At 62.5% G+C, this 57,501-nt stretch carries 51 protein-coding genes and 1 pseudogene; 24 read left to right on the top strand and 28 right to left on the bottom strand.

Features of this window, described 5'->3' with window-relative positions; all coding sequences use genetic code 11:
* Positions 1–156 precede the first annotated feature (156 nt).
* The 3 genes and pseudogenes from AB0O81_RS03970 (at position 157) to glpK (ending at position 4,143) form a co-directional block, all read left to right on the top strand.
* The gene (locus AB0O81_RS03970) at positions 157–1,851 is read left to right on the top strand and encodes a glycerol-3-phosphate dehydrogenase/oxidase (protein ID WP_363581779.1); all 1,695 of its coding nucleotides are present in this window, start codon (positions 157–159) and stop codon (positions 1,849–1,851) included.
* A 104-nt stretch (positions 1,852–1,955) separates the two neighbouring features.
* Positions 1,956–2,553, top strand: a pseudogene (locus AB0O81_RS03965) (MIP/aquaporin family protein).
* A gap of 75 nt (positions 2,554–2,628) precedes the next feature.
* A complete protein-coding gene (gene glpK, locus AB0O81_RS03960) occupies positions 2,629–4,143 on the top strand; it encodes a glycerol kinase GlpK (protein ID WP_363581455.1) in 1,515 nt (504 codons plus the stop codon).
* 23 nt (positions 4,144–4,166) lie between these two features.
* Here the strand turns inward: glpK and AB0O81_RS03955 are convergent, their stop codons facing one another.
* From AB0O81_RS03955 to sdhC, 9 genes are all read right to left on the bottom strand, one after another.
* Positions 4,167–5,039, bottom strand: coding sequence for a DNA-formamidopyrimidine glycosylase family protein (locus tag AB0O81_RS03955; protein WP_363581453.1), 873 nt, complete (start codon positions 5,037–5,039; stop codon positions 4,167–4,169).
* 37 nt (positions 5,040–5,076) lie between these two features.
* Positions 5,077–5,640 carry a GNAT family N-acetyltransferase gene (locus AB0O81_RS03950; protein ID WP_363581451.1) on the bottom strand — a complete coding sequence of 188 codons (564 nt, stop codon included), beginning with the start codon at positions 5,638–5,640 and terminating at the stop codon, positions 5,077–5,079.
* A 34-nt stretch (positions 5,641–5,674) separates the two neighbouring features.
* Entirely contained in the window at positions 5,675–6,679 is a 1,005-nt protein-coding gene (trpS, locus tag AB0O81_RS03945) for a tryptophan--tRNA ligase (RefSeq protein WP_363581449.1), read from the bottom strand.
* 73 nt (positions 6,680–6,752) lie between these two features.
* Positions 6,753–7,610: an exodeoxyribonuclease III gene (locus AB0O81_RS03940; protein ID WP_363581447.1), complete on the bottom strand. Its 858-nt coding sequence runs from the start codon at positions 7,608–7,610 to the stop codon at positions 6,753–6,755.
* A gap of 44 nt (positions 7,611–7,654) precedes the next feature.
* Positions 7,655–8,896 (bottom strand): YihY/virulence factor BrkB family protein, encoded by a 1,242-nt coding sequence (locus AB0O81_RS03935; protein WP_363581445.1) that lies wholly within the window; start codon positions 8,894–8,896, stop codon positions 7,655–7,657.
* A 67-nt stretch (positions 8,897–8,963) separates the two neighbouring features.
* Positions 8,964–9,752: a succinate dehydrogenase iron-sulfur subunit gene (locus AB0O81_RS03930; RefSeq protein ID WP_363581443.1), complete on the bottom strand. Its 789-nt coding sequence runs from the start codon at positions 9,750–9,752 to the stop codon at positions 8,964–8,966.
* Positions 9,752–11,557, bottom strand: a complete 1,806-nt coding sequence (gene sdhA, locus AB0O81_RS03925; RefSeq protein ID WP_363581441.1) for a succinate dehydrogenase flavoprotein subunit — start codon at positions 11,555–11,557, stop codon at positions 9,752–9,754. Before sdhA ends, AB0O81_RS03930 begins: the two co-directional genes overlap by 1 nt.
* A 45-nt stretch (positions 11,558–11,602) precedes the next feature.
* Entirely contained in the window at positions 11,603–12,052 is a 450-nt protein-coding gene (locus AB0O81_RS03920; protein WP_363581439.1) for a succinate dehydrogenase hydrophobic membrane anchor subunit, read from the bottom strand.
* A complete protein-coding gene (gene sdhC / locus AB0O81_RS03915) occupies positions 12,052–12,486 on the bottom strand; it encodes a succinate dehydrogenase, cytochrome b556 subunit (protein WP_363581437.1) in 435 nt (144 codons plus the stop codon). Before sdhC ends, AB0O81_RS03920 begins: the two co-directional genes overlap by 1 nt.
* Positions 12,487–12,713: 227 nt before the next feature.
* On the opposite strand from sdhC, the gene AB0O81_RS03910 reads away from it, so the two are divergent.
* The 8 genes from AB0O81_RS03910 (at position 12,714) to AB0O81_RS03875 (ending at position 22,184) form a co-directional block, all read left to right on the top strand.
* Positions 12,714–13,829: a mannose-1-phosphate guanylyltransferase gene (locus AB0O81_RS03910; RefSeq protein ID WP_363581435.1), complete on the top strand. Its 1,116-nt coding sequence runs from the start codon at positions 12,714–12,716 to the stop codon at positions 13,827–13,829.
* Positions 13,830–13,989: 160 nt separating this feature from the next.
* On the top strand, positions 13,990–15,099 hold the full coding sequence (locus AB0O81_RS03905) for a BMP family ABC transporter substrate-binding protein (RefSeq protein WP_363581433.1): 1,110 nt from the start codon (positions 13,990–13,992) through the stop codon (positions 15,097–15,099).
* A 129-nt stretch (positions 15,100–15,228) separates the two neighbouring features.
* Positions 15,229–16,746 carry an ABC transporter ATP-binding protein gene (locus AB0O81_RS03900; RefSeq protein WP_363581431.1) on the top strand — a complete coding sequence of 506 codons (1,518 nt, stop codon included), beginning with the start codon at positions 15,229–15,231 and terminating at the stop codon, positions 16,744–16,746.
* Positions 16,743–18,053 carry an ABC transporter permease gene (locus AB0O81_RS03895; RefSeq protein WP_363581430.1) on the top strand — a complete coding sequence of 437 codons (1,311 nt, stop codon included), beginning with the start codon at positions 16,743–16,745 and terminating at the stop codon, positions 18,051–18,053. The genes AB0O81_RS03900 and AB0O81_RS03895 overlap by 4 nt, the downstream gene beginning before the upstream one ends.
* A 20-nt stretch (positions 18,054–18,073) precedes the next feature.
* The gene (locus AB0O81_RS03890; RefSeq protein WP_363581777.1) at positions 18,074–19,330 is read left to right on the top strand and encodes an ABC transporter permease; all 1,257 of its coding nucleotides are present in this window, start codon (positions 18,074–18,076) and stop codon (positions 19,328–19,330) included.
* A 3-nt stretch (positions 19,331–19,333) separates the two neighbouring features.
* Entirely contained in the window at positions 19,334–19,735 is a 402-nt protein-coding gene (locus tag AB0O81_RS03885) for a cytidine deaminase (protein ID WP_363581428.1), read from the top strand.
* A complete protein-coding gene (locus tag AB0O81_RS03880; RefSeq protein ID WP_363581426.1) occupies positions 19,732–21,024 on the top strand; it encodes a thymidine phosphorylase in 1,293 nt (430 codons plus the stop codon). The genes AB0O81_RS03885 and AB0O81_RS03880 overlap by 4 nt, the downstream gene beginning before the upstream one ends.
* A gap of 44 nt (positions 21,025–21,068) precedes the next feature.
* Positions 21,069–22,184, top strand: a complete 1,116-nt coding sequence (locus AB0O81_RS03875) for an adenosine deaminase (protein WP_363581424.1) — start codon at positions 21,069–21,071, stop codon at positions 22,182–22,184.
* A gap of 1 nt (position 22,185) precedes the next feature.
* Here the strand turns inward: AB0O81_RS03875 and AB0O81_RS03870 are convergent, their stop codons facing one another.
* The 11 genes from AB0O81_RS03870 to AB0O81_RS03820 form a co-directional block, all read right to left on the bottom strand.
* On the bottom strand, positions 22,186–23,145 hold the full coding sequence (locus AB0O81_RS03870) for an SDR family oxidoreductase (protein ID WP_363581422.1): 960 nt from the start codon (positions 23,143–23,145) through the stop codon (positions 22,186–22,188).
* A complete protein-coding gene (locus AB0O81_RS03865; RefSeq protein ID WP_363581420.1) occupies positions 23,142–24,119 on the bottom strand; it encodes a bile acid:sodium symporter family protein in 978 nt (325 codons plus the stop codon). The genes AB0O81_RS03870 and AB0O81_RS03865 overlap by 4 nt, the downstream gene beginning before the upstream one ends.
* Complete coding sequence (locus tag AB0O81_RS03860; RefSeq protein ID WP_363581418.1) at positions 24,116–25,468, bottom strand: NAD(P)/FAD-dependent oxidoreductase; 1,353 nt, start codon at positions 25,466–25,468, stop codon at positions 24,116–24,118. The genes AB0O81_RS03865 and AB0O81_RS03860 overlap by 4 nt, the downstream gene beginning before the upstream one ends.
* A 107-nt stretch (positions 25,469–25,575) precedes the next feature.
* The gene (locus tag AB0O81_RS03855) at positions 25,576–26,298 is read right to left on the bottom strand and encodes a TSUP family transporter (RefSeq protein WP_363581416.1); all 723 of its coding nucleotides are present in this window, start codon (positions 26,296–26,298) and stop codon (positions 25,576–25,578) included.
* 60 nt (positions 26,299–26,358) lie between these two features.
* A complete protein-coding gene (locus tag AB0O81_RS03850) occupies positions 26,359–27,144 on the bottom strand; it encodes an alpha/beta hydrolase (RefSeq protein ID WP_363581414.1) in 786 nt (261 codons plus the stop codon).
* Between the two features lie 21 nt (positions 27,145–27,165).
* Positions 27,166–28,320 (bottom strand): mannitol-1-phosphate 5-dehydrogenase, encoded by a 1,155-nt coding sequence (locus AB0O81_RS03845; protein WP_363581412.1) that lies wholly within the window; start codon positions 28,318–28,320, stop codon positions 27,166–27,168.
* Entirely contained in the window at positions 28,320–28,757 is a 438-nt protein-coding gene (locus tag AB0O81_RS03840; protein ID WP_363581410.1) for a PTS sugar transporter subunit IIA, read from the bottom strand. Before AB0O81_RS03840 ends, AB0O81_RS03845 begins: the two co-directional genes overlap by 1 nt.
* Positions 28,758–28,839: 82 nt before the next feature.
* On the bottom strand, positions 28,840–30,522 hold the full coding sequence (locus AB0O81_RS03835; RefSeq protein WP_363581408.1) for a PTS mannitol transporter subunit IICB: 1,683 nt from the start codon (positions 30,520–30,522) through the stop codon (positions 28,840–28,842).
* Positions 30,519–32,192, bottom strand: coding sequence for a phosphoenolpyruvate--protein phosphotransferase (ptsP, locus tag AB0O81_RS03830; protein WP_363581775.1), 1,674 nt, complete (start codon positions 32,190–32,192; stop codon positions 30,519–30,521). The genes AB0O81_RS03835 and ptsP overlap by 4 nt, the downstream gene beginning before the upstream one ends.
* 5 nt (positions 32,193–32,197) lie before the next feature.
* Entirely contained in the window at positions 32,198–32,473 is a 276-nt protein-coding gene (locus AB0O81_RS03825) for an HPr family phosphocarrier protein (RefSeq protein WP_363581406.1), read from the bottom strand.
* 37 nt (positions 32,474–32,510) lie between these two features.
* Positions 32,511–32,876 (bottom strand): PTS sugar transporter, encoded by a 366-nt coding sequence (locus AB0O81_RS03820; protein ID WP_363581404.1) that lies wholly within the window; start codon positions 32,874–32,876, stop codon positions 32,511–32,513.
* 157 nt (positions 32,877–33,033) lie between these two features.
* Between AB0O81_RS03820 and AB0O81_RS03815 the strand changes: the two genes are divergently transcribed.
* Entirely contained in the window at positions 33,034–34,953 is a 1,920-nt protein-coding gene (locus AB0O81_RS03815) for a PTS sugar transporter subunit IIA (RefSeq protein ID WP_363581402.1), read from the top strand.
* Between the two features lie 3 nt (positions 34,954–34,956).
* On the opposite strand, the gene AB0O81_RS03810 is transcribed toward AB0O81_RS03815, so the two are convergent.
* The 4 genes from AB0O81_RS03810 to AB0O81_RS03795 all read right to left on the bottom strand — a co-directional run bounded on the left by AB0O81_RS03810 (position 34,957) and on the right by AB0O81_RS03795 (position 39,635).
* Complete coding sequence (locus AB0O81_RS03810) at positions 34,957–35,541, bottom strand: GNAT family protein (protein WP_363581400.1); 585 nt, start codon at positions 35,539–35,541, stop codon at positions 34,957–34,959.
* A gap of 37 nt (positions 35,542–35,578) precedes the next feature.
* A complete protein-coding gene (locus tag AB0O81_RS03805) occupies positions 35,579–36,976 on the bottom strand; it encodes an MFS transporter (RefSeq protein WP_363581398.1) in 1,398 nt (465 codons plus the stop codon).
* A gap of 107 nt (positions 36,977–37,083) precedes the next feature.
* Positions 37,084–38,805 carry a phospho-sugar mutase gene (locus AB0O81_RS03800; protein ID WP_363581396.1) on the bottom strand — a complete coding sequence of 574 codons (1,722 nt, stop codon included), beginning with the start codon at positions 38,803–38,805 and terminating at the stop codon, positions 37,084–37,086.
* Positions 38,802–39,635 (bottom strand): purine-nucleoside phosphorylase, encoded by an 834-nt coding sequence (locus AB0O81_RS03795; RefSeq protein ID WP_363581394.1) that lies wholly within the window; start codon positions 39,633–39,635, stop codon positions 38,802–38,804. The genes AB0O81_RS03800 and AB0O81_RS03795 overlap by 4 nt, the downstream gene beginning before the upstream one ends.
* A gap of 100 nt (positions 39,636–39,735) precedes the next feature.
* Here AB0O81_RS03795 and AB0O81_RS03790 point away from each other — a divergent pair, with 100 nt between their 5' ends.
* Complete coding sequence (locus AB0O81_RS03790) at positions 39,736–41,184, top strand: NAD(P)H-quinone dehydrogenase (RefSeq protein ID WP_363581392.1); 1,449 nt, start codon at positions 39,736–39,738, stop codon at positions 41,182–41,184.
* Between the two features lie 33 nt (positions 41,185–41,217).
* On the opposite strand, the gene AB0O81_RS03785 is transcribed toward AB0O81_RS03790, so the two are convergent.
* Positions 41,218–42,984: a biotin carboxylase N-terminal domain-containing protein gene (locus tag AB0O81_RS03785; protein WP_363581390.1), complete on the bottom strand. Its 1,767-nt coding sequence runs from the start codon at positions 42,982–42,984 to the stop codon at positions 41,218–41,220.
* Between the two features lie 78 nt (positions 42,985–43,062).
* Entirely contained in the window at positions 43,063–43,743 is a 681-nt protein-coding gene (locus AB0O81_RS03780; RefSeq protein ID WP_363581388.1) for a Maf family protein, read from the bottom strand.
* Positions 43,744–43,766: 23 nt separating this feature from the next.
* Between AB0O81_RS03780 and AB0O81_RS03775 the strand changes: the two genes are divergently transcribed.
* From AB0O81_RS03775 to AB0O81_RS03760, 4 genes are read left to right on the top strand one after another with little or no spacing between them, the layout of a single operon-like run.
* A complete protein-coding gene (locus AB0O81_RS03775; protein ID WP_363581386.1) occupies positions 43,767–45,104 on the top strand; it encodes a TRAM domain-containing protein in 1,338 nt (445 codons plus the stop codon).
* 9 nt (positions 45,105–45,113) lie between these two features.
* On the top strand, positions 45,114–45,776 hold the full coding sequence (locus AB0O81_RS03770; protein WP_363581384.1) for a response regulator transcription factor: 663 nt from the start codon (positions 45,114–45,116) through the stop codon (positions 45,774–45,776).
* On the top strand, positions 45,766–47,013 hold the full coding sequence (locus AB0O81_RS03765) for an ATP-binding protein (protein ID WP_363581382.1): 1,248 nt from the start codon (positions 45,766–45,768) through the stop codon (positions 47,011–47,013). Before AB0O81_RS03770 ends, AB0O81_RS03765 begins: the two co-directional genes overlap by 11 nt.
* Entirely contained in the window at positions 47,010–48,056 is a 1,047-nt protein-coding gene (locus AB0O81_RS03760; protein ID WP_363581380.1) for a hypothetical protein, read from the top strand. The genes AB0O81_RS03765 and AB0O81_RS03760 overlap by 4 nt, the downstream gene beginning before the upstream one ends.
* A 240-nt stretch (positions 48,057–48,296) precedes the next feature.
* On the opposite strand, the gene AB0O81_RS03755 is transcribed toward AB0O81_RS03760, so the two are convergent.
* Together AB0O81_RS03755 and AB0O81_RS03750 are read right to left on the bottom strand one after the other, a co-directional pair.
* Positions 48,297–48,524 (bottom strand): acyl-CoA carboxylase subunit epsilon, encoded by a 228-nt coding sequence (locus AB0O81_RS03755; RefSeq protein WP_363581378.1) that lies wholly within the window; start codon positions 48,522–48,524, stop codon positions 48,297–48,299.
* Positions 48,521–50,110 carry an acyl-CoA carboxylase subunit beta gene (locus AB0O81_RS03750; RefSeq protein ID WP_363581376.1) on the bottom strand — a complete coding sequence of 530 codons (1,590 nt, stop codon included), beginning with the start codon at positions 50,108–50,110 and terminating at the stop codon, positions 48,521–48,523. Before AB0O81_RS03750 ends, AB0O81_RS03755 begins: the two co-directional genes overlap by 4 nt.
* A gap of 104 nt (positions 50,111–50,214) precedes the next feature.
* On the opposite strand from AB0O81_RS03750, the gene AB0O81_RS03745 reads away from it, so the two are divergent.
* The 7 genes from AB0O81_RS03745 to AB0O81_RS03715 all read left to right on the top strand — a co-directional run.
* Positions 50,215–51,012, top strand: a complete 798-nt coding sequence (locus AB0O81_RS03745) for a biotin--[acetyl-CoA-carboxylase] ligase (protein WP_363581374.1) — start codon at positions 50,215–50,217, stop codon at positions 51,010–51,012.
* Between the two features lie 72 nt (positions 51,013–51,084).
* Positions 51,085–51,669 carry a PH domain-containing protein gene (locus tag AB0O81_RS03740; RefSeq protein WP_363581372.1) on the top strand — a complete coding sequence of 195 codons (585 nt, stop codon included), beginning with the start codon at positions 51,085–51,087 and terminating at the stop codon, positions 51,667–51,669.
* A gap of 48 nt (positions 51,670–51,717) precedes the next feature.
* Positions 51,718–52,854: a 5-(carboxyamino)imidazole ribonucleotide synthase gene (locus AB0O81_RS03735; protein WP_363581370.1), complete on the top strand. Its 1,137-nt coding sequence runs from the start codon at positions 51,718–51,720 to the stop codon at positions 52,852–52,854.
* 111 nt (positions 52,855–52,965) lie between these two features.
* The gene (gene purE / locus AB0O81_RS03730; RefSeq protein ID WP_363581773.1) at positions 52,966–53,433 is read left to right on the top strand and encodes a 5-(carboxyamino)imidazole ribonucleotide mutase; all 468 of its coding nucleotides are present in this window, start codon (positions 52,966–52,968) and stop codon (positions 53,431–53,433) included.
* Positions 53,434–53,519: 86 nt separating this feature from the next.
* Positions 53,520–54,893, top strand: coding sequence for an LCP family protein (locus AB0O81_RS03725; protein ID WP_363581771.1), 1,374 nt, complete (start codon positions 53,520–53,522; stop codon positions 54,891–54,893).
* A gap of 4 nt (positions 54,894–54,897) precedes the next feature.
* Positions 54,898–56,022 carry a glycosyltransferase gene (locus tag AB0O81_RS03720; protein ID WP_363581368.1) on the top strand — a complete coding sequence of 375 codons (1,125 nt, stop codon included), beginning with the start codon at positions 54,898–54,900 and terminating at the stop codon, positions 56,020–56,022.
* A gap of 50 nt (positions 56,023–56,072) precedes the next feature.
* On the top strand, positions 56,073–57,501 hold a 1,429-nt coding region (locus tag AB0O81_RS03715), incomplete at its 3' end, for an SH3 domain-containing protein (RefSeq protein WP_363581366.1).

Genomic DNA, 57,501 nt, shown 5'->3' with positions numbered 1-57,501 from the left:
CCAGTCTTGCGCATACGTGCCGTCGCACGCAAAGTAGAGATCGGGTCACAAATTGAGACCCGGACCCGCCGCCTTGGTAGGGGTCGAGGAATACCCGCAGGAGGAACTGTGACGAACGCGATCACCGATCAGACCCGAGCCGAGGCTCTTGCCGCAATGAGCGACGATGAAGGCCTGGACATCTTGGTCATCGGTGGTGGTGTCACGGGTGCCGGTGTCGCGCTCGATGCTGCGACGCGCGGGTTGCGTACGGGCATCATCGAGGCGCAGGACTGGGCAAGCGGAACGTCTAGCCGCTCGAGCAAGCTCGTACACGGTGGATTGCGCTACCTGCAGATGCTCGATTTCTCCCTTGTTCATGAGGCGCTGACTGAACGCGATCTGCTTATCAAAGAGATCGCACCACACCTCGTCGAGCGTGTTCCGTTCCTTTACCCGGTAGTAAAACACTGGGAGCGACCTGTTGTGGGCGCCGGAATCGCGCTCTACGACGCGCTCGCGACGATCGGCAGTCGCAAGGGGCGCGCCATGCCTTTCCACAAGCACCTGTCCAAAAAGGCGTTGCATCGTGCGTTCCCCGATTTGAGCGCTGACTCCGCCCTCGGGGCGATCCAGTATTGGGATGCCTCGGTTGATGACGCCCGCCTCGTGCTCACTCTCGTGCGCACGGCCGTCGATTACGGCGCACTGGCCGCGCCGCGTACTCAGCTGATCGAATTGACCAAGTCCGACGCGGGCCACGTCAATGGTGCAGTCGTTCTGGATCTCGAGACCGGCACCGAGCACACCATCAAAGCTGCCCGAGTGATCAACGCCACCGGAGTTTGGACGGAGGACACCGAGGCGCTCGCCGGCACCGAGGGGGGACTCAAGGTGCTCGCTTCCAAGGGGATTCATATCGTTGTGCCACGCGAGCGGATCCGCGGCACGGTAGGGCTCATCCTGCAGACGGAGAAGTCGGTGCTGTTCGTCATTCCGTGGTCACGGTACTGGGTGATCGGCACCACAGACACGCCATACGAGCGTGACCCAGTGCACCCCGTCGCTACGGCCTCCGACATCGAATACGTCATCGACCATGCGAACGCCGTGCTGGCAGAACCCATTTCGCGTGACGACGTGATCGGCACGTGGGCGGGGCTTCGTCCGTTGCTGCAGCCGGGCACCAAAGAAGGAACCTCATCGGCGAAGGTGTCGAGGGAGCACACCGTCGCCTCGCCGACACCCGGGCTCGTCGTGATCGCCGGTGGCAAGCTGACAACCTACCGGGTGATGGCGAAAGACGCGGTTGATTTCGCCCTGGGCAACCGCGCGACATCGCTGCCTTCGATTACCGATCGCATTCCCTTGTTAGGAGCTGTCGGGCTGGATGCGATGAGACGTCAGGCACCTCGGCTCAAAGAGCGATTCGGATGGTCTTCGGTGATGATCCACCACCTGCTACACCGCTATGGGTCGGGCATACGCGACCTGATCGACGCGATCGAGTTGAAGCCCGACTTGGCCGCTCCTCTTGAGCATGCGCCCGCATACCTGCGAGCCGAGATCCATTTCGCGGCGACGCACGAGCAAGTGCTCCATTTGGAAGACGTGATGCTCCATCGCACTCGTCTTACCTACGAAGTAGCCGACTCAGGTCGTGCGGCTGTGGACGAGATTGCCGCGATCGTTGGCGAGGTCGCCGGCTGGGACGCGGCGAAGATCGCTGCCGAGAAGGCATCGTACTTCGCTCGCTGCGACGCGACCGATGCCGCTGCGCTGACAACGACCGATGCCGATGCCGAACGCGCGCGCCAAGCTGCCGAAGACATCGCGCCTCTCCAACCGCTGGAGGCTCAGCTGCACAACTGACCCGCATGGTGCGGTGAAGCGGTTGCCCTCAAACAGCGCGATCCGCATTCTTCCCGTGGCGGCGCATCCGCGTCCCCTCACAACGAAGTGAAGAGAGATTCTCTATGAACACAATTTTCTGGTCGGAGTTCGTCGGAACGGCGTTGCTCATCCTGCTCGGTGGAGGCGTCGTCGCCAACGTCGTCCTGAAGAGCACGAAGGGCTTCGGCGGCGGATGGCTGCTGATAAATTTCGGTTGGGGTCTCGGTGTGTTCGTCGGCGTGTATGCGGCGTTCAAATCCGGGGCGCATATTAACCCCGCAGTCACAGTGGGGCTCTGGGCCAGCGGCAATGACTTCTTCGCCGGAAACCCTGAGCTTGGGCTCGCAGCGATTCCTGCCACACCCCTGAACGCGCTCATCTACATCGTGGCGCAGGTGCTCGGCGCGATGGCGGGGGCGATTCTGGTCTATCTCGTTTACAAGCAGCACTTCGATGCCGAAGACGATGCAGGGGCGAAACTCGCGGTATTCTCCACCGGTCCTGCCATCCGATCGTACGGCTGGAACCTCCTCACCGAGATCGTCGCGACCTTCGTGCTCGTGTTCACCGTCATTGCTTTCGGTAGGTACCTCAGACTGGGGCTATTCGTGGGTGCCGATCGTCGGTCCCCTCGTGGGAGGCGTGATCGGCGGCATCGCCGGTGCGGCTCTCGTCGCCTGATCTGTCAATCTGAGCTCACAACTGCTTCATTCGCACACACACTCCACACCACACAACGCAGTGAAAGGAAACATCGTGGCCGACTACGTACTCTCCATCGACCAGGGAACGACCAGCTCCCGCGCGATCATCTTCGACAAGACCGGGAACATCGTCGCTTCCGGGCAGAAAGAGCACGAGCAGATTTTTCCCAGAGCAGGCTGGGTTGAGCACGACCCTGCCGAGATCTGGACCAACGTCCGAGACGTGGTCGGTTCTGCTCTCGGAAAGGCCAGTCTGCAGGCGAACGATATCGCCGCGGTCGGTATTACCAATCAGCGCGAGACTGCGGTGGTGTGGGATAAGAACACCGGCAAGGCGGTCTACAACGCCATCGTCTGGCAAGACACTCGCACGCAGAAGATCTGCGATCGCCTCGGGGGCGATGAGGGCGCCGACAAGTACAAGGCAAAGGTCGGTCTGCCACTGGCGACGTACTTCGCGGGCCCGAAGGTGACCTGGATCCTCGAGAACGTAGACGGGGCGAAGGAGTCAGCCGAAGCCGGCGACCTGCTCATGGGCACGATCGACACGTGGGTGTTGTGGAACATGACGGGCGGCACGGAAGGCGGAGTGCACATCACCGATGTCACGAACGCGTCGCGCACTTTGCTGATGAACCTCGACACGCTCACCTGGAACGAGGATATCGCCGCTGACATGGGAATTCCGCTGTCGATGCTTCCCGAGATCCGGTCGTCGTCCGAGGTCTATGGCGAGGGTCGCCCGAAGGGAATGCTGCCGAAGGTGCCGATCGCGGGCATCCTCGGCGACCAGCAGGCTGCCACGTTCGGGCAGGCTTGTTTCGAAGTTGGCATGGCCAAGAACACGTACGGCACCGGCAACTTCATGTTGCTCAACACCGGCACCGAGATCGTGCCGAGCGAGAACGGTCTGCTCACAACTGTTTGCTACAAGATCGGCGACCAGCCCGCGGTGTACGCACTCGAGGGGTCAATCGCGGTCTCGGGATCTCTCGTGCAGTGGCTGCGTGACAACCTCAAAGTGATCTCTGCCGCGCCCGAAATCGAGAAGCTCGCCGCGACGGTCGAAGACAACGGCGGGGCGTACTTCGTGCCGGCGTTCTCTGGACTGTTCGCACCGCACTGGCGCAGCGATGCTCGCGGCGCGCTTGTCGGCCTCACCCGCTTCGTCAACATCGGTCACATCGCTCGTGCCGCCCTCGAAGCCACAGCCTTTCAATCAGCCGAAGTGCTTGAGGCAATGAATGCCGACTCCGGGGTGAACCTCACCGAACTCAAGGTAGACGGTGGCATGGTCGCAAATGACGTGCTCATGCAGTTTCAGGCAGACCTTCTCGGCGTCGATGTTGTGCGCCCGAAGGTCGCCGAGACCACGGCGCTGGGCGCCGCCTACGCCGCCGGTATCGCGGTCGGCTTCTGGCAGGGCGAGCAGGATGTCATCGACAACTGGGTCGAAGACAAGCGCTGGACTCCGTCGATGGACGACGCCGAGCGGGGACGACTGCTTCGCAACTGGAAGAAGGCCGTCACCAAGACGCTCGACTGGGTTGACGACGATGTCGAGTAGCCCGACTCGTGCGCGGCGCTCCGCTACTTGAGCAGACGCGAAAGCCGGCGGTCAGCGAGCAGCTTGCCGCCGGTCTGGCACGTGGCGCAGTACTCCAACGAGTTGTCGGCAAAGAAGACGCTCCGCACGGTGTCACCACACTCGGGACAGGGTTGGCCACGCCGCCCGTGAACGCGCATTCCCCGCCGCTTCGCGTCTTTGAGGTCGGCGGGAGGCTTGGTGGATGCTGCCGTGACGGCCTCGGCGAGGGTGGCCGTCATCGCGGCGAACAAACGGTCAATCTCGTCGTCGCTGAGGTTGGCGGCAAGCGCGTACGGTGACATCTTCGCCATGTGCAGAACCTCGTCTGAATAGGCGTTGCCGATCCCCGCGATGATCGATTGATCGCGCAGCACGCCTTTGATCTGCGTGCGGCGGCCCGCCACGATCCCCGCGAGCGTGGCGCGGGTGAAACGCGCATCGAGCGGGTCGGGGCCCAACCGCTCGATGCCGGCAACATCAGCGGGACTGCGCGCGACATAGAACGCCAGGGATTTCTTGGTGCCGGCTTCTGTGAGGTCAAAGCCTGAGCCGTCAGAGAGTGCGATGCGCACCGCAATCGGCGTTTTTCCGGGACGGATGACCGTTTGGGGGAGCGTGTCGTACCAGCGCAACCAGCCGGCCTTGGCGAGGTGGAAGATGAAGTGCGGCGCAGCATCCGGAGTCTGCGTGTGCACGTCGACGAACTTGCCGTGACGCTCAACGCCCGAAACGGTGGAATCGACGAGAGTCTCGATCGGTGGATCAAAAGTCTTGAGCGCGGCGATGTTCGCCACCGATACCTTTGCTACGGTCTCACCGACAATGCGGCTCTGCAGAAAAGTAACGAGCCCCTGAACTTCCGGCATCTCCGGCATGTGCCCAGTTTGGCACGCTGATGCAGCGGATGGGCGGTTAGTCCGTGAGGATCGGCCATGCTTTCGGCGTGCGATCATCGCTCGACAACAATCCCGCGATCCAGCCATCATCGCGACCCCGCGGGCTCGCGAGGGCTTGGCGCAGCATCCCCTCGAACTGAAAACCCAGTCCTCGTGCCGTTTTCGCCGAGGCGACGTTGCCGACCACCGCGCGCCATTCGATGCGCTTGAGGCTGACGGTTTCTGAGAAGCCGAAGTCGATGACTGCGCGCGCGGCCTCGGTGAGAATACCCTTGCCCCGCGACGACTCCGTCATCCAGAACCCGATCTCGCCAGACCCCGCTCGCACCATGCGATACATGCCGATCACACCCGCCAGAGCGCCCTCATGGTGGATAGCCCAGGTGTATTCAGTGTCGGCGAGCCACCACTCCGCGGACTTGGCGACGAAATCTTCCGCGTCGGTGCGAGCGTACGGATTGGGCACAGGCGTCCAGCGCGGAATCTCAGGGTCTTGGCAGGCCTCGTAGATCGCCTCGATATCGGCGTCGGTTGGTGCGGCAAGTGTGAGGCGCGGGGTGCGCAGCACGACGGGTGTCATCCGAACACTTTACGCGAGCAGGGGAGTGACGCCGCTACTTGCGGCGGAGCAGGCCGACTTTGTCGTAGACGTCGCCAAGCGTCTTGTTTGCGACGGTCTCGGCCTTAGTGGCGTTGTGCGCAAGCACGCGGTCAAGTTCTGCTGGGTCATCGAGCAACTCGAGGGCCCTCTCGCGTACGGGGCCGAACTCGTTCACCACGACCTCAGCGAGGCCCTTCTTGAAATCGCCGTAGCCGCGACCGGCGTATTCGTCTTCGATCGCAGGGATTTGGCGACCTGAAAGCGCTGCATAGATGACGAGCAGGTTCGACACACCGGGCTTGTTCTCTCGGTCGTAGCGCACCGAACCCTCACTGTCGGTGACGGCGCGCATGACCTTCTTCGCGCTCTTCGCCGGGTCATCGAGCAACCAGAGCACACCGGCGTCGGACTCAGCAGACTTCGACATTTTGGCCGTGGGGTTCTGCAGGTCGTAAATTCGTGCGGTGTCTTGCTGGATCACGGGCGTCGGCACGCGGAACGTCTGGCCATAGCGGCTGTTGAAGCGCTCGGCGATGTCGCGCGTGAGCTCAACGTGCTGCTTCTGATCGTCACCGACCGGCACCAGGTCCGTTTGGTAGAGCAAGATGTCGGCCGCCATCAGCACGGGGTAGGTGAATAGACCCACTGACGTGACATCGCTGCCGTAGCGCGACGACTTGTCTTTGAACTGTGTCATGCGACCGGCTTCGCCGAACCCCGTCACGGTGGAGAGCACCCACGCAAGCTCTGCGTGCGCGGAAACGTGCGACTGCACGTAGAGGGTCGATTTCGACGGCTCGATGCCGGCAGCAATGTACTGGGCAGCCGTGCGACGCGTCTTCTCGCGAAGCTCGGCCGGATCGTTGGGCGTGGTGAGGGCGTGCAGATCAACGACCGAGAAGAACGCGTCGTATGACTGCTGCATATCGCGCCACTGCATGAGCGCCCCGATGTAGTTGCCAACCTGCAAAGAGTCGGCCGAGGGCTGCATTCCGGAATAGAGGCGCGGTTTGTTCACCCGTCAATCTTACGGGCGCTGGATGCTGCGCCCGCACGAGCCGAAGGGCGCGAGAGAGCCGCTGGGCTGGCTGTCAGCCAGCGGATGTGCCGAGTGCGTAGTCGACGATCACTGGCGAGTGGTCGCTCCAGCGGGTGTCCCAGGAATCAGCCCGGACGACGGTGTAGTTCGAGGCGCGCTCTGCTAGCGGCGCTGTCGCGAACTGGTAGTCGATGCGCCAGCCGGTGTCGTTGTCGAACGCTCGACCGCGCATCGACCAGAACGTGTACGGGCCATCAGTCTCGCCGTGGTGGCGTCGGCCGATGTCGACCCAGCCCATACCCATGCCGTCTGACCCATCGGCGCCGGTGACCGGTGCACCAGACTCGCCTAACAGTCGATCGAGGTAGGCGCGCTCACGCGGGAGAAAGCCGGCCTTTTTGCTGTTCGCTTTCCAATTTCGAATGTCGAGTTCGCGATGTCCGACGTTGATATCACCGGTGACGACCGTGAGGGGTGTTTCGGTTGCAAGCTGTAGCATTCGCTCTTGCATAGCGTCGAGGAAGCCCCACTTGGCGTCTTGCTTGGCTGTGCCCACCTCGCCGCTGTGCACGTAGGCGCTGACGACGGTGAGCGTCTCGCCGTCGATGTTGAACGAGGCCTCAATCCAACGGCCTGTCGCGTCGACGGGGTCGGGAGCCAGTATCTTTCTCACGCTGGCGGCAGGCAGACGCGATGCAATTGCGACGCCCGCGCGACCCTTGGCGAGCGCTTCGTCGTTCACGATTTCCCAACCAGGCAGCGCCAGTCGCAACTCAGACTCTGGTGCTCGAACCTCCTGCAGGGTGAGAATGTGGACGTCAGCGGTTTCAAGCCATTCGAGCATGCCCTTTCGCACGGCGGCGCGAACACCATTGACGTTGACTGAGGCAATACGAACACGGCGAGACACGACCGCTAGCCTAACCGCCGGCACCGACACCCGACGATGTGTCGCTACTCGAACAGGCTGCCGGGCTTTCCCGCGGGAGGAGGAGCGGAAGCTTCGACTTCGGCGAGCTCTCTGCGCGCAGCGCGGATCGCGCGCTCGGCAGACGACCTGCGGTACCACGGTGCCGAATCACGGGCACTCGCCGCGGTGCGCACGCGCACATGAGCGGCGAGCAGGAGCGCTTCGTGCTCGGCACGCGCGCGGTCTTCAGCGGTCTGTGGAATGAGCTCGACGTTTCGATCAGCCGTGGCCACAGCGACCCACGATGCTGCCACGAGAATGACGATGCCGTTGAGTCGGAACCACAGCAGCAGTCCGATGAAGATCGCGAAGGTTGCCAGCAGCGGATTTGACGGCGTGTAGCCGAGGAGCAGACCGGCACCGAGCAGAAGCACCGTCAGGGCCGCACCGCCGACCAGCGCGCCCGGCCAGGCTCTGCGCCAGCGCAGGCTAGTGCCCGTGAGGTACTTGAACATGGCAGCGAGAGCGGTCGAGTTGATAGCGAAGGAGACCAGCGCCGCGGCGACGCGTGCGATGCCGTTGTACAGCGGCGAGTTCGTACTCCAATCAGCCATCGAGAATACGAGGCCGAGCCCCCAGGTCGCAGCCTGGCTGGCGATCGCGCCAGCGACGAGCGCAGCTCCGAAGACCACTGCGCCCACGAGGTCGCGAGCCTTGAGAACGAAGTAGTTTCGGCGATCTGGAACAAGGCCGAAGATGTCACGCACTGCTCGCCGTGAGAAAGTGACCCAGCCGATCGCGGTCCAGATCACAGTGCCCAGAGCGATCAAACCGGTGATGCCGAGCACACCCGCGGTTTGTGCTGCAATCTCTTGCACTTGATCGGGGGTCACGATGCCGCCCGTGGGAGCGATGAGCCCCGGAATGTAGCCGTTGATCAAGTCGATCATGGCTTGCACCGACTCGGGGCTGCCGCCAAGCCAGATTCCAGCAATGGCGAACGCGACGTAGATCGCTGCGAAGATTGCGAACAGTGCCTGGTAACTCACGCCAGCGGCGAGAAGAAAGCCGTTTCGCTGCAGAAAATGGCGCCACACGCGCACCGGGAACCATCCGAGCGTCTGTTGCGTCAGCCGGGTGGCTCGCGAGATCGGCTCGTCGAACCTGACTCGCAGCGAGGCTTGAGTTGCCTCCCACCTTGCGCGCAGGGTCTCTTCTTCGCGTGCGGCCTCTTCAGCGATCGACTGTTTGGCGACATGGTCGTCGGCAGTCACGTTTTCTCTCACCACGTCAGAGTACCGAGCGATCGACGTCGGCGCGGTACAAGTACCGCGCAGCCACAGGCGATAGTGCTCAGGCCTTGCCGCGGAGCACGGCTTGCTTGACCTCAGCGATGGCCTTCGTAACCTCGATGCCACGCGGGCATGCCTCGGTGCAGTTGAAGGTCGTGCGACAGCGCCACACGCCCTCTTTGTCGTTGAGGATGTCAAGACGCACGTCGCCAGCATCGTCGCGCGAGTCGAAGATGAAACGGTGCGCGTTCACGATTGCCGCGGGGCCGAAGTACTGACCGTCAGTCCAGAACACCGGGCACGACGAGGTGCATGCGGCGCAGAGGATGCACTTGGTGGTGTCGTCGAAGATCTCTCGATCAGCGATCGTCTGCACGCGCTCCTTGCCCTTTTCAGGCGTGGAGTTTGCGATCAAGAACGGCTGCACCTCACGGAATGACGCAAAGAACGGCTCCATGTCGACGACGAGGTCCTTCTCCAGCGGCAGGCCTTTGATGGCCTCCACATAGATCGGCTTCGAGATGTCGAGGTCTTTGATCAGTGTCTTGCAGGCGAGGCGGTTGCGACCGTTGATCCGCATGGCGTCAGAGCCGCAGATGCCGTGCGCGCACGAGCGACGGAACGTGAGCGAGCCGTCAACTTCCCACTTGATCTTGTGTAAGGCGTCAAGCACGCGGTCGGTGGCGTAAAGCTCGACGTCGTAGTCAACCCAGCGCGGCTCTTCGTCAATCTCGGGGTCGAAGCGACGAATGATGAAGGTGATCAGAAACGATTGGATGCCGGTATCTGCCGGAGTCTCAGACTCCTGCGCCGAAGATTCGGGCGCATCGACTGCCACGAGCGACGCCATCAGTACTTCCTCTCCATCGGCTGGTAGCGGGTCACCACGACGGGTTTCCAGTCCAAGCGAATGTGGTCTTCGGGGTGCGATGACTGCGCATCGCCCGACAGGTACGCCATCGTGTGCTGCATGTAATTCTCGTCGTCACGCTTGGGGTAGTCATCGCGCATGTGTCCGCCGCGGCTTTCCTTGCGGTTTCGGGCGGTCACACAGACAACCTCGGCGATGTCGAGCAGGAACCCGAGCTCAACCGCTTCGAGCAGGTCGGTGTTGAATCGCTTGCCCTTGTCATCGACATGGATGTTCTTGAAGCGCTCGCGCAATTCTTGAATCACCGTCATCACTTCGCCGAGCGACTCGTCGGTGCGGAAAACCTGAGCTTTGCGATCCATCTCGTCTTGCAACGTCTTGCGAAGCACGGCGATGCGCTCGGTGCCTTGGTTGTTGCGCAATCCCTCGATAAGAGTGCGCACCTCTTTCGCGGGGTCTTCGGGCAGATCGACGAACTCTGCCGTTTGGACGTACTCCACAGCGTTCTTGCCCGCGCGCTTGCCGAACACGTTGATGTCGAGCAGCGAGTTGGTGCCGAGACGGTTGGAGCCGTGCACTGAGACGCACGCGCACTCGCCCGCGGCGTAGAGGCCCGGAACGATGGTGGTGTTGTTGCTGAGCACCTGGGCGTCGTTGTTCGTCGGGATGCCGCCCATCGCGTAGTGCGCGGTGGGCATAACAGGCACCGGCTCGACGACAGGGTCAACGCCAAGATAGGTGCGCGCAAACTCGGTGATGTCGGGCAGCTTCGTTTCAAGCACCTCGGCACCAAGGTGGGTGCAGTCGAGGAAGACGTAGTCCTTGTGCGGACCGCCGCCACGGCCCTCAGCGACCTCTTGAACCATGCAGCGGCTGACGATGTCGCGAGGTGCGAGGTCTTTGATCGTGGGGGCGTAGCGCTCCATGAAGCGCTCACCTGAGGCGTTGCGCAAAATAGCACCTTCGCCTCGGGCGCCTTCGGTCAACAGGATGCCGAGACCGGCGAGACCGGTTGGGTGGAACTGGAAGAACTCCATGTCTTCCAGCGGCAAACCCTTGCGCCAGAGAATGCCGACGCCGTCGCCCGTCAGGGTGTGGGCGTTGGAGGTGGTCTTGAAGATCTTGCCGAAACCGCCCGTAGCGAAGATGATCGCCTTCGACTGGAAGACGTGCAGTTCGCCGGTGGCAAGCTCGTAGGCGACGACTCCCGCGACCTCTTTCGAGCCATCTTCTTTTTCCACGGTAAGCACGTCGAGCACGTAGAACTCGTTGAAGAAGTTGATACCGAGCTTCACGCAGTTCTGGAACAGCGTCTGCAAAATCATGTGGCCCGTGCGGTCGGCGGCGTAGCATGCGCGACGAACCGGGGTCTTGCCATGATCTGCGGTGTGACCGCCGAAGCGGCGCTGGTCGATCTTTCCCTCGGGCGTGCGGTTGAATGGCAGGCCCATGTTCTCGAGGTCGATGACCGCGTCGATCGCCTCTTTCGCGAGGATTTCAGCAGCATCCTGGTCGACGAGGTAATCGCCGCCCTTGACGGTGTCGAACGTGTGCCACTCCCACGAGTCTTCTTCAACGTTGGCAAGCGCCGCGGCCATGCCGCCCTGCGCCGCGCCCGTGTGCGAGCGAGTGGGGTACAGCTTGCTGATGACAGCAGTCTTCGCGCCGGGGCCAGCTTCGATGGCTGCGCGCATGCCAGCACCGCCGGCACCCACGATCACGATGTCGAACTGGTGGTAGTGGACGCCGTCTTTGACGTAGCTGTCGATAGTTTCGGTAGTCACTCTTGGCGCTCTCGGTTTCTTATATCTCGTCGGGGGAGCCGGCGCTTACGCGCACTGCTCCAACAGCCAGTCGGCGCTCGTGTCACTGAGGCCGAGGCACGGGTCGAAGGTGAAGACGACCAGCGTGCCAAGCACGATAAGGAATCCGGCGGAAAGCCAGAGTGCCCAAATCAGCACGCGTCGCGTGGTCTCGGTCGCGACGTAGTCGTTGACGATAGTGCGCATGCCATTGGCGCCATGGATGAGCGCCAACCAAAGCATGAGAACGTCCCACCACTGCCAGAACGGCGAAGCGAGCTTTCCCGCAACGAACGCGAAGTCGATGCCGTGGATGCCTTCGCCGAGCATCAGGTTGACGAAGAGGTGGCCGAAGATCAGCACGACGAGCACGACGCCTGAGACGCGCATGTAGATCCAGCCCGCCTTCTCGAGGTTCGGGCCCTTGCGGCGCACTGCGGTTCTCGGTGCGCGTGGGTCAGCGATTGCTGTACTCATCAGTGGCCCCCCGCCAGCTCAGAGAACACGTTGATCAAGTGGCGCGGCGTGAAACCAGCCATCGTGACGACCCAGAGACCAAGCACGCCCCACCACAGCTGACGCTGGTGCCGGGTTGCCCAGGTCCACGAGTCGACCGCGATGATGCGCAGCCCGTTATAGGCGTGGTAGGCGATCGCGCCCACAAGTGCGACCTCGCCGACACCCATCAGCGGGTTCTTGTAGGTGCCGATGACCGCGTTGTAGGCCTCAGGCGAAACGCGAATCAGTGCCGTGTCCAACACGTGGACAAGCAAGAAGAAGAAGATAGCGATGCCGGTGATGCGGTGAAGCACCCATGACCACATTCCTTCGTTCCCGCGGTACAGAGTGCCGCGGGGCGTCTTGGAAGTGGTTTCGGATACCGACGGTATGACGCGTGCTGGTGCAGACACGGTCGTCCTCCCTGGATCGAAACATGGTCGAGGCGAAGTTCGGTGCCCCGAAGGGTGGTCCCTACTGGGACCTGGCGTCACACGGGCGCTTCGTCAATACTATTGCCCGCTTCGCGTACTGGGCGACGAAGGGCGGCCTAACTTCACTTGTCTTGACGTCGAGATAAATGTCCACCTTCTTTTGCAGTGTGCGCAAGCACGTAACATGCCCCCGTTACTCTGGGGCCATGGCCACGGTGATTGATGACTTCTATGCAGTGATTCCAGCGGGCGGTATCGGCAGTCGGCTGTGGCCACTGTCGCGGGCGGATGCACCGAAGTTCTTGCACGATCTGACCGGCTCCGGCCAGACACTGCTGCGTGACACGTGGACGCGTCTTGAACCGCTCGCTGGCGAATCGCGCATCGCCGTCGTGACTGGTCGCGCACATCGCGCGGCTGTCGAGAACGAGCTTCCCGGGATTCCCGACATGAACGTGATCCTCGAGTCGGAGCCCCGCGACTCCACTGCGGCGATCGGGCTCGCGGCTGCGATTCTTGTGCGCCGTGAACCGAATGTCATCATCGGCTCGTTTGCCGCAGACCACGTCATCCGGGTTCCGCACCTTTTCGAATGGGCAGTGCGCCAAGCCGTGGAGACCGCACGCAAGGGCTATATCTGCACCATCGGCATCCAGCCCTCTGAACCGTCTGTGGGATTCGGATACATAAGAAAGAGCGATGAGCTCGTCATCGACGGTGCCCCGGAGGCGGCGCTGGTGGGCAGTTTTGTGGAGAAGCCTGACCTCGACACGGCAAAGGCCTACTTTGCAGACCGCTCCTACCTGTGGAACGCGGGCATGTTCATTTCAAGAGCGGATGTACTGCTTGCCGAGATCGCCGAGCAAGAACCGGAACTGCACGCGAGCCTGTTGGAACTTGCCGCTGCGTGGGACGACCGCGATACTCGCGGACCTGCGGTGGATCGAATCTGGCCCACCATCAAGAAGATAGCGATTGACTATTCGGTGGCGGAGCCCGCGGCAGCCAAAGGTCGCCTCGCGGTGATTCCGGGTCACTTCGACTGGGACGACGTGGGTGATTTTGCGAGCCTGGCGAAGCTCAACTCCCATGGCCGCAAGAACGATCTTGCAATTCTCGGCGAAAACGCCCGCGTGCTCTCTGACGCTGCCAGCGGGATCGTGGTGAGCCAGACCAACCGCGTGATCAGCTTGGTAGGCGTGCGGGACATCGTTGTGGTCGATACCCCCGATGCGCTGCTAGTCACGACGAGCGAGCATGCGCAACGCGTCAAAGGCGTGGTCGACGCTCTGAAACTCACCGGGCGTGGAGACGTGCTCTGACCCTCGTCGAAGGCATGACATTGCGTCCGAGGCCCTGAGACATTGCGTCTTTGTAACCATTCGCCCGTTCGCGGCCTTCGCGTCACATAGCCCGCGTCATACGGGGTAACTTTTCTCCAGCACCCGCGAGGTACGCGGGTCATTGCACGTGGAGGCTGAGTTGACCACCATTTCGACCCGTAAGCGTTTGCTCGGCGGCCTGATCGGCGCCGGCATGATCGTCGCACTCGCAGGCTGCTCTGAAGCACCGCCCGAGGAGACCGCCGCACCCGAAGAAAGCGGCATCACCGCGATCGACGGCTTCAAGCCCTGCATGGTTTCTGACGCAGGTGGATTCGACGACAAGTCGTTCAACCAGCTCGGCTTCGAGGGCCTGACGGCTGCCTCTGACGCATTGAGCGTAGAGCCCGTCACCGTTCAGTCCGACTCTGAGTCCGACTTTGCACCCAACCTGACCGCCCTGATCGACCAGAACTGCACGGTCATCATCACGGTCGGCTTCGCCCTGGCGTCGGCCGCTGGCGAGTCCGCGTTGGCAAACCCCGACGTTGAGTACGTCTCGATCGATGACGTTGTCGACAACGACTTCGACGGCGAAACCGACGCTCCGAACATCAAGCCCATCGTGTTCGACACCTCGCAGGCTGCGTTCCTCGCTGGCTACGCATCGGCGTCGTACTCGACCGCTGAGAAGGTCGGCACCTTCGGTGGAATGAACTTCCCCACCGTCTCGATCTTCATGGACGGCTTTAAGCAGGGCGTGGAGTACTACAACGAGGCAAATGACGCCTCGGTTGAGGTCCTCGGCTGGGACGGCACCGATGGTGTCTTCACCGGTGGCTTCGCTGCCAACCAGGACGCCATCAACGCAGCCCAGGGTCTTGTCGACCAGGGTGTTGACGTGCTGCTGCCCGTCGGCGGTCCCATCTACCAGAGCGCCGCTTCGGTGATCCGCGACTCGGGTCGCGAAATCGCGCTCGTGGGTGTCGACGCTGACCTGTACGAGACCGACCCGACCGTGGCCGACCTGCTGCTGACCTCGATCCTCAAGGGCATCGACGTAGGTGTTGAGGACGCAGTTCTGGCCGCAGGCCAGGGCGAGTTCGACGCGTCGCCGTTCGTCGGCACGCTCGAGAACGACGGTGTCGGTCTCGCGCCCTTCCACGATTTCGAAGACAAGGTCTCGCCTGAACTGCAGGCAGAGCTCGACGAAATCGCCGCAGGAATCATCGACGGATCGATTCCGGTCGCGTCGTACCTGGCTAGCTGACCTATTCAGTGACGCGTGTGGGGAGGCCGGGTTGCCGGTCTCCCCACACGCGTGTTCATTTGGCGCTGCATCGGCAAACCTCGGGCTCGGCTCGTGTGTTGACGCAGTCTCCTCAGTAGGATCTGGAACATGAAGCTCGAACTCCGCGGCATCACCAAGCGGTTCGGCAGTCTCGTCGCCAACGACCACATCGATCTTGTGGTTGCTCCCGGCGAGATTCACTGCCTGCTCGGTGAGAATGGTGCCGGCAAGTCGACCCTGATGAACGTGCTCTACGGCCTCTATCGTGCCGACGAGGGTGTGATTCTGCTCGAAGACAAGGTGCAGAACTTTCAAGGCCCCGGTGATGCCATGCGCGCTGGCATCGGCATGGTGCACCAGCACTTCATGCTGATTCCTGTTTTCACGGTGGCCGAGAACGTGATGCTGGGGCACGAATCGACGAAGGCCGGTGGCATTCTCGATTTGGATGCCGCACGCACCCGGGTGCGAGAGATCTCGGCACGCTTCGGATTCGACGTCGATCCTGATGCGTTGGTCGAAGATCTTCCCGTCGGCGTGCAACAGCGGGTCGAGATCATCAAGGCACTGTCGCGCGACGCCAAGGTGCTCGTGTTCGATGAGCCCACAGCCGTTCTCACGCCGCAGGAAACTGATGAGTTGATGGAGATCATGCGTCAGCTGAAAGACGCGGGCACATCGATCGTGTTCATCACCCACAAACTGCGAGAAGTGCGCGAAGTTGCGGACCGCATCACTGTCATCCGTCTCGGAAAGGTAGTGGGCGAAGCATCGCCCACTGCCACCAACGCCGAGCTAGCCGAACTCATGGTGGGGCGCGCTGTTGAGCTGACCGTGCACAAAGGCGATCCATCGCTCGGAGAGCGGGCGCTCGTGGTCAATAACCTTCGTGTCGTCGATGCGAAGGACCAGATCGTCGTCGACAACGTCAGCTTCGACGTGCGTGCCGGTGAGATCGTCGCCATTGCGGGAGTGCAGGGAAACGGCCAAACCGAACTGACAGAAGCGCTCGTGGGTTTGCAGGAGCGCGTCAGCGGATCGATCACCCTCAATGGTGAAGAACTCGTCGGCGCATCGGTGAGAAGCATCCTTGATGAAGGCGTCGGGTTCGTCCCCGAAGACCGCAAGGAAGACGGGCTCGTCGGCAAGATGACGATTGCCGAGAACCTGGTGCTTGATCGCACCACCGGCCCACCGTTCGTAAAGCGTGCCGGACTCCGGCTTGGATATATCGCCGAGTTTGCTGCAGAGAAGTTCACCGAGTTCGATGTGCGCGCGCCGGGCATCGATGCGGCTGTCGGCACGCTCTCGGGTGGAAATCAGCAGAAAGTTGTGCTGGCTCGTGAGCTCAGTCGCGACCTGTCGCTCTTTGTGGCCGCGCAGCCCACTCGAGGTGTGGACGTCGGCTCTATCGAGTTCATTCACAAGCGCATTGTTGAGACGCGCGACTCTGGCATTCCGGTCATCGTCGTGTCGACCGAGCTCGACGAAGTCACCGCCCTCGCCGACCGAATCATCGTGATGTATCGAGGCAGGATCATCGGCATTGTGCCAGGAGACACCGCCCGAGGAACGCTTGGCCTGATGATGGCTGGCGAAGCCCCGAACGGGGAGGAAGCGGCATGAGCGTTGATCTGACAGCCGGGGGAACACAACCAGATCCCCCCATCGAACCGACCAAGTCCACCGCACCCGAAACAGCCGAACCCTCGAAGTGGCATCAGACGTTTCTGAAGATCACGCAGGGCAATGCACTCATCTCTGTGCTCGCCGTGTTCCTCGCGCTCTTGGTCGGCGGAATCATGATCGCTTTCACCGACCCGGCTGTGCAGGCGGCGTCGAGGTACTTCTTCGCTCGGCCCGGCGACCTGATTGTCGCCGTGTGGGAGTCGGTCACCGGCGCGTACATCGCGCTCTTCCAAGGCTCGATCTACAACTTCGGCGCGCCGACATTTGCGCGTGCGATTCGACCACTGACAGAGACGCTCACCTTCGCCACCCCGCTGATCGCCGCCGGGCTCGGTGTGGCTCTCGCCTTCCGTGTCGGAATGTTCAACATCGGTGGCCGCGGTCAGATGCTCATGGCGTCGGCAGCTGCCGGCTGGGTGGCGTTCTCGCTTGATCTGCCGTGGGGCATCCACATGATCGTGGCGCTGGTGGCTGGATTGGCTGCTGGTGCGCTCTGGGCAGGTATCGCCGGTTTGCTGAAAGCACGCACCGGGGCCCACGAAGTCATCGTGACGATCATGCTCAACTACATCGCGTTCTATTTCGTCTCGTGGATGCTGCGCACACCGGGTCTGCTGCAGGCGCCCGGTTCCAACAACCCGAAGACACCAGCGATGGCTGACACGGCGGTGTTCCCGCTGCTGTTGGGTGACCAGTACAACCTGCACTTCGGCTTCGTCTTGACGATTCTCGCCACGATTCTGGTGTGGTGGATCATCTCGCGCTCCAGTCTTGGCTTCAAGTTCCGGGCGGTGGGTGAGAACCCGCACGCGGCACGCGTCGCGGGCATCAACGTGAAGAGCATGTACGTCTACGCCATGCTGATCGCCGGTGCACTCGTTGGTCTCGCGGGTGTCAGTCAGGTGCTCGGCACCATCACGACGGGATTCTCAGCCGACATAGACGCGGGTATCGGCTTCGACGCGATCACCGTCGCCCTGCTCGGCCGCTCGACTCCCTGGGGAACTTTCGCCGCTGGCATTCTGTTCGGCGCATTCAAAGCCGGTGGCTTCGCAATGCAGGCTGGCGAGGGCGTGCCGATTGAGATCGTCACTGTCGTGCAAGCACTGATCGTTCTGTTCATCGCCGCACCGCCGCTGGTGCGCACGATCTTCTTCTTGCCCTCGCCCGAGCGTGACCAGCGCAAGCGCGACAAGGCACGTGCCAAAGAACTGAAGGCCGAGATGATGGGTGTGACGAAGTGAGCGCGGTGACAGACGGCGCAATGACTACCCAGGCGCTGGAAAAGGCAGAGCTTCGTAGCTGGAAGGCGCCGATCGCTCTCGCGGTGTTCTCCGCGCTGTATACGCTGATGATCGCGCTTGCGCCGCGCGAGGGCAGCACTACCTTCCGGCTGTCGACGGCCGCGGATCCGGTGCAGCTGGGCGAGATCACCGTGCCCGTGACGCTCACGGTCTGGGTCGTATGCGTGCTTTTGGTGGTGCTCACTGCCCTGGCGGCGCTCGTGGTTCAGCGCTCTGGAAAGACGCCGCTGTGGATTCTCGCCGCGTACATCATCATCATGATCTATGGCTTCTTGGCTTGGGCGGCAGCAGGGGCGACGATTCCCGTCACCGGCTTGCTCGCTGGCGCGGTTGCGCTCGCGATTCCGCTGATCTACGGCGCGTTGACAGGGGTTATCGGTGAGCGCGTCGGCGTGGTGAACATCGCCATCGAAGGTCAATTGCTTGCTGGTGCCTTCACCGCAGCGGTGGTCGCTTCTCTCACGCGCAGCCCCGTGCTCGGCCTCGTGGCCGCCATGGTGGCAGGCATGCTGGTCGCCTTCGTGCTCGCGGCTTTCGCAATCAAGTACCTTGTCGAGCAGGTAATCGTCGGTGTCGTGCTGAATGTTCTTGTCGTCGGCCTCACGAGCTTCTTCTACTCGCAGGTGCTGCAACCGAACGCCGCTCTGCTCAATTCGCCGCCGCGCTTTGACCGAATCAACATTCCGCTGCTGAGCGACATTCCCGTGATCGGACCGGTGTTCTTCCGCCAGACGATCATCGTCTACTTGATGTACATCGCTGTGGCAGTGGTGTGGTTCGGAATGACACGCACTCGCTGGGGCTTGCGACTGCGGGCGGTGGGGGAGCATCCTCAGGCCGCAGACACCGTGGGAATCCGCGTAAACCCCACCCGCTTCTGGAACGTGCTGCTAGCCGGTGCGATCGCAGGTCTCGGTGGCACGGTTTTCACCATCGGAAACGGGATCGCGTTCAACAAGGAGATGACTGCCGGAGCGGGCTTCATCGCGCTTGCAGCCGTCATTTTCGGTCAATGGGATCCGATCAAGGCGACCCTCGCGGCGCTACTGTTCGGATTCGCGTCAAGTTTGCAGAACACGCTTAGCGTGATTGGCTCACCAGTACCCAGCGAATTCATGTTGATGTTGCCCTACGTGGTGACCATCTTCGTTGTGGCCGGAGTGGTGGGTCGTTCTCGAGGGCCAGCTGCTGCTGGCCAGCCATATGTGAAGGGTTGACCGATGGACGGTATCGACTGGGACGAGCTGCGCGCCGCAGCAACGGAAGCCATGGAGCACGCCTACGCGCCGTACTCGCACTACAAGGTCGGCGCGGCAGCACTCGTCTCTGATGGGCGAGTAGTCACTGGCTGCAACGTCGAAAACGCCTCGTATGGAGTCGGGCTGTGCGCCGAGTGTGCGCTCGTGGGCGACCTGCACATGTCGGGCGGCGGCGAACTCGTTGCCTTCGTCTGTGTCAACGGCAACGGTGAAACGATTATGCCGTGCGGACGCTGCCGTCAGCTGCTTTATGAATTCGCGCTACCGGGAATGCTGCTTGAGACTGTCTCAGGCATCCGCACCATCGATGAGGTGCTGCCGGACGCGTTTGGCCCGCGCGACCTCGAGCAGGCTGCACGATGACGGCGGTAGAGGCATTTGATGCCGTTGACGTCATTCGCATGAAGCGTGACGGGGGAGTGGTCAGCGAACCAGCATTGCGATGGATGGTCGACGCTTACACCCGTGGCTACGTCGCCGACTCCCAGATGGCATCATTTGCGATGGCCGTGCTACTCAACGGCATGGAGCGAGACGAGATTCGCGTGATGACTGACGCGATGATCGCGTCAGGCGAGCGAATGAGCTTCGCAGGTCTCGGCAAGGTGACCGTCGACAAGCATTCCACCGGTGGGGTGGGAGACAAGATCACATTGCCCTTGGCGCCGCTGGTGGCATCGTTCGGTGTGGCCGTCCCGCAGCTCTCAGGCCGGGGTCTCGGGCACACCGGCGGCACGCTCGACAAGCTTGAGGCCATTCCGGGATGGCGTGCGGCCCTGTCGAACGACGAGATGTTCGCACAACTGCGTGACGTGGGCGCGGTGATCTGCGCCGCAGGCTCGGGGCTCGCACCCGCCGATAAGAAGCTCTACGCGCTACGCGACGTCACCGGAACCGTCGAAGCTATTCCGCTGATTGCCTCCAGCATCATGTCGAAAAAGATCGCCGAGGGCACCGACTCGCTCGTCCTCGACGTGAAGTTCGGCTCTGGCGCATTCATGCGCGACGTCGACAAAGCACGCGAGCTGGCTCGAACGATGGTCGCACTTGGCACCGATTCCGGAGTGTCAACCACTGCTCTGCTCACCGATATGAACACTCCGCTCGGGCTCGCGATCGGCAATGCCAACGAGGTGCGCGAATCGGTGGAGGTTCTTGCCGGAGGCGGTCCCGCCGATGTCGTAGAGCTGACCGTCGCGTTGGCGCGTGAAATGCTCGCGCTTGCCGGTCACCCCGACGCTGACGTTGAAGCGGCGCTCGCCGATGGGCGGGCCATGGATTCTTGGCGGCAGATGATTCGTGCCCAAGACGGCGACCCTGATGCACCGCTGCCTGCCCCCAACGAGACCCACACAGTCACGGCCACCAAGGCGGGATACATCACACGCCTTGAGGCGTTGCCGTTTGGCATCGCAGCCTGGCGACTGGGCGCGGGCCGTGCCCGTGCGGAAGATCCTGTTCTGCACGCCGCCGGTATCGATCTGCACGTAAAGCCGGGCGATCACATTGAAATCGGACAACCTATGTTCACCTTGCTCGGGCAAGATGGAACACGCTTCGAACGTGCTCTTGATGCAGTTGAGGGTGCGTGGGAGATTGGTGCTGAGGCACCAGCATCCACCCCGCTCGTTCTCGAGCGCATCACGGCCTGATTGCTTCACCCACCTCCACCCTTTTATCTCTCGAGGAGATCCCCATGGCCATTGATCAGCACGGCGACGCCGTACTCGAGGGGCTTTCGATTCGTTCGCTACCGAAGGTGTCACTTCATGACCATCTCGATGGTGGAGTGCGCCCCGCCACGATCATCGAGTTGGCAGATGAGATCGGCCTTGAGGTGCCTGAAGACGATGCCGATGAACTCGCTGATTGGTTCGCTGACAAGAGTGACTCGGGTTCGCTCGTCGAGTACCTGAAGACGTTTGATCTCACCACCGCTGTGATGCAGACCCGCGAGGGGCTGACGCGCGTCGCCCGCGAGTTCGTCGAGGATCTTGCCGCCGACGGCGTAATCTACGGCGAAGTGCGCTGGGCGCCCGAACAGCACCTTGGTCGTGGGCTCTCGCTTGATGAAGCTGTTGAAGCCGTCCAAGAGGGCATCGAAGAGGGTGAAGATGCTGCCGAGCAGGCAGGCCAAGACATTCGTGTCGGTCAGCTCATCACGGCCATGCGCCACACCGATCGGTCGCTTGAGATTGCTCGCCTAGCGGTCGATTGGCGGGAGCGCGGAGCGGTGGGCTTCGATATCGCTGGCCCCGAAGACGGTTTTCCGCCCTCGAAGCACAGAGCAGCATTCGACTATCTCGCGTCGCAGTTCTTCCCCACGACCGTTCACGCGGGCGAGGCTGCCGGACTCGACTCGATCCGTTCTGCCCTGATCGACGGCCGTGCACTGCGGCTGGGGCACGGTGTGCGCATCGCAGAAGATCTCGATGTGGTCTCACGCGCTGGCGAAGACGTGCTGGTGCAGTTTGGTGACCTTGCTCGGTGGGTGCGTGACCGTGAAATTCCCCTCGAGCTTTCGCCATCGTCGAACCTGCAGACCGGCGCGGTTGCCGCGTGGGGTGACACACTCGAAGATCACCCGTTCGACCTGCTCTACCAGCTGGGCTTCTCAGTGACGGTGAACGTCGACAACCGCACGATGAGCCGCACCTCGCTCACTCGTGAGTTGGCGCTTCTCGCTGAGACCTTCGAGTACAGCCTCGACGACCTCGAGGCTTTCCAACTCAATGCTGCTGCCGCCGCCTTCTTGCCAACGGAAGAGCGCGAAGAGCTCATCGAGCTGATCGCCGACGGATTCGAGCGCTGAGTTAACGCATCGCTACGCCGGGGTGAGCTTCGAGGTACGCCTCGAACGCCTCGGCGCTGGTCATCGACGGGGTGAAGCCGAAATCACGTTTGAGCGACGCGTTATCGAGCACCGGGCGATACTGCAGAAAAACCACCTTCTCCGGACCGTGCGGGGTGAGGCGAAGTGTCTGGCCCACGCGCAGGGCAAGGGCAAGTGACCAGGCGGGAATACTCAGCAACGGTTTGCCGAGACGGTCGGCAATCTGCTGCACGGTCATTTTTCCATCGCCAGCGACGTTGTAGATTCCGGCGGGTCCGCCGGTAGCCGCACGCGCCATCGCGGCGGCGACGTCGTCGACCCAGATGAACACAAACGGTGACTCTGACCCCTTGATGGCGAGCACTCGCGTAGAGTCCCACAGCTGAGTGATCTGATTCTGCACGGTCGGTCCGAGGATCGTTCCGATCCGGAAGACCACCTGCTCGAGTTCGGGATGTGTCTCGCGATACGCGCCCAGTAGTTGCTCCACCAAGCGCTTGTGCTTTGAGTATGGAAAGGAATCGTTGCCGCGCAGGCGGTCCGTTTCGGTGAGCCACTGGGGGTTGTCGCTGTGGTACCCATAGGCTGCGCCCGAAGACGACACGACGATGCGCTTCACTCCTGTTGTTACACAGGCTTCGAGAACGTTACGAGAACCGTCGACGTCGACGCGGTACTCCATGTCGTGGTCACGACCGGGGCTAACGATCGCCGCAAGATGTACGACAACGTCAATATCGTGGCGTTGCAGCAGGGGGGCTACCGAGCCCTCGCGCGTTACGTCGCAATCGTCGTAGATGACAGAGTCGATGGGATGCTCCGGACGGCGTACATCGCCGGCAACGACCAACGCAACGCCGGGGTGCGCGACCAGCGCTGCCGCCACGTGCGAGCCGAGAAACCCTGCACCGCCAGTGATGAGAACGCGCGCGCCGCTCATACGGTGTCCTCAGCGTTGGAGCTTGTACCGGTCGTGCGCAGAGCATGGCGGCTCGCGTCGCCCTTGGCTGAGCCGGTGCGCCGCTTCGTATTGACCGCCCACAGGCTCGCGACGATGAGGCCGGCAATGATGTCCCAAATGCCCCACCACCCTGCGACGATTGCCATGCCGCCGAGACCTCCGAAGAAGGCGAAAATCAGACCAAGCCCCAGCCCTGCGTTCCTAATACCGACCTCGAATGTCATCGCCTTGCGCTCTCTCGTGCCGAGCCCGCCGGCCACCGCGGTGCCGTAGCCGATGGCGAGGGCAACCGCGTCGTGAATTGCGACGACGACAAGAATGATGCCAAGGAAGGCGACGAAGTAGGTCCAGTTACCCACCAGCGCGGCGACGATGAAGCCGACCAGCGCGAGCAGTGAGAACCACTTCACAAATGGCTGCACCGTGCGAGCGAACTTGGGGAACCTGTTGCGGATCACCAGGCCGAGCACGAAGGGCAACCCAATGATCAAGAAGATGTCGAGCAGCATCTGCCACGGGTCGATCGCCACGGTCTCAAGCAGTGTGCTCGCCGTGGGGTGCAGCGACCCCCAGAAGGCGATCGACAGGGGCAGCATGAAGATGTAGATCACGTTGCCTACTGCGGTCATCGACACCGAGAGGGCCACATTGCCCCCGGAACGGTGAGTCAGCACCTGCGAGACGTTACCCGGAGGGCAACATGCGACCAGCAGCATCCCGAGCGCCATTGACGGCGTGACAGGAAGAATAAGAGTCAGGCCGAAAGTGACCGCAGGCAGAATGACAAGTTGAGCAAGGATCGCGACCACAAAGGTCTTGGGCTTTTTGAGCACGATCTTGAAGTCGTCAACCGTGGTGTCGAGTGCAATGCCGAACATCACGAGACCCAACACCACGTTTAGAAGCAGGAGCGAGCTCGGATTGAAGTTCAGCAGAACATCATCGGGGTTCATGCTTTGACTCGCTTGGGCTGCACCTTGACGAGCGGCGTGCGGCTGCCATGGTCGTCTGGTCCGCGAAGCGCCGAAACTGCAGAACGCACCGCGCCACGGTACGCGTCTTTATTGACGTAGAACGACATGCGCTCAAGACCTAGATAGTTGTAGCCACCGGTGAGATCTGGCCAAGGCTCGGTCGTCACGCGCTCGCGGAACTTCTCGGCGCGCTCGGGGGCGTCTTCGCAGGCGCGCAGATACTCGGCGATGAGCTCAGCCTGTTCGTAACGACCCTGCCAGCCGATGCCGGAAGCTTCGATCATGCCCATGACGTAAAGCCCGTTGAACGACGGGGGAAAGACGTTGAGGAACAGCTTTGGCGACCATCCCGTCCAGTTCAAGGCCTCGCGCGCGACGAACGGGTAGTCGAGGGTGTAACCGGTGGCGAGCAGAATCAGGTCGTACTCTCCGCTGGACCCGTCGCGAAAGTGCACGGTGCTGCCATCGAAGTGGTCAATATCCGCGCGGATTTGAAGATCGCCCTGACCTAGATGGTTCAGGATCAATGTGTTGACGATCGGGTGAGACTCGTAGATCTTGTAGTCGGGCTTGGGGAAACCGAAGTTCACAGGATCACCGGTGAACGCGCGGAGCACTCGCTTGTCAACGAATTGCTTGATGCGTGCAGGGAGCGGCTTGCCTTGGTTCAGGGTGTCGGCCGGTTTTCCGAAGAGATAGCGGGGCACGAAGTAGTAGCCGCGCCTGACGCTCATATCGACGGATGCCGCGTGGTGCACGCCATCGACGGCGATATCGCAGCCGGAGTTACCAGCGCCGATGATCAGCACCCGCTTTCCAGCGAGCTGCTTCGCGCTCTTGTAGGCACTCGTGTGCATGATCTCGCCAGAAAACTCCCCCTCGAACTCGGGGACATGAGGCTCCGCAAGCGTGCCATTCGCGAGGATCACGCCGGTGTAGCGCTCGGCTATTGCACCGCTGGGCCCATCAGCGCGTAGCATCCACTGACCGTCGTCTTCTTCTTCGACCGCAGTGACCTTTGTGTCAAAGCGGAAGTGCTCGGTGAGCTTGAAGTGGTCGGCGAAGTCGCGAAAGTACTGCACCAGGGTGCGGTGACTGGGATAGTCAGCCGTTGAGTTCATCGGAAACTCTCTGAACTCGGTGGTGGTTCGCGACGAGATCAGGTGAGCCGATTCATACATCGTGGAGCGCGGGTTCTCAATATCCCAGAGCCCTCCGACGCTTTTGGAAGCCTCGTAGGCATCGAAAGCGATACCCGCTTTCTGTAGCGCACGGGCGGCAGAAAGACCCGAGGGTCCTGCGCCGATAATGGCGTAGCGGTGCTCCATATGTCCTCTTTCGCACGACAGTGTGACGGTGGCGGTGTCCGCCAGCGAACAATGCTACGGGTTAGTTGGCATTAACTGAAATTCGCCAAGCGTTCACACCGGTGCAGCTAGGAAACCAGTGCGAGGATGCCGCGCGCCAGTACCACCGTCGCCCCGACCCAGGCGATGCCGAGCATTCCGAGTCGCGCGATGCGCGGCGACACGAAGCGGGAGAGCAAGGTGCCGATGACGATTCCAAAGACTGTTGCTGCGATGAGCATCCAGACATCAACGACGGGCGACGTCGGCAGACCGCGTAGTAGCACCGAGACCAGGCTGAATACGGCGAAGATCACTTGCACGCTGGCGGCGAAGTTACGCTGCTCCCACTTGTTTCCCACCGCGTAGGCGGCCAGTGGGGGGCCCGAAAGGCCGCTCGCGACATGCATGAAACCTGCCGCCGAGCCAGCCACGACGGCGCCCGTCTTGCCCTGCAGTGATGCGGCGAGAACGGGAATCCATCCCGCGACAAGCGCGAAATATGCCATTGCAGAAATGAGCAACAACAGTGCGGCTTCTGGCAGCGCAGTTACGAGCATCGCACCGAACGGCGCGGCAATGAGTCCCGGCCAGATGAGCCACCAGGCGCGCTTCCATTCCACCTGGCGCCACACCAGGGGAACAGCGGCGAGCGAGGCGATCAGCGCCAGCAGCACCCCGATGGTGATGCCCTCGAGTGGTCCGTACAGCAATACGATCGGACCGACCAGCACGAGCACGAAGCCGAGCCCAGTGATGCGCTGGATGACGGCTGCAGTGAAGGCCGCAATAAGGGCGAATACCAAAGTCACGGGGGGAGAGTCTACGTGTCGGTGTGGCGGCCCCCGAATCTGACGAAGCGGCGCGAGGGACTAGTTCATCGATTGATCAGCGAATGCGGCGAGCCACTCGGTGATCTCGTCGCGCATGTCATCGTCGGAGATCGTCGCGATGCCGTCGCCCGCTTGCGGACCGTAGTCCCCGAAGGACGCGTGATTCGCTCCCGCGATTTCGTACATCGTCGCACTCGGCGGCAACAGCGATCGAGCGTCGTTGACTTTCTCGGGGGTCGAGAGGCCATCGTCACTCCCACTGAGGCTTATCGCGCTCAACTCGGAGTCTGCGAGATCTGTTGCGCAGTATGAGCCGAACAGAGCCAGCGCGTCGGCATCGGCTGCGAGCATGCAGGCCCGTACGCCGCCAAGCGAGTGTCCACCTACCGCCCAGCTGTCGACCTCGGGTGCGAGTTCAGTGAATGCAGAGATGGGCCGCAGATCGAAGAAAGCAAGATTGAGCCACGGTTTGGTGATGACGACCGTGATGCCTTCGTCTTCCACAATTCCCGACATCTTGAAGGCGTAGGCGGCGGCTTCGACCTTTGCCCCGGGAATGTAGACAAGCCCTCGCTCTGAGTCGCCCTCGGCAGGCGCCATGATGATGGCCGATCCAGTGTCAGTGAATGTGACCGCAGGGTTCGACTGCACCGCAGCCAGTGGCTCAGGCTCGGCTTGGTAGACGCCGACCTGGCTCCAGATAACGAGGCCGATGATGCCCGCCACCAATAGCGCACCGATCGATGCGAGCACCCACCAGAAGACTCGCCACCCTCGGGGGCGGCGAGTCTTGGCGACATTCTCGTTTGGGTCTGGCTCGCTCACACACTGAGCGTATCTCGGCTGTCAGCTAGCGAGGGCAGCCTGGCGCGCCGCGACCACAGCCTCGATCTTCGAGAACAGTGGATGCTGCGGGTCAAGACCGGTAGTCGCGGCGGTGAAGCCCGCGGCATCGTGTTGTCTGATCAGCTGTTGCAGCTCTACGGACTGTGGATCTTCGGTGTCGTCGAACTCGATTGCCGCGCCGATGGCAGAGACAAGCGCGTCGACGCTCAATCCGCGTTCAGCGGCTTCAGCCGCAGGCCCGATGAAGCGCTCGTGGCGCGAGATCTTGCGCAACGGCTGCCGACCCACACGCCACACTGTGTCGGGGAGTTCGGCATTGCGAAAGCGCCGAAGAATCTTGGTGCGGTACTCGGCCTGAACCTCGGGGTCGAGACCATGTTTAGCAACGAGCAGGGCGGACGTCTCTTCGAGCACAGCCGCAACGTGCGCAGCGATGGACGGTTCCGCGAGTGCGGCGGCGATGGTGTCGATGCCCGCTTGCGCGCCGAAGTAGGCCGTCGTCGCGTGACCGGTGTTTACCGTGAAGAGCTTGCGCTCGATGTACGGTCCCAGCTCGTCGACGAAATGTGCGCCGGGAATATCAGGCAGGTTTCCGTCGAAGGGCGGGCTTTCGATCGCCCATTCGAAGAACGGCTCCACGGTGACGTCGACGCCCGCTCCCTCCGGTTGCCCTGGAACGATGCGGTCGACCGCAGTGTTCGCGAACACCGCCCGAGGCTCTAGCGATGCCCAGTCCTCGCCCGCAAGTTCGCGGATCTGTTCGCGGAGCAGATCCGTTGCATTGATCGCGTTCTCGCAGGCCATGATCTGCAACGCGGGCAGCGCCGGGTCTCGCTGTGCCAGGCCCTGCACGATGTGGGGCGCGACAAACTTCAGAATTGTCGGGCCGACAGCGGTCGTGACGATCTCGGCCGTGGCGATCTCAGCGACCACCTGTTCAGGATGCTCGGCGCTGTTGATTGCGTGAAATCCGGTCACAACGGTATCGATACCGCCTTCGCCCACTTCGTGGACGGTGTAGGAATCGGCCGCGTTGATCGCGTCGACCAGGGGAGCGGCCACGTCAGAGAACACAACGTCGTAGCCGCCCTGGTGAAGCAACAACCCGACGAAGCCACGCCCGATGTTGCCGGCGCCGAAGTGGACGGCTTTCATCAGACTCCCGCCTCCGAGACGAGGGTAAACAGCTCTTCTGCAGTCGTGGCAGCCTTGAGCTTCGCAACTTCGTCTTCGTCCGAGAACAGAATGGCGATCTTCGAGAGAATCTCAAGGTGCTCGTCACCCTTGCCCGCGATACCCACGACGAATACCACCGGATCTCCGCCCCAGTCGACACCACCGTCGTAGCGCACAACCGACAGTGCAGACTCGAGAATGGCTTCTTTGGTTTCGTTGGTGCCGTGCGGAATCGCCAGTTCCATACCCATGTAGGTCGAGACGGTCTGCTCGCGCTGCTGCATCGCGTCAAAATAGGCGCTCGTCACCGAGCCAACTGCTTCAAGAATGTCGGCGGCTTCTTTCATCGCCTCTTCGCGGGTCGCTCCACCCGAGTGAATGCGAACCTGACCGCTGCTAAGTACTTCACGTGTCATTATTTGCCTTTCGATGTGAAAAAGCGCCGCAGGACCGGAGGCGTCGTGCCGTCCAGCCCTGCGGCGGTCTCATGTTCCGCTGTTAGGCGGTGGGGTGCTGGTCACGGACGATCGCCACGACCTCGTCATACTTCGGCGAGTTCATGAAGTTATCCACTGACACGTGAACTGCGTTCGGTGCTTGCTTCTTCGCCCGGTCGGTCAGCTGGTTCTGCGTGATGATCAGATCCGCCGAGCTGTCGAGGTTCGCAATCGCCTTGTTGACGACCGTGACATCTTCTACGCCGAGCTTCTTGATCTTGTTGCGCAGCACGCTCGCACCCATCGCCGACGAGCCCATGCCCGCGTCGCAGGCGAACACAATGTTCTTGATCTGCGTGGTGGTGAGTGCTCCGCCGCTGGCAAGACCAGCCGTTTCTGCCTCGGTCTCGAGCATGTCGACGGCCTCTTCCGCATCGCGTAGCGCGGTGCGGTCCTTGCCGTCGGACGCGCGCAGCGCATCCATAGCAGCCGACGACTTTCCCTTGTTGGCTTCGGTCTGGGCGATAGCGGCGCCGAAGGCGTCGGCCTCCGCGAGCAGGTCGCGTTTGCGCGATGCGCGCAGGATGATTCCGGCGACGAGGAAGGTGACCAGTGCAGCCAGCGCGACCGACAAGTACACCACTAGCAGGTTGCCGAAACCAGGTCCGATTGCTGCTGCCGTAACGGCGATGATGCTGCCGGGTGCCGCGGGGAAGGCGAGTCCGCCACCGAGGAGCATGTTGGTTGCAACACCGGTAGCGCCACCAGCGATCAGAGCGAGAATCGTGAGCGGCTTGCTGAGCGCGTACGGGAAGTAGATCTCGTGAATACCACCGAAGAACTGGATGATGATCGCGCCCGGAGCCGAAGCTTTTGCTGCGCCGACGCCGAAGAACGTGAATGCCAGCAGCAGACCAAGGCCGGGGCCGGGGTTCGCTTCGATGAGGAACAGGATCGACTTGCCAGTCTCGGCGGCCTGCTCGATGCCGAGCGGGGTGAACACGCCGTGGTTGATGGCGTTGTTCAAGAAGAGCACCTTGGCAGGCTCAACGATGATCGACAGCAGTGGCAGCAGGTTCAGCGACACCAGCCATGCGACAGCAGCGCCCAGAACGGTGCTGATGCCGAGCATCAGCGGACCGAAGACGAAGAAGCCGACGATGGCGAGAATCATGCCCAAGATTCCGGCTGAGAAGTTGTTGATCAGCATCTCGAAGCCGGGCTTGATCTTGCCGTCCCACAGCTTGTCCATCTGCTTGGTGATCCAACCGGCGATCGGGCCCATGATCATCGCGCCGAGGAACATCGGGATGTCGGTACCCACGATGACACCCATGACGGCGATGGTGGCGACCACACCACCGCGTTCGCCGTAGACCATGCGGCCAGCGGTGTTCGCGATCAGCAGCGGAAGCAGGTAAATCACCATGGGGCCGACCAAGCCGACGTAGGTGAAGATGTTGCCGCCGTCACTCTCGGAGAGTGAGAGCATCGCGCCTTCCCAGCCGATCGTGCCAGCGTCGCCGCCGCCGCCGATCATTTCGGAGACGGGATACCAGTGCCAGCCGAACGGGCTATCGGCACCGAAGAAACCCGCGGGAATGAAGAGCATCGTAATGAAGCCCCACGCGATGAAGGCTGCAATATTGGGCATGATCATGCCCGAGAGGAACGTGCCGAAGCGCTGAACTCCGACTCGTGCCTTGTTCATCCCGCTTGAAGCGGGAGCTGACGTCGTCGTCATGACTGTGTCTCCTTTGTAAGTGCCGCGGCTTGCTGTGCCGCGATTCGGGCGCCGTCCGCACTGTCGGCGGTCAGCGCGGCTTCGGCGATAGCTCGGGCATCGTCGAAGTTGTACTGAAGCAGGGTGGCGCGCACATCAGCGAGCGCCGTGGGTGCCATGGACAGGCTGGTCGCGCCGAGTCCGACGAGCACTACTGCGAGCAGCGGATCTGCTGCTGCTTCGCCGCAGATACCAACGGGCTTGCCGGTGGTCTGACCAGCGCTGCCCACCTCACGGATGAGTCTCAGAACCGCGGGGTGCCACGGATCTTGAAAACCAGCTGTCGACCCCAAGAGGCGATCGGCGGCCATCGTGTACTGCGTGAGGTCGTTGGTGCCGATTGATGCGAAGTCGCTGACAGCAAGTACGCGATCGGCGAGCAGCGCGGTCGAGGGAACCTCGACCATGACGCCTGCGGTTTTGACGCCATAGTCGCGCGCAATTTCAGTGAAGTATGACGCCTCTTCGACGGTGGCCACCATAGGGGCCATCACCCAGAGATCGGCATCTGTCGCCGCGTCAGCCTGTGCAAGTGCGGTCAGCTGCTCGCGCAGAATGTCTTCGCTGGCGCGAAGCGCGCGGATGCCACGTAGCCCGAGCGCCGGATTCTCTTCGTGACTGTCGTTGAGGAACGCGAGCGGCTTGTCGGCACCGGCGTCGAGCACTCGAACGACAACCTTCTTGCCCGGAAAAGCCTCGAGCAACTCGATGTATGAGGCGCGCTGCTGTTCGATAGTGGGCGCCTGCGAGGAACTGAGAAACAGGAACTCGGTGCGGAAGAGGCCGACGCCTTCGGCGCCGAGAGCGACGGCGTCTGCTGCACCGCCCGGGTTTCCAAGGTTCGCGAGCAACGGCACCGCGGTGCCATCGCTCAGAGCGCCGTCAGTGATCGGAGCCGATGCTGCCTCGGCGCGATCGGCCGCGCGATTGGCGGCGCGCTTCAGGTCCTCATCTGTCGGTTGCGTCGTTACGACGCTAGCGGCCGCATCGACAATGACCGTCTCGCCCTCTTTGAGCGATACCGCTTGCACGGCACCGACCACGGCAACGATCGACTTCTCTCGAGCCAGGATGGCGGTGTGAGAGGTCGGGCCGCCCTCGGTCGTGATGAGCGCGAGCACCTTATCGAGATCGAGCAGAGCGGTATCGGCTGGGGCGAGATCTTTGGCCACGAGCACAAACGGGTGGCCGGGGTCGGGTACGCCGGGGGCGGGCACGCCACGCAGATGTGCGATCACGCGCTGCGCGACATCATCGAGGTCAGCGGCGCGCTCGCCGAGATAGCCGCCAACGGCTGTGAGCTGATCGCGAAAAGCCGCGAAGGCGTCAAAAACTGCCCATTCGCCCGTCTTGCCTTCAGCCAGCCGCGACGTAATCTCATCGGCCAGCATGGGGTCTTCAGCCATCATCGCCTGCGCTTCAAGCACGTCTTGCGCTGCACCGCCCGCTTGGGCGCCGCGCTGCTCAAGTTCGCGTGCAACCACCGCTACGGCCTCGGCAACCCGCGAAGCTTCTTCAGGCTGCGATGTCGTGCTCGGCGCATCGCTGGGCGCCGGCAAAGGCTCAGCCATGCGAGCGACTGGGCCCTGCGCAACGCCCAGGCCGATTCCTACGCCACGGATCTCTGTCATGGCGCTCATGCCTCGTCGTGATCGGTCGTGAGCAGTTCGCTCAGCGTGTCGAGCGTTGCTTCAGCGCTGGCGCCTTCGGTTGACAGCGTCACATAGTCGCCGTACTCGACCCCGAGTGCAATCACGCTGAGAATGCTCGCAGCGTTGACCGGCTGACCGGAACCTTTCGAAATGGTCACGGGTGAGTCTGCGGCCTTTGCTGCCTGGGTGAACAGCTTGGCGGGTCGTGCATGCAACCCGTGGGATGAGCCAATCCGTACCGTTCGAGATATGGCGGACATTGGAGTGACCTCTCTGTCGTGTCGTGCGGCGTGTATGTCAGTCGAGTGAGCTGATGGGCTCGGGCGCGGCGGCGCTGGCGGTCGGCATGATTCCCCCCGGATCTCCGACCGCCTCGCGAACGAGCTGGAGCGTTCGCGTGCCGTCGCGATCCGTGTAGATATCCGTCGGCAACAACACCACCGTCGTTCCACGGGATTCTGCCGCGCGCCGGATGTGCTCGAGCACTGGCGCGAGGTGGTTTCCCACGAGAACGACATCTGCGGCATCGAGGTCGATGGGGAGCGACTGCTCGGTGCCGGCGGAGGCTGTCCATGCGAATCCGTGGTCTTGCGCAGCGTGCCGCAGACGCTGCGCCACAAACGTGCTTGACGCCCCTGCTCCACAAACCACGAGAATCTTCATCGACTCGCCTCCTGATACTTATTCTGGTGAGCCCAGCACCCCGCGACAACCAATCATTTTTCCGCAGGGGCGGAAACGCGTTGTAGGGCGCTGTGCATGGTTGACTGGAGGTGGCCAGGCGTCCACCCATGCGTGGGCGCAGTCGAAGGAGAATCGAATGACCCGAGCGCGACAGGATCGGGTGCTTAGCCTGCTCGTCCGCGAGGGCGACTGGGTCACTGCCGCGAACTTGGCCGACGTTCTCGGCGTCACTCCGCGCAGCGTTCGCTCGTATGTGACGGCAATCAACGCGCGCGTTGAAGGCATCGCGGTCGAATCTGGTCCACTCGGCTATCGGCCAGGGCCTCACGTGGCTGATGCCCTGCAAGCTGGCGGGGATACCGGCACCCCTCGTGATCGGCTGCACACCGTCATTCGCGAGCTTCTGGACTCGGCCGACGGATTTGACGTGTATGAGATGTCAGATGAGCTTCACGTGAGCTCTGCGACTGTCGATGCAGATCTGGCGCGGGTGCGGGGACTGCTCGGCGGAACTGAGCTCACGCTTGAACGCTCTGCATCGCGCGCTCGGCTGGTCGGAAGCGAATCCGCGCAGCGACGTCTGCTGAGCAAGCTTGTGCACGATGAGATGGATGCGGGTTCGTTCGACCTCGCGGCACTGCGCCGTACCCTGGGCGACAACGCCGCCGGGGCCGACACCCTCGCTCTGTTCAAGACCGACCTGGTCGCAAGACTCGGGGCGGCGGGATGGTTCGTCAACGAGTTCGGCATCGCAGATGTGGTCACTCACTTCGCCATTGCGGCAGATCGCGTCTCGCGTGGCCGATCATTGGACGCCGTGGCCGCCGCGCCGACCGCGGACCAGCAAGAGGTTGCCGCGGTTATCTCTGATCTGGCCGAGAAACATCTCGGGGTGCGTCTGGGCGACGGTGACTTGCAACATCTCGCCAGGCTCGTTCTGACGAGGGTTGTCGCTCCGGGCTCACGCCCACCAGGCGGCGAACCGGCAGCATCCATCGATCCGACGGTTGAACACGCGGTGCGCGAAGTGGTGCAGCAAGCAGCATCAGAGTTCCTCGTCGACATCGCGCACGACGACTTCATCGAACGCCTCGCGTTGCACACTGAAAACCTGCTGCATCGATCTAAAGAGCAGGCGTGGTCTCGCAACCCGCTCACTCGCTCGCTCAAGTCCACATTTCCGATGATTTTCGAAGTCGCGGTGTACATCGCCAACGGTGTGCACGAACGTCTGGGCATTCCGCTGTTCGACGACGAGGTGGCGTACATCGCCATGCACATTGGCGGTCGCCTGGAACGGATGCGACGCGCTGATCAGCACCTCACAGCCACGATCGTCTGCCCGGGGTTCTTCGAACTGCACGAGCTATTGCGCTCAAGCGTCGATCGCTCACTCGGACAGACCATCGAGGTTATCGGCGTCGAGACGCGCGTCGACCCTGATTGGAGCGCCATGGGCACCGACCTGGTGCTGACAACGATCGACCCGCCGATATCGGCCGATCGCATCGTGCGCATTCAGCCCTTCCTGACGGAGTCTGACGTCGAACACGTTCAGGGAGCGGTCGCCCGAATTCGCCGAACGAAACGCCTTGCTCGGTTGCGCTCCGAGATCGAAGGCTACTTCGTCCCTTCCGCATTCGTGAGGGGGGTGGATGCGTCCCCTGGCGCCGAGGGAGTCATTCGCGAACTCGGCGACAAGCTCGTCAGCGAAGGCGTGATCGACAAAGACTATGTTGACCGCGCGATCGATCGCGAGCGGCTTTCTTCCACCGCGTTCACGGATGCGCTTGCCGTGCCGCACGCACTAGGGATGACAGCGACGCGAACGGCGATCGCGATCGGCATCGCCGAGCCTTCCATGAAATGGGGTGACACGCGCGTTCAGGTGGTGGCGCTCGTGGCCTTCTCAGAATCTGACCGTGAAGCATTCCAAACTGTTTTCGAGCAGCTCGTAGAAGTATTCAGCGAGCGAGAAAGCGTTCAGCGGATTCTTCGGCGAGCTTCCGACTTCAGCGGGTTTCTCGACGAACTTGTCGCCGTCATCGACGGATAGCGCTCAGCCGCGAAGAAGTCGCTGTCGAAGTCCCGCGCGCACAGTGGTCCACTCGCCCGGCAGAATTGAGAAAACGACGGTGTCACGAAGCGTGCCGTCTGGGCCGAGGCGATGATTGCGCAGCACGCCGTCTTGCTTCGCCCCGAGGCGGGCGATGGCTGCACGTGACTGAAAGTTATGCCAATGAGTGCGAAACTCGACCGCGATCGCGTCGCACGCTTCGAAGGCGTGGGTGAGCAACAACAGCTTGCACGCAGTGTTCACCGCGGTGCGCTGGGCATCAATGCCGATCCAGGTATGGCCGATTTCGACGTGCCGGTTCGCGGTGTCGATGTTGCAGAACGTTGTCATGCCGACCACCGCGTTCGTATCAAGTCGTCTCACAGCCCATGCGTTCATGTTCCCGTTGGCCTGCCACTGCAGCCGTTGGGCGATGTCAGCCGTCATTGATTCGGCGGTAGGAACCGTGGTGTACCAGGCGTGCTCTAGACCGGCCGCTGCTCGCGCCAGGTCGTCGGCGTGAGCGTGATCGAGCGGCTCGAGCCGCACGTACTCGTTCTCCAACACGGTGGGAGTGGTGAGCAACATGAGATGAGCCTACGACCGCGCGCCGGTCAATCGCGCGCTAAAGCTCTTCGTCATTCATCACGGCCTCGACTGTCTGGGCCGCGACGACGGGGTCGGCTGAATCGACTTGCGACGCAGCCCGGGCGGCGGCGATTGCGCGTTTGCCGGCAGGGAGCCATACCGCCGCGCCGACCACGATGAAGGTGATGATCCCCGAAGCGACCAACAACGTCTCGATCGACACAACGTCTGCGAGCGGGCCGAACACGACCATTCCGAGCGGCATGGCAACGGCCATGACGATGCCCAAGAATCCGAAGACGCGACCCTGGCGCTCGGGCTCGACGGTTTCTTGCAGCAGCGTCATCGACGGAGTTGCGAAGAACGGAACGGTGAGTCCTACGAAGAACATGAATGCGAAGAACACCCAGATATTGGGGGAGAAACCCAAACCGATGGCAAGGATGCCGAAGAGCAGCGAAGAACCAACGATGAGTCCGATGCGACTGCGTTTCGCGAAAAAGGAAGCCACCAGAATTCCGCCGAGCATCATGCCCACGCTGAAAGCCACCTCGAGCACAGTGAGGTTGACGATGTCCTGCTCCTCGCCCGCGGGGAACGACCGCACCAGCATGAGGGGAGTGAGGTTGGAAGGAGCAACGGTGAGGAGAAAGATGATGGCAAACAGCACCAGCACCCAGCGTACAAAGGCGTGATGAGCGATGTAGCGGACTCCGTCGACGAGATCTGCGAAGTACCCGGTCGGGGCGTCGACGGCTCGACGAATCGTGGGCACCGGAATGAACGCCAGAATTCCCACACCGATCATTGCGGTGATGACATCGACAAAGAAGATCGGTATAAGCGACGCTGCCGAGCCGCCCGCCGCAGCTGAAGCCCAGGCATAGATAGCGCCCGCAGCGGCTGGCGCCAACAGCGCCATGGCACTCTGAATCGAGCCGTTAATGCCGTTCACGCGAATGAGGTTACGTTTGGGCGTGATCTGGGGGATCAACGCAGACACGGCCGGCATCTGGATACCGGCGCCGGCTGACCTGAGCGTAAGCGCCGCGTAGATGAGCCACACTTCGGCGTAGCCCGTCATCATGATGAGAGCGAGAGCAAGGGTCGTGAGCGCGATGGCTGTGTCAGCACCCATGATGAGAAACTTGCGATTGTGTCGGTCTGCCCACACGCCGCCGAAGATTGACACGACAGCCTGCGGCAGGAAGCCGAACACCGCGGCGAGCATCATGACCCAGCCCGACTGATAGGTGATCGTCAGATACCAAAAGACCGCAAACTGCACCACCATCGAACCGAACAGACTCACCGTTTGCCCGGTGAGAAATAGAACGACTTTGTTGAGCCAGTGCGGCGGATCGGTGCCGACGAAATCGCTGGACGCGGCGGCAGCAGAGCCGGGTTCGGCTTCGTCGCTCGGGCCGTCGACCATGGCTTCTCCTTTGTCAGAGATCAGAGCGCACAACTGTCTGTCAGCGACGCGCGAGAGATCGCGTCGCTGACATTATCACGGCGTTCAGACACCGCGTCGACGGCGAATCAGCTCAGCTTGGCGAACAGCTTCCGCACACTTTTCGCCACCGTTGCGACGCGCTCGTCGGCGGCCTCCCGCGAGTCGCTGCGAACATCGAGATAGGCCTTGAGCTTGGGCTCAGTCCCGCTCGGCCGCACGATCACTCTCGACCCGTCATCGAGCCAGAAGCGCAATACGTCGCCGCTCGGAAACGAGTCGACTCCGGCCAGCAGATCATCGACTCGAACCACCGCGGTTCCGGCGATTTTGGTTGGATGCTCCGCGCGCAGTGCCGACATGATGTGAGCGATAGTCGACACGTCGTCAACGCGAATTGACACTTGGTCGCTGGCGAACCACCCGAAGGTCTCGCCGAACTCAGCGAGCAGATCAGAAATAGTCTTACCATCACCGCGAGCCTCAGCGGCCATGCTCAACATCGCCACCGCCGCAGAGATGCCGTCCTTGTCGCGTACCGTGCCTGGATTCACGAGGTATCCGAGCGCCTCTTCGTAGCCGTAGATCATGCCCGGCGCGCGCGAGATCCACTTGAAGCCGGTCAGTGTGGTGTGAAAGTCGAGGTGGTAGTGCTCGGCCACAGCGCCGAGGGCAGGTGAAGAGACGAGTGAACATGCCAGCGACTCGCCGTCGATGCCGCTCGCATTCTTCGCCGCGCGCCAGCCGAGCAACAGCCCGATCTCGTTGCCGCTGAGACGTCGCCAATAGCCCTGGGCTGTGGGGTCAGGGATGGCCACCGCGAGTCGGTCGGCGTCGGGGTCGTTGGCGATGACAAGTTCGGCATCTGAGGCGCGCGCCGCTTCGAACGCAAGATCCATCGCGCCAGGCTCTTCGGGGTTCGGGAAAGCGACGGTGGGAAACGTGCCGTCTGGCTCGAGCTGCGCGTTAACCGGGGTGGGTGCCGGGTAGCCTGCGGCATCGAGAACGCGGGAGAGTGTTTCCCAGCCGACTCCGTGCATGGCGGTATATACCCAGCGCATCCCCTCGGCGCCTCGAGGGGCGGTCGCGACCGTCGCCGTCGCAGCGACGTAGGCGTCGATGAGCGACTCTGGGGCAGTCTCGACCGCAAGGGAGCGGGGAAGCGCCCCAACGGCAGTAGTGTCGGCAACCCGCTGGATATGGGCGGCGATCTCCGCGTCTGCCGGCGCCACGATCTGAGACCCGTCGCTTTCGCCGCCCAGATACACCTTGTAACCGTTGTCATTCGGCGGGTTGTGACTTGCGGTCACCATTACTCCCGCAGCAGCGCCGAGAGCGCGCACTGCGAAGGCGAGCACCGGCGTGGGAAGCATGCGCGGCAACAGCATCGCGCGCAGACCCGCACCCGCGAAGAGCTCAGCAGAATCTCGAGCAAACACGTCGGAGTTTCGGCGGCCGTCGTAGCCGATCACAACCATGGGCGCCAGGTCTGCATCAGCATCCGGTGCCGCCTTTTCAAGGATGTATGCCGCCAGCCCCGCGGCCGCTTGACTGACGAGCACACGATTCATGCGGTTGCTACCGGCGCCGAGCTCTCCGCGCAGACCCGCCGTGCCAAAGGCCAACCGCCCGTTGAAACGATCCGCGAGATCGACGGTTGCGGCCGCATCACCGGACTCAACGGCTGTGATGATGCCCCGCAGTTCTGCGCGAGTTTCGCCGTCTGGGTCTTGGGTGAGCCACGCTGCTGCGTGCTCAAGAAGTGCCGTGGCGTCGGCGCCTCTCGGTGCGGTAGCCGTCGAGTCGTTCACAGCGCACCTATGACGCGCGCGAGCAACGACGAGATGACGGGTTCGGCTTCACGGCCGGCGTCGATGACTTCTTGATGGCTGAGTGGAGTCGTTTGAATGCCTGCGGCCATATTCGTGATCAGTGAGAATCCGAGAATCTCCATCCCCGCCTGTCGGGCGGCAATCGCTTCGAGTGCGGTTGACATGCCGACAATGTGGCCGCCGATTGTCTTCGCCATGCGCACCTCGGCCGGCGTCTCGTATTGCGGCCCTCGGAACTGGCAGTACACGCCTTCATCGAGGCTCGCATCGACGGTGCGTGCAAGGTCACGCAGCCGAGTCGAATAAAGGTCGGTCAAATCGATGAAGGTGGCGCCTTCAAGAGGGGAGTCGCCCGTGAGGTTGATGTGGTCGCTGATGAGAACGGGCTGACCGGGGTTCCACGCGGGTTTGATTCCGCCTGCGCCGTTGGTCAGAACCATGGTTCGTGCGCCCGTTGCAGCCGCTGTGCGCACGCTGTGCACGACGCGGCGGACACCGTGACCTTCGTAATAGTGCGTGCGAGCGCCGATGACGAGCACATGCTTGCCCTTGGGTGTCGTGACGCTGCGAAGCGTGCCGGCGTGGCCGGCGAGTGCTGGGGCACTGAAACCTGTCACCTCGGTGGCAGGGAACATCGCGTTGGTGTCACCGATCAGGTCGGCAGCTTTCCCCCATCCGCTGCCGAGGGTGAGTGCGATGTCATGGCGCTCAATGCCGGTAAGGCGCGCGATGTCACTCGCGGCGGTCGCAGCGACCTCAAAAGGGTCGGTGCGAGGGTCGTCGAGCGGGTGGTTGAAGGTGTCGGACATGACCCCACTTTAGGAACTGCAAGCGGCCGAGGCCAGTACGACTCGCAATTGCGGAGCATGCTGGTTCACGAGGCTCCCCAGCCGGGGGAGAATAGGGGGCATGTCTTTGAGCTTCGAGCGCACACAGAGCGTCGCGATCATCGGTGGCGGCCCCGGCGGCTACGAAGCAGCACTCGGTGCTGCCCAGCTGGGAGCCGAGGTGACGGTCGTGGAACGGGCCGGAATCGGCGGGTCTGCGGTGATCACCGACGTCGTGCCCTCGAAGACGTTGATCGCGACAGCCGATGCGGTGGCATCGATTATGGGTGCTGGTGACCTCGGAGTGCAGCTGTTCGCAAAGGGGAGCGACGGCAGGCCGCTCAAGCCTGAGATCGCGATAAACCTCTCGGCCGTCAACAAGCGACTGCTCTCGCTTGCTCGCCAACAGTCCGACGATATGCGCGCATCGCTCGCCGAGGCGGGGGTGCGGATTGTTTCGGGCTATGGCCGCATCGAAGACGATAATGCGGTAGTCGTATCGACGGAGCCCGGCGGAACCGATTTCGACCGCATCGAAGCTGACACGCTCGTTGTTTCTGTCGGCGCATCGCCGCGGGAACTCGAAAGTGCCATGCCTGACGGTGAGCGCATTCTCACCTGGACTCAGCTGTATGACATGAAATCCGTGCCTGAGCACCTCATCGTCGTCGGCTCCGGCGTCACCGGCGCCGAGTTCGCGGGTGCCTACATGAACCTCGGTTCCAAGGTGACGTTGATATCGAGTCGCGACCAGGTTCTGCCCGGAGAAGACAAGGATGCGGCGGCCGTGATCGAGCGTGTGTTCAAGCGAGGCGGCATGACATTGCTGTCGAAGTCAAGGGCAGACAAAGTGGAACGGCAAGGCGATGGTGTACTGGTTACCCTCAGCGACGGCCGTCAGATCGAAGGCAGTCACTGCCTGATGGCAGTCGGCTCGATTCCCAACACCGCGGGTATCGGGCTCGAAGAAGCGGGTGTTCAGATGACTGCTTCGGGCCACATCCAGGTCAACCGTGTCGCACGCACCTCGGTGCCCAACATCTATGCTGCCGGCGACTGCACCACTTTCGTGCCCCTCGCTTCGGTCGCCTCGATGCAGGGTCGCACAGCGGTGTTTCACGCCCTCGGCGACGTGGTCATCCCCTTGGAACGACGGCGGATCAGTTCGAACATCTTCACCGCGCCAGAGATCGCCACTGTCGGCTGGCAGGAGAAAGACATCGAAGACGGTTTGATCAATGCCGTCGTGCACAAGCTTCCGCTCGCGGCAAACCCGCGCGCCAAGATGATGGGTATCAAAGATGGCTTCGTCAAACTGATTGCTCGCCAGGGCAGTGGCAGCGTGGTGGGTGGGGTCATCGTTGGCCCCCGTGCATCAGAGATGATTTATCCGGTCGCTATCGCTGTTGAACGGCGCCTTACGGTCGATCAGTTGTCGAGAGTCTTCGCCGTCTACCCGTCGCTCTCGGGCAGCATCACTGACGCAGCCCGCGCAATGCACGTGGTGGATCACGCGATCTACGGACCGTGAGTGCGGCGGCGCAGCGCCGCAAAGCGCAAGCAGTCAGCTGATAGTGAGCAGCTGGTGTCCTGCTGCCACCGTGGTGCCGGCAGCGGCATTGATGGCGCCGATGACGCCGTCTTTGTGCGCTTGAATCGGCTGTTCCATCTTCATCGCCTCAAGGACGACAACGAGATCTCCCTTGACGACCTGCTGTCCGTCTTGCACTGCGATTTTGACGATAGTCGCCTGCATCGGCGATTTCACGGCGTCGCCGGACGCTCCCGCGGTGGCCGACTTCTCGTGTGATCGCCGCGACGGCGGCACTGCAACGGGGCGCCCGGGCGCTGCGCTCGCCGTCACGACACGGTCAGGCAGGCTCACTTCCAACCGCTTGCCAGACACCTCAACCACGACGGTGTGCCGTGCTTCGGCCGGCTGCGGAGCCTCGAGCTCGCCGTCCCATGCCGGGATATCATTCGCGAACTCTGTCTCGATCCAACGGGTGAAGACGCCGAACTCGCCATCTTCTGCCGTGAATGCGGGATCGCGGACGACCTTGCGGTGAAAGGGCAAGACGGTCGGCATCCCGGCCACTTCAAACTCGTCCAATGCGCGCCGTGAGCGCTCAAGCGCTTCAGCGCGGGTGCGCCCGGTGACGATGATTTTGCCGAGCAACGAGTCGAAAGCGCCGCTGACAGAGTCGCCTGCTGTCACCCCCGAGTCGAGCCGAATGCCGGGCCCGCCGAATGTCTTGAAAACGTGGATGGGGCCGGGCTGGGGAAGAAACCCTCGGCCGGCGTCTTCGCCGTTGATACGGAACTCGATCGAGTGCCCCTCGGCGACCGGATCGCCGTAGCCGATCTCTTCGCCCTCGGCAATACGGAACTGTTCGCGCACGAGGTCGATGCCGGTGACCTCTTCAGAGACCGGGTGTTCCACCTGAAGCCGAGTGTTGACTTCGAGGAACGAAACGGTGCCGTCGGCGCCGATGAGGAATTCGCAGGTGCCAGCGCCCACATAGTCGACCTCGCGCAATATGGCCTTCGACGATTCGTAGAGAAGAGTGTTCTGTTCGTCGGTGAGGAAAGGGGCGGGCGCCTCTTCAACCAGCTTCTGGTGGCGCCGCTGCAGCGAGCAGTCGCGTGTCGAGATCACGACAACGTTGCCGGCTGCATCTGCGAGGCACTGGGTTTCGACATGCCGGGGCTTGTCGAGGTATTTCTCAACGAAGCACTCGCCGCGTCCGAAGGCAGCGATCGCCTCGCGGGTGGCGGACTCAAACAGTTCGGGCACTTCTTCGATCGTGCGGGCGACCTTGAGCCCGCGACCGCCGCCGCCGTATGCGGCCTTGATCGCGATCGGAAGCCCATGTTCGGCGACGAAATCCAATACCTCGGATGCGTCGGCTACCGGCCCAGGAGTGCCGGGCGCGAGCGGAGCGCCCACCTTCTCGGCCACGTGACGCGCGGTCACCTTGTCGCCCAGGGATTCGATCGCGTCGGGAGAGGGCCCGATCCACACGAGCCCAGCGGCGATCACCGCGCGGGCGAAGTCTGCGTTCTCAGCGAGAAAGCCGTATCCAGGGTGAATGGCGCCCGCGCCAGAGCGCCGAGCCACCGACAGGATTTTCTCTACCGATAGATAGGTCTCGCCGCTGGTGTTGCCATCAAGGGAATATGCCTCGTCCGCGAGGCGGGCGTGCATGGCGTCGCGATCCTGATCGGCGTAGACGGCGACCGAGGACTTTCCCGCGTCGCGGGCGGCGCGGATGACACGGACGGCGATCTCGCCGCGGTTTGCGATGAGCACCTTGGCGATCTGAGGCATGATTGCCAGCCTACCGAGGGTGTGCCCCTCGTTTTTCACTGGTTCATACAAGAACGGGTCGATAACCTTTGCGGGTAGCTACAACTGCGTGTGTCCGGCGCTGACCGATGGATCGACGGTGTCCCAGAGGTCAGTCCACGACACGCCGAGCTTTCGCACCAGGGCTCGCAGTGTCGAGACGGACATTCCGACGACCGTCGAGGGGTCGCCCTCGATACGGGTGATAAACGCCCCGCCCAGACTGTCTATGGTGAACGCGCCAGCGACCTGCAGTGGCTCTCCGGTCGCGACGTAGGCGTCTATCTCGTCATCGCCAACGTCGGAGGCGAACGTGACCGAGGCTTCGGCAACCGCGTGCACTTCGTTCGGCGCCAAGCCTGGTGTGATGCGCACGACGGCGTGGCCGGAGTGCAACACGCCGGTCTGCCCGCGCATGGTCAGCCAGCGTTCGCGTGCGCGCGCCGGGAGGTGGGGTTTTCCGAGCACCTCGCCGTTCAGTTCGAACATCGAATCCCCCCCGATCACAATGCCGTCGAAGTCGGGGATGTCATCGGCCAGACGAGCGGCAACATCGGCCGCTTTGCGTCGAGCGAGAAGCAGGACATGCTCATCGGGCGCAAGAATACGGCCTTCGCTCGCTTCGACGGCGGCAATCACGGCTTCTTCGTCGACGTGGGGAGCGACCGTCAGCGGTCGAATGCCGAACTGCTGCAACAGCATGAGGCGGGCAGGCGAGGTAGAAGCAAGGCATACACGCATGTCACCCACCGTAGGCTCTAGTAGTGACTGAATCGACAAAGAACGCTGGCGACCTTATCGACCTTGATGTGTCGGGCGTTGCCCACGGTGGCGTTTTCGTCGCCCGCCACGAGGGGCGAGTCATTTTCGTTCCCGACGCTCTTCCGGGTGAAAGGATTCGTGCTCGACTTGTCGACACCCGCAAGAAGTCGTTCTGGCGGGCAGAAGCACTTGAAGTATTGGATGCTTCGCCTCACCGCCAGGCGCACGTGTGGCGCCAGGCAGACATCGAGTTTGCGCCCGAGCAGCGCCCAGGTGGGGCTGATTTTGGTCACATCGACCTTGCTTATCAGCGCGATTTGAAGCTTGAGGTTCTCACCGACTCGCTCAAGCGATTCGGTGGGCTCGACGTGCCCGCATCGATCGATCGCGCCACACCAGTTCTCGATGGTGACGGTGTAGTGCGCGACGAGGAGACCCCCGATGGCACGCGCTGGCGCACTCGCGTGAGCCTGCATGTCGACGCTGACGGGCGAGTAGGCCCGTACGCGGCACGCACCCACAGTGTCGTGCACGTCGATTCTTACCCCCTCGCCACGGAAGCGATCGAGCAGGCGGCCAAAGAACTGTCGGATGGCGCACCGGGTCGCATCGATCTCGTTCAAGCGGCCGACGGTCGGGTGCGCGTTGTCGCGCGCCCCGATGAGCGGGCTCCCCGCCCGCGGTCCGGAGCCAACGCACGCGCCGTGCGCGAGGTTGTCGTCGAGAGCGTCAACGGCAAGGACTTCAAGGTCGACGCTGTCGGGTTCTGGCAGGTTCATCGTTTGGCAGCTCACTCGCTGACAGCGGCGCTGCAGAACGCTCTGCGCAGCATCCAGCCCGAAGGCCCCGCCATCGACCCGGACGCGCATCACCTGGACCTGTACGGCGGCGTGGGACTTTTCGCAGCGACCCTCGCCACTCTGGGCGGAAAATCGACCCGCGTGACCACTGTTGAATCCAGCGCGCGAGCCACCGAACATGCGGCAGCAAACCTCTCGGGTCTCTCTCGTGCCCGCGCCGAAACCGGTCGTGTGGATCGTTGGCTCAAAGCACTTCAGGCCTCAGCCACTGCCGCGGACCGAGAGCAGCTATCGCGCGGCGTTGTGGTGCTTGACCCGCCGCGTGCGGGTGCTGGCCGCGAGGTGGTGCAGCGTGTCGCTGACCTGTCGCCAGCAACGATCGTCTATGTCGCGTGCGACCCGGTGGCACTTTCTCGGGATCTCGCGACCTTCCGCGACGCAGGTTACGAGGCTCCGCGCGTGGACGCTCTCGACCTCTTTCCGAATTCGCACCACATCGAGGCGATCGCTACGCTCACGCGCACGACCGCGCCTCGGTAGAGTGACCGCATGACACGCGTTGCACTCATCGATGATCACGAGTCCGTGCGACTCGGGCTCGAAGCCGCCTGCGCGCGCGGCGGTGCGGAGCACGTTGTGTTTTCGGGCAGCTCTGTGACCGAGTACGTGCGCTGGCGCGCGAGCCAAACGGCGCTACCCGCCGATGTGGTGGTACTAGATCTCACTCTTGGTGACGGCACGACCGTCACCGAGAACGTGCGCCGACTTGTCGGTGACGGATCTCACGTGATCATCCACAGTGTGGCGGATCGCCCGGCCGCAGTTCGTGAGGCGCTCTCGGCTGGCGCCGCCGGGATTGTTAGCAAGTCAGCGCCCATTGATGACGTCACTGCCGCACTACGCACAGTCGCTTCGGGTGAGCTTCTTCACAATGTGGAGTGGGCAAGTGCTATCGAAGGTGACATCGATTTTGCTGACGCTCAACTCTCGGCACGCGAGCGTGATGTGCTGCGTCTTTACGCCGCCGGGCTTCCGCTGAAAGCAGTGGCTGACCGCTTGGGAATCGCATACTCTACCGCCAAAGAGAACATCACGAGGGTGCGAGTCAAGTACGTTGAGGTGGGCCGTCCCGCACCAACCAAAGTTGACCTGCTGCGTCGTGCCATGGAAGACGGAATCTTGATGGATAGCGAGGCCGCGAGTGGCCGCTGATAATTCATCATCGATGCTGGATGGCGCGTGGGAGCAGATTCCCTCGACACGCGAAGCGACACAGGGCATCGGATCTTTCACGCGTACCCGTGTGGAGCGAATCCTTACGTTCGCCGCTGGGCTCGGGTCGCTGGCATTGGGCTTGCAGTCGTTCCTGTTCGCCATCGATTCGACTGATCAGCTTCCCCAGTGGCATGTGCCCCTCATGCTGCTGGCATTTGTTCCGCTCGCGGTATTGATTCTCACCTGCTTGGTTGGCCGAGGTATGCGTATCGGTGGTGCCGTCTTCGCGGTGGCGTACGTCGTGCTGCTGGCTGTGTGGCCGGTCGCCACCGAAGGCATTGTTCCGCCGCCTACGGACCAGCCGTGGATCTGGTTTCTCGTGAACGTTGCGACGTTGGCCGCAGTGATCGCTTTCCCGCTGCCACTTCAAATCGTGTGGACGATTCTGGTGCCGCTGATGTTCGGCGTTGTGCGCGTGATTGAAGGCGAGTTCTCACGCGAGAACTTTTTCGCTACGAGTCTCGATGTATCGTTCGCACTCATTCTTGGTGGGGTGCTCTTGGCACTCGGATGGCTGTTCCGATCGATGGCGGCGAATGTCGATGAGACCAGGGCACGTGCGGTGTCGTCGTACGCCGATGCCGCGGCGACTGAGGCCGTGGAGCAAGAACGAGCCGAGCTCGCCGCTCTGATGCACGACAGCGTGCTCGCCGCTCTGATCGCCGCCGAGCGTGCGCGCACGCCTCGCGAGCAGACTCTGTCAGCGGGTATGGCGCGGGACGCCCTCACCCGCTTGGCGAATACCGAGCAGGATCCCCGCGAAGGAAGCGACGCTCCAGGCGACGCCGCGACGATTGCACATGATCTCGAAGCTGCCGTGAGCGATCTCGGCGCCAGCGTGCCGGTGACCCTGATCGCCGCAGAGAACCCCGAGCCGGTGCCAGGGCGCATCTGTCGAGCGCTTACCCTCGCCGCCACTCAGGGCATTGCCAACGCGTTGCAGCATGCTGACGGAGAAGGCCTTGAGGTGAGCGTGCAGGATCGCAAGGGTGAGATGCAGATATCTGTGCATGACAGTGGCGGCGGTTTCGATCTGGACAACGTGGCCAACGATCGCTTGGGCATTAAGGCTTCAATCATTGCGAGGGTGGCGGCGGTCGGCGGTCGCGCTGACATTCGTTCGACCGAGGCGGGCACCTCGGTTGTCATCACCTGGCGGAGGGGTGTCGCATGATCAGCGTTCGCAACGTTCTCACGACGCTCGCTGTGGCGTTTACCGTATATCTGTCGGTGCGTGGAATGTGGTGGACGTCCACACCCGCGGAGCCACTACTCGCGATTGCCGTATTGGGGTTTTACCTTGCTACAGCGTTGCTTTGCATCTTGTGGATGCCGCGCTCGTCGGTGAAGCTCTCGCGCTCCGGTCGTGCGGTTCCCACCAATCAACTTCCGGTACTGGCACGGGTGCTTGCGCTGACCTGCGCGGCCGTGGTGCCGACCGCGGTGGCCATCGCCGCAGGCCCCGACCTTGTGACCGCGTCATTCGCCACGTGGTACCTCGGCGGAATTGGCGCGCTGATGACAGTTGTCATGTCTCGGCACAGTCCGTGGGTTGCCTGGGCAGGGATCACCTTGCTTGCCGCGGGATCTATTGCCTGGATGGGCGCCCCGGCGGCGCTAGGCCTTGGCCTGGTCGGCTCAATCGTGTGGGTCGCCGTCGCACAGTTGCTCGTGCGGTCGCTTGACCGAGCCGCGCGAGACACCGATCGGCTCGCGCAGTTGCAACGTGCAGCATCGGCCTGGCAGACCTCTCACCTCGTGCGGCAACGAGAGCGACGCGTGCAGGTGCAGCGGGCTCTGGCCGTTGCGGGTCCGGTGCTGGGTCGCACCGTGAAGACCGGTGGCGATCTCAGCGAAGACGAGCGCGTAGAAGCTCGTGTCGCAGAGGGTCGGCTACGAGACGAAATGCGCGGTCCGCGGCTGATCGACGACGATGTGCAGCAAGAGCTTGAGCGCGCACGGCGCCGGGGCGCGACGGTGACCGTCCTTGACGAGGGTGGGCTCGACGCACTTGACGATGTCGCGCTACAAGCGATTCGCGCTCAGCTCGCCACCATCTTGCACAGGTCAACATCTGATCGCCTTTATGTGCGCACCTCGCGAAACGCAACGGTCGCAGTGACGGTGGTGGGTCGTTCCGCGTCTGTTCAAGGGCCTAGCGATGAGGATGCCGTCGATCTTTGGCATGAGATTCTGCACGACGGCGCAACGCGCTAGAACAGCAGCCAGGCAAAGAGAAAGATGAGGGGCGGCGAAGCCGCCCGCCCCTCATCTTGTGTGCAGACAGTTACCCGAAAACCGTCCGCAAGGGCCAAACCTGGGCTTCACTCAATTCGGTGAAGCAGGTCGGCCGAACGCAGAAGCGTTCCAGCAATACAAGTATCACCCGGCGACTGGACGGTTGTATGTAGGTACTTTGGGGGACAAATTGGTCCAATTTCGCCCGAATCGGCGGTTTCAGCCCCTCGTCCAACCCCAGTCGCGCCGCAACGGCTCTCGCAGACCGCGCTGAGACAGCGACCAGGCGGAGCGAGTGGGCTCATCCTCGACGACGGCTGCAGCGGCTTCTGAGGTGTAAGCCTCGCTCACCACCGCCATCAGTGCTGCCAGTTCATCGTCATTCGGCATGCCTCGAAGAATGTCGATCGTGAGCGGGGTCTCGGATGCGGCGCCTTGCTCGGTCACAGCGGAATGTTTCCGTGCTTCTTAGGGGGAAGGCTCGCACGCTTGCCGCGCAGCGAGCGCAGCGCCTTGGCGATTGACACGCGAGTCTGTGCCGGCTCGATGATCCCGTCGAGCTCGCCACGCTCGGCTGCCAAGAACGGGGATGCCACGTTGTATGTGTACTCGTTCGCGAGGCGGGTGCGCACTGCCGCGACGTCTTCGCCGGCTTCTTCGGCTTTCTTGATTTCGCCACGGTAGAGAATGTTCACCGCACCTTGTCCGCCCATCACGGCGATTTCGGCTGTCGGCCATGCCAAGTTGATGTCTGCACCCAACTGCTTTGAGCCCATGACGATGTAGGCGCCGCCGTAGGCTTTGCGCAGAATGACCGTGACGAGGGGCACCGTCGCCTCCGCATACGCGTAGAGCAGCTTTGCGCCGCGGCGGATCACGCCGGTCCATTCCTGGTCGGTGCCCGGAAGGTAACCCGGCACATCGACAAGCGTGACGATGGGAATAGAGAACGCGTCACAGAACCTCACGAAACGGCTTGCTTTCTCGCCCGCCTCGATATTGAGCGTTCCTGCCATCTGGGACGGCTGGTTGGCGATGATGCCCACTGAGCGCCCCTCGACCCGGCCGAAGCCGATCACGATGTTCGGCGCGAACAGCGGCTGCACTTCAAGGAACTCTTCGGCGTCGACGATGCCGCGGATGACCGTATGAATGTCGTAGGGCTGATTCGCAGAGTCGGGAATGATCGAGTTCAGTGCGCGATCAGCATCCGTCGTTTCGAATTCGAAACCGCTTTCGTAGACCGGGAGCTCCGCCATGTTGTTGTCGGGGAGGAACCCGAGCATGGTTCGCACGTAGTCAATCGCATCGTCTTCGTCGTCGGCTAGGTAGTGCGCAACGCCCGAGCGAGTGTTGTGAGTGTAGGCGCCGCCGAGCTCTTCCATCCCGACGTCTTCGCCGGTGACAGTCTTGATGACGTCGGGCCCAGTCACGAACATCTGGCTGGTCTTGTCGACCATGATGACGAAGTCAGTGAGGGCGGGGGAGTACACGGCGCCGCCCGCGGCGGGGCCCATGATGATTGAGATCTGCGGGATCACACCCGAGGCACGCGTGTTGAGCCGGAAGATCTCGCCGTACTTGCCGAGCGCAACAACGCCCTCTTGAATACGTGCGCCGCCGGAATCGAGGATTCCGATGATCGGGATGCCGCTGCGCAGCGCGTATTCCATGACCTTGATGATCTTCTCGCCAGCGACCTCGCCCAGCGAACCGCCAAAGGTAGAGAAATCTTGGGAATACACCGCGACGGTGCGCCCGTGGATTGTGCCGATTCCGGTGACGACGGAGTCACCGTAAGGACGGGAGCGGTCCATGCCGAACGCTGTTGTGCGGTGCCGCACGTATTCGTCGAGTTCGACAAAACTTCCCGGATCGACGAGCAGTTCTACCCGCTCGCGCGCGGTGAGCTTGCCTTTCGCGTGCTGTTTGTCGTGTGCCAGCTTCTCGGCGTCTACGACCGCTTCTTGGTAGCGAGCGCGGAGGTCGGCGATCTTGCCGGCGGTGGTAAAGAGGTCGGGCTGATCGGTCACGCGTTCCACACTATCGGCGGTGAGGCCGGATGACTTGGAGAGATTCAACAAGGGCTGATCCATTCGGCTGTGGGATGACCCAATCCGCGGGTAGCGTGAGCGCTATGTCAGATGTCGTTGCGTCCTATCCTCGCACTGCCGCTATCAGTCCACGCGTAGAGGTGAGGGCCTTCAGCGCGTCGACCAATGCAGAGTTGGTTTCCGATGTGATCGCGGCCTCTGGTGAGTGGCCGCACCTCGCTGTGCTGCTGACGACAGATCAGCGGGCGGGTCGCGGCCGGCGGGATCGGCAATGGACCGCTCCCGCGGGAACTGCGTTGGCGATCTCTACGTTGGTGCGCGTTGCCGACATTCCTGCGGCGGCGCGAGGGTGGGTGCCGTTGCTTGCCGGTGCCGCGATGGCAAGAGCCGTCACAGCGCAGCTGCAGGGCAGCACTCACAGTGCAGGACTCAAATGGCCGAACGACGTTCTTGTCGATGGCGCAAAGATCAGTGGCGTTCTCGCTGAAGTCGTTCTTGGCGATCCCGATGCGATTGTGGTGGGTATCGGCGTAAACACGAGCATGTCGCGCGACGAGCTACCCGTCGCGGGTGCGACCTCTTTTGCCGTCCTCGGCGTCGACTGCGACGACGATGCTTTGATTGCCGACTATCTGGCTGCGTTGGATGAGACTATTCATGCACTGGCAGCGTCTGCTGGCGACGCGGGTGCAGCGGGCATCGTGGGGCAGATTGAGTCGCTGTGCACGACGCTCTCACGTCAGGTCGCAGTATCACTGCCAGACGAGTCAGTGTTGCGCGGACGAGCACAACGGATTGCCCCAGACGGGTGTCTGGTGGTCGTGACGAGCGACGGTGGGGAGACCGCCGTGGCAGCGGGCGATGTCGTGCACGTGCGCTGATGACAAGGTGCCGCTCACACGCGTTCGGGCGTGGCATCCGGCAGTGTCGCGGTGGGCGGCCACAATGGGAGCATGACGCAACCGGTGAGCTATGGCGGAAGGCCCTACCTTCCCGCCCCCGGCGTGCCAGCGACCGCTGAGATGCGCATCGCGAAAATGCGTTCGCACGCCCGGCGACTCGTCTGGTCTGCGCTCGTGCTCATCGCAGTGGCCGGTGCCTGCGGCTACTTCTATTCGAATCTTCCGGCGGGACTGGAAGATTGGATGCTGTTCAGCGCGGCGGGCGCGGTGGTTTTCCTGTTCGTGCTGGTGCCATTTCTTCGCTGGCGCTCGCGGGTATACACCGTCACCACTCAACGTGTTCTTGAGCGTTCCGGGATGCTGCGTCGTCGTCGCCGCGAGCTGTCTCACGTGCGCGGCTATACGATCCAGTTGAAGCGGGGACTCATCCAACGGATGTGGGGCACGGGCACCTTGACGCTGTCCAACGGCGCCGAGGCGCCCATGCGGCTGGTCAATGTGCCCAACGTGCTCCTCGTGCACGAGACACTGGTTGATCAGGTGGAAGTCAGCCAGATTCTGGCACACCGTGACGCACAGTCCGCGCCCAGTGTGCCGCCGATTCCGCCCGTTCCGCCTCTTCCACCGCAGGGCTGAAACGACTGCTCGGCGGTGGCGTCAGCAGCTGTGAGAGAAGATGGAGTCATGTCGTTGAAAGTCGGAGTCGTCGGTGGCGGCCAACTCGCCCGAATGATGATCGCCCCCGCCGCTGAACTCGGTATCAAGATCGAGGTGCTCGCCGAGCAGGAGGGCATGTCTGCCTCCCTCGCAGCGTCCCAGATTGGCGACTACCACGATGTCGAAACCGTGCTGAGCTTTGCTCGCGGCGTCGACGTCATCACGTTCGATCACGAGCACGTTCCCCAAGACGTGCTTGCGGCGCTTGTCGATGCGGGGATTGCGGTGCATCCAGGGCCGGCTGCTCTCGGCATCGCCCAGGACAAGCTTGTGATGCGCGCACGTCTTGCCGAGCTTGGTATGCCGCAACCCGATTGGGCGGCCGTTTCAGGCACCGCTGAACTGCAAGAGTTTCTTGACGCTCACGGCGGTCGAGCCGTGGTCAAAACACCCCGCGGTGGCTACGACGGCAAGGGTGTGCGTGTAATCACCGCGGCAACCGAAGCAGAGGACTGGTTCACTGCGCTCGCCGAAGACGCGCGTGGTGGGGCCTTGCTGGTCGAGGAGCTCGTCGACTTCTCGCGCGAACTCGCGCAACAGGTGGCACGTCGTCCCTCCGGTGACGTCGCGGTGTATCCCGTGGTCGAGACTGTGCAGCGCGATGGAGTGTGCGCCGAGGTAATCGCACCGGCGCCGCACGCCAGCGAGCGGCTGGCGTCGGTGGCGGCCGAAATCGGTCGCGCGATCGCTGAGGGGCTCGGCGTGACAGGCATGCTCGCGGTCGAGCTATTCGAAACCACGGATGAACGGCTGCTCATCAACGAACTCGCGATGCGACCGCACAACAGCGGACATTGGTCACAAGACGGCGCGGTGACTGGTCAGTTCGAGCAGCATCTTCGGGCCGTGCTCGACTTGCCGCTCGGGGAAACCTCGGCTCGTGCGAACTGGTCAATGATGGTGAACATCCTCGGCGGTCCGCAGCATGACTCGCTCGAGAGCAAGTTCACTGCGGTGATGGCGGAACACCCCGGGGCAAAGATTCACACCTACGGCAAAGCGCCGCGACCCGGTCGCAAGGTCGGGCATGTGACGGTGAGCGGTGACGACCTCGATGACGTGGCGTATCAGGCGCGAGCCGCTGCAGCCCACTTCGAAGACTGACTTGTCACGCTGTCAAGCGCGCCGTTGCGGTGTTCTTACAGTCTTGCGACCTACCCTGGACGGGTGACTCTGCCACTGCATGCTTCCGACGCCCCGCTGGTGGGCGTAGTGATGGGTTCTGACTCTGACTGGCGCGTCATGAGCGATGCTAGTCAGGCACTGACGGACTTTGGAATACCTCACGAAGTCGAGGTTGTTTCGGCGCACCGCACCCCAGACAAGCTGCTCAGCTATGGGCGTGAGGCTCGTGGGCGCGGTCTCAAAGCGATTATCGCGGGCGCGGGTGGCGCAGCTCATCTGCCAGGCATGCTTGCATCGCTGACATCGCTCCCAGTGATCGGCGTGCCCGTGCAACTGTCGACGCTAGACGGGCTGGACTCGCTGTTGAGTATCGTGCAGATGCCAGCAGGCATTCCCGTTGCGACGGTGTCGATCAACGGTGCAAAGAACGCAGGGCTGCTAGCAGCACGAATTCTCGGCGCCTCTGACACGTCAATCGGTGACGCTGTCGAGGCATACGCTCGCTCCCTCGAGGGGCAGGTCGAAGAGAAGAACCGGCGGCTCAAGGAGTCGCTGTGAGCGTCGCAAGCCCATCACGTGCGAGCGTGGGGGGTTCATCTCGACAGGGCCTCATCCAAGAACAGGGGCTGATTCAAGAACAGCCGATGCGGTACCCCGACTCGTCGGCACCCGCAGTGATGTCGCGCCGCGGATGGTGGCTCGTGCTGCTCAACTTTCTGATTCCTGGGTCGGCTCAGGCGCTCGCTGGCAACCGTCGCCTTGGTCGCATAGGTCTCGGCGCGACGCTCGGCATGTGGGTTGCAGTCGTGCTGGTCGCACTGAGCGCATTGCTGTGGCAGCAAGTGTTTCTGACCCTGGCAACGAACTGGTTTGTGCTGCTGCTGGCGCAGATTATCTGCGTTGCCTATGCGGTTCTGTGGCTGGTGCTCACGATCGACACTCTCCGGCTCGTCCGTCTCGTGAAGACGAAAGCTGTTGCGCGTGTGGGTATCGCGGCGCTGGCCGCCGCGCTGCTGGTGTTGTCCAGCGGAGGAGCGGTCTACGCGGCGTCGGCAGCGGGTACGGCCCGCGAGACGCTCGGCGCGATTTTCGGCGCGAGTGCCCCTTCCGTGCCCCCTTCAGACGGCTACTACAACATCTTGTTGTTGGGCGCCGACAGCGGCGAAGGACGTGACTCGATGAGGTTCGACAGCATTTCGGTGGTGTCGGTCAACGCCGAAACCGGGGCAACGACAATCACCGGCATCCCAAGAGACATGCCCGGCTTCCCGTTTTCTGCGGGACCGATGCAGGATCTGTACCCTGACGGACATACCGGCTACGCCGATTCGAGCTGTGGCTGGGGCAGCGGCATCAACCAGTTGCAGACTGAGGTCGAGGTATGCCGTGATGGTGACGCGCTCTATCCCGAGGCAGAAGCGAGCGGCTCGGCCCCAGGAATCGAGGCGACGAAGGATGCTGCTGAGGGCATTCTTGGTATCGAGATTCCGTACTACGTGTTCATCGACATGCACGGTTTTGCCTCCCTTGTCGATGCGCTCGGTGGAGTGACGATCACTGTTGATGAGCGACTCCCCGAGGGCGGGGGCCCGGCCTATGAAGGGCAGCCCGTAGATGACTGGGCGACTGGCTGGATTGAGGTCGGTGAACAGCACATGGACGGCGAGACAGCGCAGTGGTACGCGCGCTCTCGCTACACGACGAGTGACTTCGATCGCATGGAACGTCAGCGCGAACTGCAGGCGGCGATGCTTGCTCAGTTCACCCCGCGGACCGTGCTGACTCGTTTCCAAGAGGTTGCTGAAGCAGGCGCCGATATCGTCGAGACCGACCTGCCGCAGTCACTTATCCCGACGCTGGCTGATCTTGCTCTCAAAGCGAAGGAACAGCCGATCAACACGATCGAGTTGACGCCCGAGGGCGGCGTCGACGAGTACGACCCGGACTTCGACTACATCCATGAGTTGGTGCGAACCGCCCTGCATCCGCCCTCCTCTACGCCAACACCGGAGGGCTGAGCAGATGGTTGCCACATTGCGGGTCATGCTCGATCAAGTCGTCGCGCCCACTGATCCGATTCTTGCCGAGGCATCTCGCGAGCTGGCAGCCGCGCTGGTTCGCCGCGCCCCTGAAGGCTGTGCCGTGGAGGCGATCGCCCCAGCGGGGGGTAGCGGTGACCTCGACGAGATCCCAGGCATCGCCGGCGCACAGCGCACCGCACTGGCCCGGCGCGAGCTTGTGACGGCGCTGCAGCTGGGCGTCGGAACCGGAATCGGCGGCGGCATGATTCACTCGCCGACCATGCTGGCTCCTCTCGTGCGGCATAGTCGCACTCACGACCACGACCAGACGGTCGTCACACTCTGGGATCTGGGGCCATGGGAGTCACCCGACGAGTACTCACGCAATACGGTTTCCTGGCACAAAGCCATGCTGAAGCGGGCAGTGAAGCACGCCGACGCCGTCGTTGTGCCTACCCATGCGATTGCAGATCGGCTGGGAGAGATCTCGAAGCTCGGCAAACGCATTCGGGTGATCTCCGGTGCCGCGCCGCACACGTTTCGGGTGCCGTCCGATGAGGTCGGCCGTCGGAGAGTTCTGAACTTGCCCGAAGGGTACATCTTGCTTTCGGGCGGACCAGGAGCGTCGCTCGCGCTCGATATCGGCTTCGGCGGCGTCGCCGCATCGGGAATCGACCTGCCCGTGGTGATTCTCGATGTGCCAGAGGGATCCGAACCTGCTGTCGCAGATCTCGCCTCGGCCGCTGGAGTGCCTGAGCACCGTCTGCACATGCGCGGTTCACTGGATGCTGCCGACCGCGCTGCTGTTTATGGGGGAGCACTGGCATTCGTCGCACCGTCGCGCAGATCGGCATTTCCCTGGCGGGTCGTCGACGCGCTCGCCTTGGGGGTTCCGCTCGTTGCCGTCGAGTCGCCCGTGCACACCGAGATCATCGCTGATGGCGGCACAATCGTGCCCGGTGCCGATGCGCCAACGCTTCGCGACGGCCTTGCCGACGCGCTTTCGACAGCATTGGAGTCGACGGAGAGTGCGGATCGGTTGGCCGTGATGGCGGCCGATCGAGGGCGTTCATTCTCTTGGAATGAGTCGGCCGAAAGGGTTTGGCAACTGCACGCCGAGCTCTAGGTTTTCGATTCGGACTGGTGCACAGCTTTCACATCGGCCACAATGGCCACATGTCTACTCCGCCCGAGAGCTTTCCGGCGCGCGCGAAAGCTCTCGCTGCGCTTCTTGCAAGCGTGCTGATCGCAGCACTTTTCGTTGTTCTGCCGACATCGGATGCTGAGGCTGCTGATCTGCCCGGGTCGATCCTCGAGGGCGGCTACATCATCAGTGATGCTGCTTTCTTCGACGGTGATGCGATGACCGCATCCCAAATTCAGACGTTCTTGAACGGCAAGGTCAGCAATTGCACGTCGGGGTACACGTGCTTGAAGTCCTATAAAGCCGACATCGCGGCGAAATCGGCAGATCAGTACTGCTCTGCGTTGAGCGCGCAGACCGGAGTCAGCGCGGCGACCATCATCAACAAAGTCGCAGTGGCCTGCGGCATCAGCCCCAAGGTGTTGCTGGTGATGCTTCAAAAGGAGCAAGGTCTTGTCACCTCGACCGCTCCGTCGTCGACTCGGTATGGCGCGGCGATGGGGCAGTCTTGCCCCGATACCGCGGCCTGTGATCCGCGCTTTGCCGGCTTCTTCAACCAGATGTATGGTGCTGCACGCCAGATGCAGGTCTACACCCAGAATCCTTCCTGGTACAACTACAGGGCAGGGCAGATCAACACCATTCAGTGGCACCCCGACAGCTCGTGTGGCACATCGAAGGTGTACATCCAGAACCAGGCCACTGCCAATCTGTACATTTACACGCCGTACCGCGCGAACGTAGCGGCCTTGGCCGCGGGATACGGAACAGGCGACACTTGCTCGACTTACGGAAACCGCAACTTCTACAACTACTACGTCGACTGGTTTGCGCCGGACGCCTCGTCTTCTACAGGAGCGCCCGCGCAGACGGATGCGTGCCAGCTGCCGCTGACCGCGGATATCGCTAGCCGTGCTGGCACCGCGACTGTGAAGATCGACAACTTGAATGTGCGCAGCGCGCCGACCTTGAAGTGCACGACGGGGATCACCCAGCTCGACAAGGGGGCGACTGTGTCGATTACTGGTCAGTACGGTGCGTGGACGCGAGCTACGCTCTCCGGCAAGACGATGTGGCTGGCCTCGCAGTACCTCACCCTGCCGAGCTCTAGCGCACCTTCCGGCGGCACAGATGCGTGTGCCCAACCAGCAGCTTCCAGCATCACAGCAGCAACTGGAACTGTGAGTATCACCACCTCTGTACTGAACGTGCGTACCGCCCCGTCTACAGCTTGCGACACCGGACTCATCCAGCTGAGTCAAGGTGCTACAGCCACGCGCACCGGCGAGTACGGCGTCTGGTGGCGTGTAGCAGTGTCAGGCAAGACCTACTGGTTGCACAGCGACTACGCCGCAGTAGTTGGTGGGGCGCCGGTTGCGGATGTGTGTGCGGTGCCGTCGGATATCAAGTCGGCGAAGTTGACGTATGTGGTGACGTTGCCGCAGGTGAAGGGTCGGACGG

The sequence above is a fragment of the Microbacterium sp. NPDC076911 genome, assembly GCF_040687125.1.
Taxonomy (GTDB): domain Bacteria; phylum Actinomycetota; class Actinomycetes; order Actinomycetales; family Microbacteriaceae; genus Microbacterium.
The sequence above is the reverse complement of the archived record's forward strand: the minus strand, read 5'-3'. Positions and strand labels throughout refer to the sequence as shown.

What these genes read in the sequence shown, in the direction of transcription:
- AB0O81_RS03970 (WP_363581779.1), top strand. Translation starts at nt 157, where the DNA reads ATGAGCGACGATGAAGGCCTGGACATCTTGGTCATCGGTGGTGGTGTC.
- AB0O81_RS03955 (WP_363581453.1), bottom strand. Translation starts at nt 5,039, where the DNA reads ATGCCGGAGATGCCGGAAGTTCAGGGGCTCGTTACTTTTCTGCAGAGC.
- AB0O81_RS03950 (WP_363581451.1), bottom strand. Translation starts at nt 5,640, where the DNA reads ATGACACCCGTCGTGCTGCGCACCCCGCGCCTCACACTTGCCGCACCA.
- AB0O81_RS03930 (WP_363581443.1), bottom strand. Translation starts at nt 9,752, where the DNA reads ATGGCGTCGCTCGTGGCAGTCGATGCGCCCGAATCTTCGGCGCAGGAG.
- AB0O81_RS03920 (WP_363581439.1), bottom strand. Translation starts at nt 12,052, where the DNA reads ATGAGTACAGCAATCGCTGACCCACGCGCACCGAGAACCGCAGTGCGC.
- AB0O81_RS03910 (WP_363581435.1), top strand. Translation starts at nt 12,714, where the DNA reads ATGGCCACGGTGATTGATGACTTCTATGCAGTGATTCCAGCGGGCGGT.
- AB0O81_RS03900 (WP_363581431.1), top strand. Translation starts at nt 15,229, where the DNA reads ATGAAGCTCGAACTCCGCGGCATCACCAAGCGGTTCGGCAGTCTCGTC.
- AB0O81_RS03895 (WP_363581430.1), top strand. Translation starts at nt 16,743, where the DNA reads ATGAGCGTTGATCTGACAGCCGGGGGAACACAACCAGATCCCCCCATC.
- AB0O81_RS03890 (WP_363581777.1), top strand. Translation starts at nt 18,074, where the DNA reads ATGACTACCCAGGCGCTGGAAAAGGCAGAGCTTCGTAGCTGGAAGGCG.
- AB0O81_RS03885 (WP_363581428.1), top strand. Translation starts at nt 19,334, where the DNA reads ATGGACGGTATCGACTGGGACGAGCTGCGCGCCGCAGCAACGGAAGCC.
- AB0O81_RS03880 (WP_363581426.1), top strand. Translation starts at nt 19,732, where the DNA reads ATGACGGCGGTAGAGGCATTTGATGCCGTTGACGTCATTCGCATGAAG.
- AB0O81_RS03875 (WP_363581424.1), top strand. Translation starts at nt 21,069, where the DNA reads ATGGCCATTGATCAGCACGGCGACGCCGTACTCGAGGGGCTTTCGATT.
- AB0O81_RS03870 (WP_363581422.1), bottom strand. Translation starts at nt 23,145, where the DNA reads ATGAGCGGCGCGCGCGTTCTCATCACTGGCGGTGCAGGGTTTCTCGGC.
- AB0O81_RS03865 (WP_363581420.1), bottom strand. Translation starts at nt 24,119, where the DNA reads ATGAACCCCGATGATGTTCTGCTGAACTTCAATCCGAGCTCGCTCCTG.
- AB0O81_RS03860 (WP_363581418.1), bottom strand. Translation starts at nt 25,468, where the DNA reads ATGGAGCACCGCTACGCCATTATCGGCGCAGGACCCTCGGGTCTTTCT.
- AB0O81_RS03845 (WP_363581412.1), bottom strand. Translation starts at nt 28,320, where the DNA reads ATGAAAGCCGTCCACTTCGGCGCCGGCAACATCGGGCGTGGCTTCGTC.
- AB0O81_RS03840 (WP_363581410.1), bottom strand. Translation starts at nt 28,757, where the DNA reads ATGACACGTGAAGTACTTAGCAGCGGTCAGGTTCGCATTCACTCGGGT.
- AB0O81_RS03835 (WP_363581408.1), bottom strand. Translation starts at nt 30,522, where the DNA reads ATGACGACGACGTCAGCTCCCGCTTCAAGCGGGATGAACAAGGCACGA.
- ptsP (WP_363581775.1), bottom strand. Translation starts at nt 32,192, where the DNA reads ATGACAGAGATCCGTGGCGTAGGAATCGGCCTGGGCGTTGCGCAGGGC.
- AB0O81_RS03825 (WP_363581406.1), bottom strand. Translation starts at nt 32,473, where the DNA reads ATGTCCGCCATATCTCGAACGGTACGGATTGGCTCATCCCACGGGTTG.
- AB0O81_RS03820 (WP_363581404.1), bottom strand. Translation starts at nt 32,876, where the DNA reads ATGAAGATTCTCGTGGTTTGTGGAGCAGGGGCGTCAAGCACGTTTGTG.
- AB0O81_RS03815 (WP_363581402.1), top strand. Translation starts at nt 33,034, where the DNA reads ATGACCCGAGCGCGACAGGATCGGGTGCTTAGCCTGCTCGTCCGCGAG.
- AB0O81_RS03810 (WP_363581400.1), bottom strand. Translation starts at nt 35,541, where the DNA reads ATGTTGCTCACCACTCCCACCGTGTTGGAGAACGAGTACGTGCGGCTC.
- AB0O81_RS03805 (WP_363581398.1), bottom strand. Translation starts at nt 36,976, where the DNA reads ATGGTCGACGGCCCGAGCGACGAAGCCGAACCCGGCTCTGCTGCCGCC.
- AB0O81_RS03795 (WP_363581394.1), bottom strand. Translation starts at nt 39,635, where the DNA reads ATGTCCGACACCTTCAACCACCCGCTCGACGACCCTCGCACCGACCCT.
- AB0O81_RS03790 (WP_363581392.1), top strand. Translation starts at nt 39,736, where the DNA reads ATGTCTTTGAGCTTCGAGCGCACACAGAGCGTCGCGATCATCGGTGGC.
- AB0O81_RS03785 (WP_363581390.1), bottom strand. Translation starts at nt 42,984, where the DNA reads ATGCCTCAGATCGCCAAGGTGCTCATCGCAAACCGCGGCGAGATCGCC.
- AB0O81_RS03780 (WP_363581388.1), bottom strand. Translation starts at nt 43,743, where the DNA reads ATGCGTGTATGCCTTGCTTCTACCTCGCCTGCCCGCCTCATGCTGTTG.
- AB0O81_RS03770 (WP_363581384.1), top strand. Translation starts at nt 45,114, where the DNA reads ATGACACGCGTTGCACTCATCGATGATCACGAGTCCGTGCGACTCGGG.
- AB0O81_RS03760 (WP_363581380.1), top strand. Translation starts at nt 47,010, where the DNA reads ATGATCAGCGTTCGCAACGTTCTCACGACGCTCGCTGTGGCGTTTACC.
- AB0O81_RS03745 (WP_363581374.1), top strand. Translation starts at nt 50,215, where the DNA reads ATGTCAGATGTCGTTGCGTCCTATCCTCGCACTGCCGCTATCAGTCCA.
- AB0O81_RS03740 (WP_363581372.1), top strand. Translation starts at nt 51,085, where the DNA reads ATGACGCAACCGGTGAGCTATGGCGGAAGGCCCTACCTTCCCGCCCCC.
- AB0O81_RS03735 (WP_363581370.1), top strand. Translation starts at nt 51,718, where the DNA reads ATGTCGTTGAAAGTCGGAGTCGTCGGTGGCGGCCAACTCGCCCGAATG.
- purE (WP_363581773.1), top strand. Translation starts at nt 52,966, where the DNA reads ATGGGTTCTGACTCTGACTGGCGCGTCATGAGCGATGCTAGTCAGGCA.
- AB0O81_RS03725 (WP_363581771.1), top strand. Translation starts at nt 53,520, where the DNA reads ATGCGGTACCCCGACTCGTCGGCACCCGCAGTGATGTCGCGCCGCGGA.
- AB0O81_RS03720 (WP_363581368.1), top strand. Translation starts at nt 54,898, where the DNA reads ATGGTTGCCACATTGCGGGTCATGCTCGATCAAGTCGTCGCGCCCACT.